General features: G+C 66.3%; 56 protein-coding genes and 2 pseudogenes (2 of these 58 cut by a window edge). 32 read left to right on the top strand and 26 right to left on the bottom strand.

The genetic code is table 11. The features are described from left to right. From ACPUER_RS05105 to ACPUER_RS05075, 7 genes are all read left to right on the top strand, one after another. Positions 1-468, top strand: the 3' end of a protein-coding gene (locus tag ACPUER_RS05105; protein ID WP_425130531.1) for a glycosyltransferase family 4 protein. It extends 576 nt beyond the left edge of the window; only the last 468 of its 1,044 coding nucleotides appear in the window; its start codon lies beyond the left edge, outside the window; the stop codon is at positions 466-468. Then, positions 455-1,549, top strand: coding sequence for a polysaccharide pyruvyl transferase family protein (locus tag ACPUER_RS05100; protein WP_425130530.1), 1,095 nt, complete (start codon positions 455-457; stop codon positions 1,547-1,549). Before ACPUER_RS05105 ends, ACPUER_RS05100 begins: the two co-directional genes overlap by 14 nt. Then, a complete protein-coding gene (locus ACPUER_RS05095; RefSeq protein ID WP_425130529.1) occupies positions 1,509-2,687 on the top strand; it encodes a glycosyltransferase in 1,179 nt (392 codons plus the stop codon). The genes ACPUER_RS05100 and ACPUER_RS05095 overlap by 41 nt, the downstream gene beginning before the upstream one ends. Beyond that, positions 2,675-3,964: a hypothetical protein gene (locus ACPUER_RS05090; RefSeq protein WP_425130528.1), complete on the top strand. Its 1,290-nt coding sequence runs from the start codon at positions 2,675-2,677 to the stop codon at positions 3,962-3,964. Before ACPUER_RS05095 ends, ACPUER_RS05090 begins: the two co-directional genes overlap by 13 nt. A 35-nt stretch (positions 3,965-3,999) precedes the next feature. Continuing rightward, positions 4,000-4,494, top strand: coding sequence for an endo-1,3-alpha-glucanase family glycosylhydrolase (locus ACPUER_RS05085; RefSeq protein WP_425130527.1), 495 nt, complete (start codon positions 4,000-4,002; stop codon positions 4,492-4,494). Next, entirely contained in the window at positions 4,460-5,290 is an 831-nt protein-coding gene (locus ACPUER_RS05080) for an endo-1,3-alpha-glucanase family glycosylhydrolase (protein WP_425130526.1), read from the top strand. Before ACPUER_RS05085 ends, ACPUER_RS05080 begins: the two co-directional genes overlap by 35 nt. A gap of 106 nt (positions 5,291-5,396) precedes the next feature. Further along, entirely contained in the window at positions 5,397-6,884 is a 1,488-nt protein-coding gene (locus tag ACPUER_RS05075; RefSeq protein ID WP_425130525.1) for a hypothetical protein, read from the top strand. A 60-nt stretch (positions 6,885-6,944) separates the two neighbouring features. Here the strand turns inward: ACPUER_RS05075 and ACPUER_RS05070 are convergent, their stop codons facing one another. Then, complete coding sequence (locus ACPUER_RS05070) at positions 6,945-7,961, bottom strand: 1-aminocyclopropane-1-carboxylate deaminase (RefSeq protein ID WP_425130524.1); 1,017 nt, start codon at positions 7,959-7,961, stop codon at positions 6,945-6,947. A gap of 198 nt (positions 7,962-8,159) precedes the next feature. Here ACPUER_RS05070 and ACPUER_RS05065 point away from each other — a divergent pair, with 198 nt between their 5' ends. From ACPUER_RS05065 to ACPUER_RS05055, 3 genes are all read left to right on the top strand, one after another. Further along, positions 8,160-8,660 (top strand): Lrp/AsnC family transcriptional regulator, encoded by a 501-nt coding sequence (locus tag ACPUER_RS05065; protein WP_175960320.1) that lies wholly within the window; start codon positions 8,160-8,162, stop codon positions 8,658-8,660. 110 nt (positions 8,661-8,770) lie between these two features. Further along, positions 8,771-9,274: a type II RES/Xre toxin-antitoxin system antitoxin gene (gene parS, locus ACPUER_RS05060; protein WP_263343568.1), complete on the top strand. Its 504-nt coding sequence runs from the start codon at positions 8,771-8,773 to the stop codon at positions 9,272-9,274. Beyond that, positions 9,271-9,744, top strand: coding sequence for an RES family NAD+ phosphorylase (locus ACPUER_RS05055; protein ID WP_310130601.1), 474 nt, complete (start codon positions 9,271-9,273; stop codon positions 9,742-9,744). The genes parS and ACPUER_RS05055 overlap by 4 nt, the downstream gene beginning before the upstream one ends. Before the next feature lie 60 nt (positions 9,745-9,804). Here ACPUER_RS05055 and mdeB read toward each other — a convergent pair whose 3' ends face one another. Next, complete coding sequence (gene mdeB, locus ACPUER_RS05050; RefSeq protein ID WP_425130523.1) at positions 9,805-12,534, bottom strand: alpha-ketoglutarate dehydrogenase; 2,730 nt, start codon at positions 12,532-12,534, stop codon at positions 9,805-9,807. 149 nt (positions 12,535-12,683) lie between these two features. Here mdeB and ACPUER_RS05045 point away from each other — a divergent pair, with 149 nt between their 5' ends. From ACPUER_RS05045 to ACPUER_RS05020, 6 genes are all read left to right on the top strand, one after another. Next, positions 12,684-13,211 (top strand): Lrp/AsnC family transcriptional regulator, encoded by a 528-nt coding sequence (locus ACPUER_RS05045; RefSeq protein WP_047901851.1) that lies wholly within the window; start codon positions 12,684-12,686, stop codon positions 13,209-13,211. 237 nt (positions 13,212-13,448) lie between these two features. Then, on the top strand, positions 13,449-15,170 hold the full coding sequence (poxB, locus tag ACPUER_RS05040; protein ID WP_425130543.1) for a ubiquinone-dependent pyruvate dehydrogenase: 1,722 nt from the start codon (positions 13,449-13,451) through the stop codon (positions 15,168-15,170). Between the two features lie 337 nt (positions 15,171-15,507). Then, the gene (locus ACPUER_RS05035) at positions 15,508-16,098 is read left to right on the top strand and encodes a class I SAM-dependent methyltransferase (protein WP_425130522.1); all 591 of its coding nucleotides are present in this window, start codon (positions 15,508-15,510) and stop codon (positions 16,096-16,098) included. 154 nt (positions 16,099-16,252) lie between these two features. Then, entirely contained in the window at positions 16,253-17,683 is a 1,431-nt protein-coding gene (locus ACPUER_RS05030) for an alkaline phosphatase (protein WP_425130521.1), read from the top strand. 32 nt (positions 17,684-17,715) lie between these two features. Further along, positions 17,716-19,107, top strand: coding sequence for an alkaline phosphatase (locus tag ACPUER_RS05025; protein ID WP_425130520.1), 1,392 nt, complete (start codon positions 17,716-17,718; stop codon positions 19,105-19,107). A gap of 36 nt (positions 19,108-19,143) precedes the next feature. After that, positions 19,144-19,908 (top strand): hypothetical protein, encoded by a 765-nt coding sequence (locus ACPUER_RS05020; RefSeq protein ID WP_425130519.1) that lies wholly within the window; start codon positions 19,144-19,146, stop codon positions 19,906-19,908. A 161-nt stretch (positions 19,909-20,069) separates the two neighbouring features. Here ACPUER_RS05020 and ACPUER_RS05015 read toward each other — a convergent pair whose 3' ends face one another. The 15 genes from ACPUER_RS05015 to gbpA form a co-directional block, all read right to left on the bottom strand. Then, the gene (locus ACPUER_RS05015; RefSeq protein WP_425130518.1) at positions 20,070-20,621 is read right to left on the bottom strand and encodes a cytochrome b; all 552 of its coding nucleotides are present in this window, start codon (positions 20,619-20,621) and stop codon (positions 20,070-20,072) included. Positions 20,622-20,782: 161 nt separating this feature from the next. After that, positions 20,783-21,466: a response regulator transcription factor gene (locus tag ACPUER_RS05010; protein ID WP_425130517.1), complete on the bottom strand. Its 684-nt coding sequence runs from the start codon at positions 21,464-21,466 to the stop codon at positions 20,783-20,785. 12 nt (positions 21,467-21,478) lie between these two features. Beyond that, positions 21,479-22,012, bottom strand: a complete 534-nt coding sequence (locus ACPUER_RS05005; RefSeq protein WP_425130516.1) for a type II secretion system protein — start codon at positions 22,010-22,012, stop codon at positions 21,479-21,481. After that, complete coding sequence (locus tag ACPUER_RS05000; protein ID WP_425130515.1) at positions 21,999-22,394, bottom strand: type II secretion system protein; 396 nt, start codon at positions 22,392-22,394, stop codon at positions 21,999-22,001. Before ACPUER_RS05000 ends, ACPUER_RS05005 begins: the two co-directional genes overlap by 14 nt. Continuing rightward, the gene (locus ACPUER_RS04995) at positions 22,369-22,857 is read right to left on the bottom strand and encodes a prepilin-type N-terminal cleavage/methylation domain-containing protein (protein WP_175957089.1); all 489 of its coding nucleotides are present in this window, start codon (positions 22,855-22,857) and stop codon (positions 22,369-22,371) included. The genes ACPUER_RS05000 and ACPUER_RS04995 overlap by 26 nt, the downstream gene beginning before the upstream one ends. Continuing rightward, positions 22,854-25,106, bottom strand: a complete 2,253-nt coding sequence (locus ACPUER_RS04990; protein ID WP_425130514.1) for a secretin N-terminal domain-containing protein — start codon at positions 25,104-25,106, stop codon at positions 22,854-22,856. Before ACPUER_RS04990 ends, ACPUER_RS04995 begins: the two co-directional genes overlap by 4 nt. A gap of 31 nt (positions 25,107-25,137) precedes the next feature. Beyond that, complete coding sequence (locus tag ACPUER_RS04985; RefSeq protein WP_175960347.1) at positions 25,138-25,620, bottom strand: hypothetical protein; 483 nt, start codon at positions 25,618-25,620, stop codon at positions 25,138-25,140. After that, on the bottom strand, positions 25,617-26,171 hold the full coding sequence (locus ACPUER_RS04980) for a hypothetical protein (RefSeq protein WP_425130513.1): 555 nt from the start codon (positions 26,169-26,171) through the stop codon (positions 25,617-25,619). The genes ACPUER_RS04985 and ACPUER_RS04980 overlap by 4 nt, the downstream gene beginning before the upstream one ends. Further along, on the bottom strand, positions 26,168-26,698 hold the full coding sequence (locus ACPUER_RS04975) for a hypothetical protein (protein ID WP_175960351.1): 531 nt from the start codon (positions 26,696-26,698) through the stop codon (positions 26,168-26,170). Before ACPUER_RS04975 ends, ACPUER_RS04980 begins: the two co-directional genes overlap by 4 nt. Next, complete coding sequence (locus ACPUER_RS04970) at positions 26,695-27,465, bottom strand: hypothetical protein (RefSeq protein ID WP_425130512.1); 771 nt, start codon at positions 27,463-27,465, stop codon at positions 26,695-26,697. Before ACPUER_RS04970 ends, ACPUER_RS04975 begins: the two co-directional genes overlap by 4 nt. Beyond that, complete coding sequence (locus tag ACPUER_RS04965) at positions 27,446-29,080, bottom strand: GspE/PulE family protein (RefSeq protein WP_425130511.1); 1,635 nt, start codon at positions 29,078-29,080, stop codon at positions 27,446-27,448. Before ACPUER_RS04965 ends, ACPUER_RS04970 begins: the two co-directional genes overlap by 20 nt. Positions 29,081-29,139: 59 nt before the next feature. Further along, a complete protein-coding gene (locus ACPUER_RS04960) occupies positions 29,140-30,321 on the bottom strand; it encodes a type II secretion system F family protein (protein ID WP_175960353.1) in 1,182 nt (393 codons plus the stop codon). Positions 30,322-30,323: 2 nt separating this feature from the next. Beyond that, positions 30,324-30,821, bottom strand: coding sequence for a lytic transglycosylase domain-containing protein (locus tag ACPUER_RS04955; RefSeq protein ID WP_244137277.1), 498 nt, complete (start codon positions 30,819-30,821; stop codon positions 30,324-30,326). After that, positions 30,811-31,251, bottom strand: a complete 441-nt coding sequence (gene gspG / locus ACPUER_RS04950) for a type II secretion system major pseudopilin GspG (protein ID WP_425130510.1) — start codon at positions 31,249-31,251, stop codon at positions 30,811-30,813. Before gspG ends, ACPUER_RS04955 begins: the two co-directional genes overlap by 11 nt. Positions 31,252-31,523: 272 nt before the next feature. Beyond that, positions 31,524-32,984: an N-acetylglucosamine-binding protein GbpA gene (gene gbpA / locus ACPUER_RS04945; protein WP_175960357.1), complete on the bottom strand. Its 1,461-nt coding sequence runs from the start codon at positions 32,982-32,984 to the stop codon at positions 31,524-31,526. Between the two features lie 304 nt (positions 32,985-33,288). On the opposite strand from gbpA, the gene ACPUER_RS04940 reads away from it, so the two are divergent. Beyond that, positions 33,289-36,159, top strand: a complete 2,871-nt coding sequence (locus ACPUER_RS04940) for a glycosyl hydrolase family 18 protein (protein ID WP_425130509.1) — start codon at positions 33,289-33,291, stop codon at positions 36,157-36,159. A gap of 135 nt (positions 36,160-36,294) precedes the next feature. Here ACPUER_RS04940 and ACPUER_RS04935 read toward each other — a convergent pair whose 3' ends face one another. Then, positions 36,295-38,838 carry an ATP-binding protein gene (locus tag ACPUER_RS04935; RefSeq protein ID WP_425130508.1) on the bottom strand — a complete coding sequence of 848 codons (2,544 nt, stop codon included), beginning with the start codon at positions 38,836-38,838 and terminating at the stop codon, positions 36,295-36,297. Positions 38,839-38,883: 45 nt separating this feature from the next. Here ACPUER_RS04935 and ACPUER_RS04930 point away from each other — a divergent pair, with 45 nt between their 5' ends. Next, the gene (locus ACPUER_RS04930) at positions 38,884-41,130 is read left to right on the top strand and encodes a PKD domain-containing protein (RefSeq protein ID WP_425130507.1); all 2,247 of its coding nucleotides are present in this window, start codon (positions 38,884-38,886) and stop codon (positions 41,128-41,130) included. Here ACPUER_RS04930 and ACPUER_RS04925 read toward each other — a convergent pair. Together ACPUER_RS04925 and blaOXA are read right to left on the bottom strand one after the other, a co-directional pair. Then, positions 41,024-41,353, bottom strand: a pseudogene (locus ACPUER_RS04925) (hypothetical protein); the annotation flags it as partial. The gene ACPUER_RS04930 and the pseudogene ACPUER_RS04925 sit on opposite strands and share 107 nt — an antisense overlap. 80 nt (positions 41,354-41,433) lie before the next feature. Further along, positions 41,434-42,255, bottom strand: a complete 822-nt coding sequence (gene blaOXA / locus ACPUER_RS04920; protein ID WP_425130506.1) for an OXA-1043 family class D beta-lactamase — start codon at positions 42,253-42,255, stop codon at positions 41,434-41,436. Between the two features lie 475 nt (positions 42,256-42,730). Between blaOXA and ACPUER_RS04915 the strand changes: the two are divergent. The 5 genes and pseudogenes from ACPUER_RS04915 to ACPUER_RS04895 form a co-directional block, all read left to right on the top strand. Beyond that, a pseudogene (locus ACPUER_RS04915) lies at positions 42,731-43,108 on the top strand (hypothetical protein); the annotation flags it as partial. 10 nt (positions 43,109-43,118) lie between these two features. Beyond that, on the top strand, positions 43,119-43,367 hold the full coding sequence (locus ACPUER_RS04910) for a hypothetical protein (RefSeq protein WP_425130505.1): 249 nt from the start codon (positions 43,119-43,121) through the stop codon (positions 43,365-43,367). Further along, positions 43,337-43,540, top strand: a complete 204-nt coding sequence (locus tag ACPUER_RS04905) for a LysR family transcriptional regulator (protein WP_425130542.1) — start codon at positions 43,337-43,339, stop codon at positions 43,538-43,540. The genes ACPUER_RS04910 and ACPUER_RS04905 overlap by 31 nt, the downstream gene beginning before the upstream one ends. Before the next feature lie 208 nt (positions 43,541-43,748). Continuing rightward, the gene (locus ACPUER_RS04900) at positions 43,749-44,099 is read left to right on the top strand and encodes a hypothetical protein (RefSeq protein ID WP_310130632.1); all 351 of its coding nucleotides are present in this window, start codon (positions 43,749-43,751) and stop codon (positions 44,097-44,099) included. Positions 44,100-44,242: 143 nt separating this feature from the next. Then, complete coding sequence (locus ACPUER_RS04895; RefSeq protein WP_425130504.1) at positions 44,243-44,803, top strand: hypothetical protein; 561 nt, start codon at positions 44,243-44,245, stop codon at positions 44,801-44,803. Here ACPUER_RS04895 and ACPUER_RS04890 read toward each other — a convergent pair whose 3' ends face one another. Next, a complete protein-coding gene (locus tag ACPUER_RS04890) occupies positions 44,804-45,679 on the bottom strand; it encodes a LysR family transcriptional regulator (protein WP_034181902.1) in 876 nt (291 codons plus the stop codon). Positions 45,680-45,808: 129 nt separating this feature from the next. Between ACPUER_RS04890 and ACPUER_RS04885 the strand changes: the two genes are divergently transcribed. Then, a complete protein-coding gene (locus ACPUER_RS04885) occupies positions 45,809-47,128 on the top strand; it encodes a DUF3422 domain-containing protein (protein ID WP_310130641.1) in 1,320 nt (439 codons plus the stop codon). A gap of 29 nt (positions 47,129-47,157) precedes the next feature. Continuing rightward, positions 47,158-47,358, top strand: coding sequence for a hypothetical protein (locus ACPUER_RS04880; protein WP_310130647.1), 201 nt, complete (start codon positions 47,158-47,160; stop codon positions 47,356-47,358). A gap of 37 nt (positions 47,359-47,395) precedes the next feature. Here ACPUER_RS04880 and cynR read toward each other — a convergent pair whose 3' ends face one another. Next, the gene (gene cynR, locus ACPUER_RS04875; protein ID WP_425130503.1) at positions 47,396-48,328 is read right to left on the bottom strand and encodes a transcriptional regulator CynR; all 933 of its coding nucleotides are present in this window, start codon (positions 48,326-48,328) and stop codon (positions 47,396-47,398) included. Between the two features lie 113 nt (positions 48,329-48,441). Here cynR and ACPUER_RS04870 point away from each other — a divergent pair, with 113 nt between their 5' ends. From ACPUER_RS04870 to ACPUER_RS04855, 4 genes are all read left to right on the top strand, one after another. Then, on the top strand, positions 48,442-49,101 hold the full coding sequence (locus ACPUER_RS04870; protein WP_425130502.1) for a carbonic anhydrase: 660 nt from the start codon (positions 48,442-48,444) through the stop codon (positions 49,099-49,101). Between the two features lie 30 nt (positions 49,102-49,131). Then, entirely contained in the window at positions 49,132-49,602 is a 471-nt protein-coding gene (gene cynS, locus ACPUER_RS04865) for a cyanase (RefSeq protein ID WP_111019456.1), read from the top strand. Positions 49,603-49,682: 80 nt separating this feature from the next. Beyond that, the gene (locus tag ACPUER_RS04860) at positions 49,683-50,150 is read left to right on the top strand and encodes a nucleoside deaminase (protein WP_425130501.1); all 468 of its coding nucleotides are present in this window, start codon (positions 49,683-49,685) and stop codon (positions 50,148-50,150) included. A 345-nt stretch (positions 50,151-50,495) separates the two neighbouring features. Next, a complete protein-coding gene (locus ACPUER_RS04855; protein WP_175960369.1) occupies positions 50,496-50,930 on the top strand; it encodes a GNAT family N-acetyltransferase in 435 nt (144 codons plus the stop codon). Between the two features lie 88 nt (positions 50,931-51,018). Here ACPUER_RS04855 and ACPUER_RS04850 read toward each other — a convergent pair whose 3' ends face one another. Further along, entirely contained in the window at positions 51,019-51,915 is an 897-nt protein-coding gene (locus ACPUER_RS04850; RefSeq protein ID WP_072438283.1) for a LysR family transcriptional regulator, read from the bottom strand. A 138-nt stretch (positions 51,916-52,053) separates the two neighbouring features. Here ACPUER_RS04850 and tam point away from each other — a divergent pair, with 138 nt between their 5' ends. Continuing rightward, positions 52,054-52,839 (top strand): trans-aconitate 2-methyltransferase, encoded by a 786-nt coding sequence (tam, locus tag ACPUER_RS04845; RefSeq protein WP_425130500.1) that lies wholly within the window; start codon positions 52,054-52,056, stop codon positions 52,837-52,839. A 217-nt stretch (positions 52,840-53,056) separates the two neighbouring features. Next, on the top strand, positions 53,057-53,461 hold the full coding sequence (locus ACPUER_RS04840; protein ID WP_175960375.1) for a nuclear transport factor 2 family protein: 405 nt from the start codon (positions 53,057-53,059) through the stop codon (positions 53,459-53,461). A gap of 76 nt (positions 53,462-53,537) precedes the next feature. Here the strand turns inward: ACPUER_RS04840 and ACPUER_RS04835 are convergent, their stop codons facing one another. The 3 genes from ACPUER_RS04835 to ACPUER_RS04825 form a co-directional block, all read right to left on the bottom strand. After that, on the bottom strand, positions 53,538-54,386 hold the full coding sequence (locus ACPUER_RS04835) for a helix-turn-helix transcriptional regulator (protein ID WP_425130499.1): 849 nt from the start codon (positions 54,384-54,386) through the stop codon (positions 53,538-53,540). A 388-nt stretch (positions 54,387-54,774) separates the two neighbouring features. Continuing rightward, positions 54,775-55,143, bottom strand: a complete 369-nt coding sequence (locus tag ACPUER_RS04830; protein ID WP_425130498.1) for a hypothetical protein — start codon at positions 55,141-55,143, stop codon at positions 54,775-54,777. 24 nt (positions 55,144-55,167) lie between these two features. Then, positions 55,168-55,560, bottom strand: a complete 393-nt coding sequence (locus ACPUER_RS04825) for a winged helix-turn-helix transcriptional regulator (protein WP_425130497.1) — start codon at positions 55,558-55,560, stop codon at positions 55,168-55,170. Positions 55,561-55,696: 136 nt separating this feature from the next. Here ACPUER_RS04825 and ACPUER_RS04820 point away from each other — a divergent pair, with 136 nt between their 5' ends. Next, a protein-coding gene (locus tag ACPUER_RS04820; RefSeq protein WP_425130496.1) for a glutathione S-transferase C-terminal domain-containing protein crosses the window boundary here: on the top strand, positions 55,697-55,892 show its 5' portion. The gene runs 437 nt beyond the window's last position; only the first 196 of its 633 coding nucleotides appear in the window; its start codon is at positions 55,697-55,699; its stop codon lies off the right edge, out of view.

The following is a 55,892-nucleotide window of genomic DNA, read 5'->3' as shown; positions in this document are numbered from 1 at the left end:
GGTTTCGACGTTGTGCTCGATGCGGTGCCGAAACTGAACCCGCTTCTCGAAATCAACGTGTACGGCGTCGCGGTGCGCGGCGGCATTGCGGCGGCAGGCGAGCACGGGCAACGGATCGTCTATCACGGCTGGGTCGATGCCGCGGCGACGAAGGCAGCGATGCAGGCGATGGACGTCGTGATCGTGCCGTCCCGGTGGGAGGGCCTGGCGCTGGTGCCGATCGAGGCGATGCGCGCTGGCAAGGTGATCGTCGTTTCCGGCGAAAGCTCGTTGCCCGAGCAGGTAATACACGGCTACAACGGCCTCATCCTCACCGAGCTGACCGGGCAATGCCTGGCCGACAACCTGAACCGCCTGACGGTCGAAGAATGCCGCCGGATGGGCGACAACGCGCGGCATGTATTCGATCAGACCTTTCGCCAAGAACGCTTCCTGAAATCGGTGATGCAGACTTATGAAAACGCCTGACGTCTATCTGCTGCATGCGTACAGCTCGCGCAACAGCGGCGACGGCCTGCTGGTCAAACTGAGCCTGAAGGCGATGCGAGAAGCGGGTATCGACGGTGTCGTGACGATCGTCTGCCTCGATCCGGAGTCGTTTCACGGCTATCTCGACGATGCGCGCATTCGCATCTGGTCGCTGCCCCGGTTCTGGATCGAGTCGATCCGCCGGATCGGCAGCGCCTGGCCCGCGATCTTTTTCGGCGTGGGCGGCGGCTATCTGCGCGCGTCCCGGAGTTCGGAAGCGTGGAAATCGCTCATCGCGCACGGCAGTCAGCTCGTATGCACTGCGTTGCGGCGGAACGCGCTGTCGGTCTATCTGCCGCAGAGCATCGGGCCGCTAGCGTCGCTGCCGGGGCGCATGCTGGGGGCGCTGGTTCGACGCTGCGTGAACGTGGTGTTCCTGCGCGACGATCAGAGCGTTGGCGAGCTTGCGCATCCGGGCGGCATTCGCACCGGGGATCTCGTCGTGCTCGAGATCGGCCGCACTCCGCGCCCCGAGCCGGAAGACGGCGTGCATGCGGGCGGCGCGCGCCCGATCTGCTTCGTGTTCAGGGATCTCGAGGGCAAGCCGTATCGCGATGCGTATGTTGACAATCTCCGGTGTCTCGTGAAGCAGCTTCCCGAAGCACGTTTTGCATTGCAAAGCAGTGGCCGAGGAAATGGCGACGACGCGTTTTATCGCGACGCATTCGGCATTGCGCAGGTGGACCCGCTGGCGATGCTCGTCAAGCGTGTGCGCCCGCTCGTCGTCTCCGTCCGGCTGCACGGCAGTCTCGAAAGCATTCTCGCCGGCGTGCCGAGCATTCATATCGCGTACGAACGCAAGGGCCGGTCCGCGTACGACGACCTCGGCCTGTCGCGCTATGTGGTTCATGCAAGCGATTTTGATGCGGAACAAGTGGCCCGGCTCGCGTGCGAGATCGCGCGAGACGACGGCGCGTACTGGCGGGAGCTGCGCATGGAGGGCGCGGATCGCTACAAGGACATGATCAAGAGAATCCGAGATGAAATCGAACAATTCCATCACCTTTGTGATGGACGGTAATTTTTCGCACGTCGGCGGCGAAATCTACAGTCCGCACATGGGCTACGAGAAATTCGCGGGCCGGTTCGTGCCGCACTTCGACTGCGTGCGGATCGCCGCGCGCGCATTTCCGGCCAATGCGCCGGTCGGGTCACGCGTGACGGGCGCGCGGACGTCATTTGCCGATCTGGGGGCGATTCGAGGCGTCCGCGGCTGGCTGTGGAGCCTGCCGCGCCTGTCGGTCCGCCTGTTTCATGTGATTCGCAACGCGCAGACGCTGATGATCCGGTTCCCCGGCAACGTGGCGACGCTCGCACTTGCGATGTGCTGGATGACGAGAAGGCCGTTTTCGGCTGAAATCGTGGCCGATCCGGAGGACTACTTCAGGAAGGGCGCGTCTAATCATCCGCTGCGGGCCGTCGCGAAATGGATCCATTGCCGTTCGACCGCGTCGGCCGCGCGCCGCGCGCAAACCGTTCGATATGTAACGGACGCGTACCTTCAGGCGAAGTATCCGGCCCGTTCGAAAGCCGATGCATTCGGTTTCAGCGACGCCTGTCTGCCGGACGCGCTCTACACCGCGCGCGATCCCCATTCGTGGCGGCATGCCGGCCCGCTGAGAATGATCAACGTATCGATGATGCACAACCCGAGCAAGGGGCACGCCGTCCTGCTCGAAGCCGTATCGCGATTGAAGCGCAAGGGTGTGGCCGTCACGCTGACGCTGGTCGGCGACGGCGTGTTGCGGAATGGGCTGGAAGCGCTGGCGACGTCGCTCGGTATCGCGGATCGGGTCTCTTTTCGCGGCCTGGTTTCGTCCGAGTCGGCCTGTGCGCTGGTTGCGGAACACGATCTCTTCATCCTGCCTTCGCTTCAGGAGGGCATGCCGCGCGCGATGCTGGAGGCGATGGCCGTCGGCACACCGGTGCTCGGGACGGACGTCGGCGGCATACCGGAAGTGCTTCCCGCAAGCGACCTGATCCGGGCCGGCTCAGTCGATGCCGTCGAGGCCGGCATCGAAGCGCTTGCGCGCGAGCGCACGCAACTCGTCGACATGAGCGCGAGGCAGCAGGCGAAAGCGTCCGGGTTTGCGTACTCGGCGCTGCAGCAAAAGTATGACGCGTATTGCGGGCATCTGGTGGAACGATGCGCCGCCTGAATGTCGACCTGATTCACGTCGCCGCGAGCGCCGGGTTGCCGGCGCTCGCGAATTTTCTGGCGGCGGCGCTGGCGCTGCACGTGCTCGACCCGGTCCTGGCCGGACGCTCGTATGCGCTGCTCGCCGTGTTCTATGTCGCGATCGACACATTCAACTTCGGTTCCGCCCGGATCTATACGATCGAGCGCATCCGGACGCGCTTCGCGAGCCTGCTGCCGCTCGACTGTATCAGCGCGGCCTGCTCGACGGCGTTCTTCGGCGTGGCTTGCGTGCTGCTGGCAGGAACCGGATCGATCGTGTTGCCGAATGCGCCGTTGATGCTCGCGCTGGCGCCCGCATGTTACGGGCTGTCGCATTTTGCGCTCGGGTTCTTCAGGATGACGGGGCGCAACCGGGTGGTGCTCGCGATCTCGACGGTATCGGCCGTTTCCCGGCTGGCGGTCGTGTGGGCGCTTGCCGAATTCCCTGCGTGGCACGGATGGTTTCCCGATCTGCTGTTGCTCGTCGAGGCCGCGTATGGCGGGCTGCTGGTCGCGGCTTACCTGTGGATCAGGCCGCGCGCCGAGGACCGTCATGAACGAGGGCAAGGCCCGCAGGCGGAACGCTGTGGGCTGCATTGGTATCGCTGTTTCGTCGCCCAGGCACGCGGCGAACTGTTGAGCAGCTGGTATGCGAACGCGCTGCTGTCGGGCGCGAAGCATGTGGACGTGTTGATCGTGTCTGCAGTGGCCGGTCCCGCCGGCGCCGCCGTGTATCGCGTTGCAAAGGGCGTCAACAATCTCGCCTTCAATTTCGGGCAGTCGCTTGCGCTGACGGTCGGTTGCGACACGGGCCGCGTGCGGCACGCCTTGAGCGGCGGGGATTTCCGACGCAGGTGCGCGGTGGCGCTGCCGCTCGGCATGGCGGGAGTAGCCGTCGCGGCGCTGCTGCTGCTTGAGATCGGGCTGTTTCCGGTGCAATCGCTTGGCGGTCCGGTTGCCCGGTTTGCATTCGTTTACGCCGTGCTACTGGGCGCGTGCGTCGTATTTCTTTGCCGCGTGCTGTCGCTGTGGCTGTACGCGCAGAGCCGGCGGGCGTTCGTGAAGATGGCGTCGTTCGAGGTCGTATTGACGCTCGGCCTCGTTGCTGGCGCAGGCTGGAAGTACGGTGCCTATGGTGCGGTTTGCGGCATCGGCATCGCGGCGTGTGTCGTTCTGGTGTTGTCGTGCACGCTGTTGATGCGCGGTGTCGCGAGCGACGTGTCCGCATCGGCGGCGGCCGGGAGGGAATCGGCATGAGGCGGCGTGCCTTCATCGGGACGACAGCGTCGACGGTGCTCGGCGCGCGCGACCTGCTGCGTGCCGATGCGGCGCGAGCGAGCGCCGTCGCCGGCGGCCGAATGGTGTTCGCGCACTACATGGTCGCATGGCCACGAGGCGGCAAGGACGCCGGGCCGGAGCAGTATGCACGCGAAATGCGCGATGCGATGGATACGGGCATCGACGGCTTCGCGTTGAATTGCGGTGGGTGGCATGCGACCGAGCCCTACTACAAGCGGCGCGTCGCGACGATCTACGATGCGGCCGACCGGTTCGACGGCGCATTCAGGCTCTTCGTGTCCGCCGACGGCCACGCGCAGGATGAGCTGTCGGACATTCTGCAGACGGTGAGCGGGCGGCGGGCGCAATGGAGGGTGGACGGGCGGCCGGTGCTGTCCGCATACGCGTTGGGCGGACGGGACGCCATCGGCGCGCGCGCGGGCCGAGGCGGCTCGGCGGCTCGGCGCATACTTCGTGCCGCACCTGTTTCCAGCGGCCGGCGAGCATGAAATCGACGCGCGCACGGCGGCGGAAATCGTCGAGCGGATAGGGGCGGCGGACGGCTACTTTTACTTCGGCGCGGCGGGCACGCCGGCGCTGCTGTCAGGTTCGGTGCGCGCGCTGGCACCGGCGCTGCGCGATGCCGGCAAGACGTTCATGGCGTCGGTGACGCCGTATTACCGCGGTCAGCCGCAAGGCACGAACTATCGGGCGTTCGAGACAGGCGGGTTCGCGGGGATGGCTGAAGAATGGCGCGCGGCGATCGAGTCGAAGGCGAACTGGGTTCAGATCGTGACCTGGAACGACTGGGCCGAATCGACCTATGTCGCGCCGACCGGAAGCGGGCGACAGGCATGCGTATACGACGCGCGCTTCGGGCCGATTCTGAGTCATGAAGGCTATCTGAGGGCGTCGCGCTACTACATCGAATGGTTCAAGACGGGGCGCCAGCCGCCGATCGTACGCGACGGGCTCGGTTTTTTCTATCGCCTGCATCCGGTCGCGATGGCTTCCGGCGCGCCGCGCGTGCCGCAGGGCCGGTTGGTCGATCGCATTTTTGTGTGCGTGTTCCTGACGCGTCCCGCGACATTGACGATCGGTCTGGGCACGCGTTTCGTGAGCCGTTCGTTGCCGGCCGGGGTGTCGTTCGTCGATGTTCCTGGCATGCCGGGACGACCCAGCTTCACGGTCGTGCGAGACACGCACGTCGTGCTGAAATGCGTTGGCGAGCTGGCGTTGACCGAGCGCGATTTCAGCAGCCGGTACGGCTATTACAGCGGATGGGTGGAGAACGGCCGTTCATGAGGCAAAAGCATCGGCATGGCCTGGTTCATGCGGACCCGCCGGCGGCTGAGCGGCGGCGCCCCCATTCGACATGATGCGGGGCGCCGGATCAGGTGGAGTCATTGGAATGAAATCGGTACGGTCAAACAGCGCTAGACGCGTGCGAGGACGTCAGCCGGGCGTGATGGGCCCGACGCTGGTCGTTGGCGTGCTTGCCGCGATTGTCGCGACGGTCGTCATCACCGGGCGCGCGAACGGGATGATCCTGCTGCTCGACGGCGCGTTGCTGCTGGCGATCGCCGGCATCCGGCCGAGCACGTCGACCGTTCGCTGGTTCCGGATCTTTCTCTTTTTCGTGCTGGGTGTGTTCCCGCTTTGGCAATTGTTGGCGGGCGACGAAATCTACCTTCGGTTGCCGCCGCAGGACAGTGCCGCCGTTGCGCTCTGGTATTGCCTCAGCCTGGCCGGCGTGCTGGTCGCCAAGCTGATTCTCGACCTTCACTCGCCGCGCCTGACCGAGCACGCATTCCGGCTTGAATCGGGCGTGCGCGCCGGCGGCCTGGCTTATCTGTTTGCCCTGCTGTCGCTCGGCGCGCTGGCATTCATCTACGTCAAGCTGGGCGGCTATGCGCGAATCGCCGAGTTGTACGACGCCCGGATCGAGCAAACCGGCACCGAACACGATCCGTTTCGCGGGCTCGGCGTCGTGCAGGCGCTGGCCAATACGTCGCCGCTGTGGGTATTCGTATGCCTGACCCTGCGGCGGCGCCGGAACGGGCTGCTGACCGCCGCCGCTTTCGCCCAGCTCGGCGTGCTGGGCTGGCTTTCGTCCGGCGTGGCGGGGAACCGTCAGGGCATCGTCTTTGTGCTGGTGTTCGCGCTGTTCCTTTATCACGACTTCGTTGCGCGGATCAGACCCGCCATGGTTCGTGCCGTCGGCATCGGCGTGGCACTGACCGGCATCCTGCTGATGCCGCTGAAGTTCGGACTGGGCTATAGCGACGTCGCGAGTTTGCCGCAACGGTTCGCCGAGCAACGCGATCTCGAATTGAGCATGGGCCCGGTGAGCGCGTTCCTGTTCCGCGATCTGTCGCGCTTCGATGTGCAGATCATTGCGATCGATGCGGTCGCGCAACCCGGGTATGACTATCCGATGGGACGGAGTTTCGTCGGGGCGCTCGCATCCGTCGTGCCGGGAGCGATATGGGATGGGCGTCCCGACACGTTCGCGCTGGAGAAATCCGAAATTGTGCGTGACCTCGAACGAACCACGCTCGACAAGACGACGTTGCTGTTCGGCATGCCGGGTGAGTTCCTGGTGAACTTCGGCATGCTCGGGTTCGTCTTGTCGTTCGCGATTCCGGCAGCGTTGCTCGTCGTACAGAATCTTGTGGGAGCGCGGTCCCGAAAATGGCTGCCGCTGCGGGCGGTAATGTGGCCGCTACCGTTCCTGTTCTTCCTGTTCGACTCGAACGTGATGGTGTACTACACGATGCGATGGATCCTGCTGTTCGGCGTGCCGCTGGCTTTTGTCCTGGTGTGGCCGCGACAGCCGCACGCGTCGGTACGCGTCGGGCCGTCGGGGGAGCCGCGGATACGCAGCGATGAGCGGTAAGCGGCGGGGACGTTTGCGTGGATCTCGTGCAAACGTCCGTCGCCAGTTTGCCGCCCCGCCTCACCCGTTGCGGAAAATCTCCGCATACGCGCTCAACGCCGGCACCCCGCCCAGGTGCGCATACAGCACCTTCGACCCCGGTTCGAATTCCCCGCGCCGCACCTTGTCGATCATCCCGTGCATCGATTTGCCTTCGTACACGGGATCGGTCAGCACGCCTTCGAGCCGCGCACACAGCCGAATTGCTTCGAGCGTGCCGTCGTTCGGCAGCCCGTATTCGGGGCCCGCGTAGCGCGTGTCGAGCACGACGTCCTGCTCGTCGATGCGACGCCCGAGTTCGACGATTTCAGCCGTATGCCGCGCGATGCGCGTGATCTGCGCATGCGTCTTCTCCGGCGTCGCGGATGCGTCGATCCCGATCACGCGATCCGCGCGCCCGTCGGCCGCGAAGCCGACGACCATGCCGGCCTGCGTGCTGCCCGTCACCGAGCACACGACGATGTAGTCGAACTTGAAACCGAGTTCGGCTTCCTGCTGCCGCACCTCCTCGGCGAAGCCGACGAACCCGAGCCCGCCGAGCGGATGCTCGGAGCACCCGGCCGGAACCGGATACGGCTTGCCGCCCGCCTGTCGCACGCTCTCCATCGCTTCTTCCCAACTGCGGCGGATGCCGATGTCGAAGCCGTCGGCAACGAGCCGCACGTCGGCGCCCATCATGCGCGACAGCTGGATGTTGCCGACCCGGTCGTACACGGGGTCTTCATAGTTGACCCAGTGCTCCTGCACGAGCACGCATTTCATGCCGAGATGCGCGGCAACGGCCGCGACCTGGCGCGTCTGGTTCGACTGGACGCCGCCGATCGACACGAGCGTGTCCGCGCCCTGCGCGAGCGCATCGGGGATCAGGTATTCGAGCTTGCGCGTCTTGTTGCCGCCGAACGCGAGGCCGCTGTTGCAGTCCTCGCGCTTCGCATACAGATCGACCTTGCCGCCGAGGTGCGCGCTCAGGCGCTTGAGCGGCTGGATGGGCGTGGGGCCGAACGTCAGCGGGTAACGGGGGAAGCGTTGCAGGTTCATTGATTCTTGTCTCCGGAAAGGCGAGGTTGGCGCGGGCATCGGTGCGCTCGGGAGGGGCCGGCACGCCGTGTCCCGATGGAAAAATGATAGGCAAGCACGCGCGAAATGAGCTTGCGAAATAAATATCGTCGGCCTACGTTGATAACGAATCGAATGCTGATCAAGCAATTCGAGTTCGAAAAAATCGAGGAAGACGCAATGAAATTAACCGGAAGACCGGCGGTGCCGGGCGATGCAGCGCCCGCACTCGATCGCATTGATCGCGCGATCCTCAGGCAGCTTCAGCAGGACGCGTCGATCTCGAACGTGAGCCTCGCCGCGAAGGTGAAGCTGAGCGCGCCGGCGTGCCTGCGGCGCGTCGAGCGGCTCAAGGAAATGGGGATGATTCGCGGGATCGTCGCGCTGCTCGACCCGAAGCCGCTCGGGGCCGGCATGCTGGTCGTGATCGGCTTCGTGCTCGACCGCTCGACGCCGGAAGCGTTCGCCGCGTTCGAGAAGGCCGCGCAGAAGGTGTCGGGATGTGTCGAATGCCACGTCGTGACGGGCGAGTTCGACTATTTCATGCTGGTGCGCACACGTGACAACGAGAGTTTCAACCGGCTGCACGCGGAACAATTGATCTACCTGCCCGGCGTGCGGCAGGTGCGCTCGTTCATGGTGCTCAAGGAGATTCTGTCGACGCATGCGCTGCCGGTGTAGCGCGGAGCGTCGTCGATTCCCATCGGCCTAGGCTATGCCGTTTGGCTAATTGAAAATTCCCGTTTGGGTGTATACAATGAGAATTCAAATTAGCCCATTTGGGAATCGCCATGACAGCAACCACACCTGCGGCCCGTCAGCCTGCCAAGCGGGCTGCCGCATCCCGCGCCGCGACGCCGGCGGGCGGCTCGAACGGTTTGGGCGCCGGCAAGGGCGATTTCGACACCTTTGGCCGGATGGCGCCGATGTTGCAGCGGCGCGCGATCGCGGAGGGTTTCGACGCGGTCATCATCGAGCGCGTCGCGCGCGAGTTGCTCGGCGTGCCGGTTCAGTCCCTCTTGAGCGCGCTGAGCCTGCCCAGCTCGACCATTCTGCGGAAAATCGCCAAACACGACCGGTTGTCGCAAGGCGAGTCCGATCGCGTTGCGCGCGTGCTCTACGTACTGGATCTCGCCACCGATCTGTTTGAGGACAGCGAGCGCGCAGCGGCGTGGATGAGCCGGGCGAACGCAGAGCTCGACGGTTTGAAGCCGCTCGAAGTGCTCGATGTACAGCCCGGCTACGACCGGGTGCGCGACATTCTGAACCGTGCCCAGTTCGGGGTCGGCGCGTGAGGTTGTATCGTCTCGCGAAAGAACGAAAGGGGCACTACCTGGCCGACGACCTGAGCGGGAACGGCGCGGCGATCGCCGGTGGCCGCTGGAATCCTCGCGGCATGCGGGTGCTATACACCTGCTGCCATGCGTCGACGTCGTTGCTCGAGTTACTCGTCCATATGTCCGGCTTGCTTCCCGCTGGCGGATTTTTTTTAGTGACGCTGGAAGTGCCCGACACCGTTTATGACAACGCGTACCAGCCGGACCTGCCGGACGATTGGGCAGTACTGTCGCAGGATCCGGAGTCGACCGCGCGGATCGGGCAGGTCTGGCTTGAAGCGGGCGAGCAGTTGGCGATGCGCGTACCGTCGGTCGTCTGCCCGACCGACTTCAACTTGCTGCTGAACCCGCTGCATGCGGATTTTGCTTCGAGAGTGAAAGTGATCGGCAAAGAAGCGTTCGCGCTGGATCCGCGCCTCTTTGGCTAGTCGGCCGTATTGTTTTGGTTAACGAACAGTCGTCGGCTGCTGCGCGGTCGCGTCGCCCGATCAGCGCTGCCATGGCGCGACGCCTGGATATGCCGACTTGCCGAGACGCTCTCGCGCGTCGCGCACGATAGTCGCATCGAGTTCTCCATCATCCGCCAGCGCCTTCAGCGCGGCGAGCACGATGCTCGCGCGATCGACCTCGAAGAACGCGCGCAGCGCGTCGCGCGTGTCGCTGCGCCCGAACCCGTCGGTGCCGAGCGTCACGTAGCGGCGCGGTACGTACGCGCGGATCAGTTCGGGCACCGCGCGCACATAGTCGGTCGCGGCGACGACGGGGCCCTGCGTCGCCGCAAGCATTCGTGTGACGTACGCATCGGCTGCAGGCGCACCGAGCCGCGACAGCCGCTCGGCTTCCATCCCGTCACGCTGCAGTTCGGTGAAACTCGTGACGCTCCATACGGCCGCGTCGATGCCCCAGTCGTCCTTCAGCATCCGCTGCGCGACGAGCGCTTCGCCGAGGATCGCGCCCGAGCCGAGCAATTGCACGCGTGCCGTCGCGTTCGAACCGGACGGCAGCCGGTGCATGCCCTTCAGGATGCCCTCGCGCCGCGCGGCCGGATCGTCGTCGGGCATCGACGGCTGCGCGTAGTTCTCGTTCATGACGGTCACGTAATAGAACACGTCGCGCTGCTGCTCGACCATCTCGCGCATGCCCGCATCGACGATCGTCGCGACTTCGTACGCGAACGCCGGATCGTACGCGCGGCAGTTCGGGATCGTCGACGCGGCGAGGTGGCTGCTGCCGTCCTGGTGCTGCAGGCCCTCGCCGCCGAGCGTCGTGCGCCCGGACGTCGCGCCGATCAGGAAGCCGCGCGAGCGCTGGTCGGCGGCGGCCCAGATCAGGTCGCCGATGCGCTGGAAGCCGAACATCGAGTAGTAGATGTAGAACGGCAGCATCGGCAGGTCGTGCACGCTGTACGACGTCGCGGCGGCGATCCACGACGAGATCGCGCCCGCTTCCGAAATGCCTTCCTCGAGGATCTGGCCGCGCGTGTCCTCGCGGTAGTAGAGCATCGAGCCGAGGTCTTCCGGCTCGTAGCGCTGGCCGAGCGGCGAGTAGATGCCGACCTGCCGGAACAGGCTGGCCATGCCGAACGTGCGCGCTTCGTCGGCCACGATCGGCACGACGCGCGAGCCGATGTCGCGATCCTTGATCAATGCGGCGAGCATGCGCACGAGCGCCATCGTCGTCGACATCTCGCGGCCGGCCGCATCCAGCGCGAACGCTCCCCAGGCCGGCATCGAAGGGACGGTCAGCCCCTTCGATGCCGCTGTCCGCCTTCTGGGCAGATAGCCTCCCAGGGCAGCCCGGCGGGCATGCAGGTAACGCATTTCCGGGCTGTCTTCCGCTGGCTTGTAAAACTTCAACTGCTCGACGTCGCTGTCCGACAGCGGCAACCGGAAGCGGTCGCGGAACGCCTTCAGATCGTCGACGTCGAGCTTCTTCTGCTGATGGGTCGTCATCCGGCCTTGGCCGGCCGTGCCCATCCCATAACCCTTCATCGTCTTCGCGAGGATCACGGTCGGCTGGCCGCGGTGCGCGAGCGCGCGCGCATACGCGGCGTGCAGCTTGCGCGCGTCGTGGCCGCCGCGGCGCAGGCGGTCGATCTCCGCATCGGTGAGCTGTGCGGCGAGCGCTTCGAGCGCGGGATCCTGGCTGAAGAAGCGCGCGCGGTTGTATGCGCCGTCGTTCGCGGAGAAGGTCTGGAACTGCCCGTCGACCGTATTGGCGAACGCGCGTGCGAGCGCGCCCGCGTGATCGCGCGCGAACAGCGGATCCCAGTCGGAGCCCCACAGCACCTTGATCGAGTTCCAGCCGGCGCCCGCGAATTGCGCCTCGAGTTCGTCGATCACGCGGCCGTTGCCGCGCACCGGGCCGTCGAGCCGCTGCAGGTTGCAGTTGATCACGAACACGAGATTGTCGAGCCCCTCGCGAGCGGCGAGCGACAGCGCGCCGAGCGATTCGGGTTCGTCCATCTCGCCGTCGCCGAAGAAGCCCCACACGGTGCGGCCCGCGGTGTTCGCGAGGCCGCGATGCTGCAGGTAGCGCATGAAGCGCGCCTGGTAGATCGCATTGATCGGGCCGATCCCCATCGAGCCGGTCGGGAACTGCCAGAAATCGGGCATCAGCCACGGATGCGGATACGAGCACAGGCCCGGGCCGGCGATTTCGCGGCGGTAATGCTTCAGGTGGTCCTCGGTGAGGAAGCCTTCGAGATACGCGCGCGCATAGACGCCCGGCGACGAATGCGGCTGGAAGTACACGAGATCGCCGCCGGCCGTGCCGGGTGCGTCGCCGGCCGCGGTCGCCGCCGCGCGGAAGAAGTGGTTGAAGCCGGTTTCGAACAGGTCGGACGCCGACGCGTAGCTCGCGATGTGGCCGCCGAGTTCGCCGTACGCGCGGTTCGCGCGCACGACCATCGCGAGCGCATTCCAGCGCAGCGCGGCCGACAGCCGTTCCTCGAGGTCGAGGTCGCCCGGATACGGCGGCTGCTCGGCGGGCGGAATCGTGTTCAGGTAGCGCGTGACGGGCGCGCGCTGCGACGCGAGGCCGGTTGCGCGCGCATGCTCGGCGAGCCGGTCGAACAGGTATTGCGCGCGGTCGCGGCCGACGTGCGCGACCACCGCGTCGAGCGCCTCGAGCCATTCGGCGGTTTCTTCCGGGTCCGCATCGGTGCGCGCGTGGGCCGCGCGCTGCGCGTGTTCGATACCGTTCGACAGATCCGTCATGCGAGTCTCCCGCGCGCCGGCAGCGGCACGCATCAATGGGACTCATGCTACGCGTCGATTCACAGAATATGCGTCTGATTTCATTGGGAATTTGTTTATAGATAGTGTAAATATTCCGGAATCGTCGCGAGAGAAGGAATATTCGAACCATGAGCACCTCCCCCAAGCGGCTCGACCGCATCGACATCGGCATCCTGAACCAGCTTCAGCAGAACGCGCGGATCACGAACGCGGAACTGGCGCGCGCGGTGAACCTGTCGACCACGCCGTGCTTCAACCGCGTGCGCGCGCTGGAGAAGCTCGGGCTGTTCCGGCAGCAGGTCACGCTGCTCGATCCCGAGCCGCTCGGGCTGCGGATCAACGTGTTCATCCAGGTCAGCCTCGAGAAGCAGGTCGAGGACGCGCTGCAGCGTTTCGAGGAAGCGATCTCGCAGCGGCCCGAGGTGATGGAGTGCTATTTGATGTCGGGCGACGCCGACTATCTGCTGCGCGTCGTGATGCCCGACATGCGCACGCTCGAGCGCTTCATCATCGAGCGGCTGACGACGATTCCCGGCGTGTCGAACATCCGGTCGAGCTTCGCGCTGAAGCAGGTGCGCTACAAGACCGCGCTGCCGCTGCCGGCGGCGGGGCTCACGCTCGTCGATCCGGACGAGTCGGCGTCCGACTGGAGCTGAGCGCGACGCCTGCCAGCCTGTCCGTTGGCCGACATGACGATGACGAAACGGTGACAGCCGCCGCGCGGCGCGGCGACGGATCGAACCAATCGCGTGCGTGCGCCTCATACGGCAGTCGGCCCGGTTGCACCGTCGCGACGCGGCGCGGGCCAGTCGCGTATGCTCGTCCGGTCGGCGATGCGTGCGAACGCGCGGCCGGTTCATGCATGTCTCTATCAATCAACGAGTGAGGGCGTGATGGCAAGACAGACGATGGCGGAATACCTGGCGAAGACGCTGGCGGCGGCGGGCGTCGAGCGCATCTGGGGCGTGACGGGCGACAGCCTGAACGGCCTGTCGTTCAGCCTGGCCCAGATCGGGGCGATCCGCTGGATGCACACGCGGCACGAGGAAAGCGCCGCGTTCGCGGCCGGCGCGGATGCCGCATCGACCGGGCGGCTCGCGGTGTGCGCGGGCAGCTGCGGCCCCGGCAACCTGCACCTGATCAACGGGCTGTACGACTGCCACCGCAATCACCAGCCGGTGCTCGCGATCGCCGCGCACATCCCGTCGACCGAAATCGGGCTCGGCTACTTCCAGGAAACCCATCCGCAGGAACTGTTCCGCGAGTGCAGCCACTTCGCGGAGCTCGTGACCAACGCATCGCAGTTCCCGCGTGTGCTCGCGCGCGCGATGCGCACCGCGATCGAGGAACGCGGCGTCGCGGTGATCGTGCTGCCGGGCGACATCGCGCTCGGCGACGGCCCGGAAGAGGCGCCGGCGTGGAGCGAATCGGCGCCGCCGTCGATCCTGCCGGCCGATGCCGATCTCGACCGGCTCGCGGCATTGCTGAACGGCTCCGACGCGGTCACGCTGCTGTGCGGCAGCGGCACGCAGGGCGCGCACGACGAAGTGGTCGCGCTGGCCGACACGCTCGGCGCGCCGGTCGTGCATGCGCTGCGCGGCAAGCAGTTCGTCGAGTGGGACAACCCGTTCGACGTCGGGATGACCGGGCTGATCGGCTTCAGCTCCGGTTATCACGCGATGGAATCGTGCGACACGCTGCTGATGCTCGGCACGGATTTCCCATACCGGCCGTTCTATCCGTCGAACGCGAAGGTCGCGCAGATCGACTGGAAGGGCTCGCAGCTCGGCCATCGCGCGCCGCTCGCGCTCGGCCTCGTCGGCACCGTGAAGGAGACCATCGCCGCGCTGCTGCCACGCCTCACGCGCAAGACCCAGCGGCGCTTCCTCGAGAATGCGCTGAAGCATTACGCCGCCGCGCGCAAGGGGCTCGACGATCTCGCGGTGGCCGAGCCGCCAGGCCGCGCGATCCATCCGCAATACCTGACGAAGATCGTCGACGAAGTCGCGGCCGACGATGCGATCTTCACGGCCGACGTCGGCACGCCGACGCTGTGGGCCGCGCGCTACCTGACGATGAACGGCAAGCGGCAACTGCACGGCTCGTTCAACCACGGCTCGATGGCGAACGCGATGCCGCAGGCGCTCGGCGCGCAGGGTGCGCATCCGGGGCGGCAGGTGGTGTCGCTGTCCGGCGACGGCGGGCTGTCGATGCTGCTCGGCGATCTGCTGAGCGCGCGCCAGCTCAACCTGCCCGTCAAGATCGTCGTGTACAACAACAGCCTGCTCGGCTTCGTGTCGATGGAGCTGAAGGCGGCCGGCTATCTCGACACCAACGTCGACCTGAGCCCGACCGATTTCGCGGCGATCGCGAAGGGCGCGGGCATCTTCAGCGTGCGCGTCGAGCATTCGGAGAACGTCGAGGAAGCGCTGCGCACGGCGTTCGCGCATGACGGGCCGGCGGTGGTCGACGTCGTCACGTCGAAATACGAGCTCGCGATGCCGCCGAAGATCGAGCTCGCGCATGCGAAGGGCTTCAGCCTGTTCATGCTGCGCGCGATCCTGAGCGGGCGCGGCGACGAGATCGTCGAGCTGGCGAGAACCAACCTGAGGTGACCTCGCGCCGCGCGTGACGCGGCGTGCGGCGCGCGCGCCCCGCCGGTCGTGCCCGAGGCCGTGCTGTACCGCCCGTTCGCGCGCGGCCGATCCGGCGCCCGTGCCCGTCGGCGCCGATTCGGCGCAGGCCCGGGCGCGCGGCGGCGCGGGATATTAGGGACAATCTTCACGTCGCCTTAAGTTTTCGTTTCCTAGAATCGATTTGATCGTCGCTCTTCCTGCGGCGGACCGGATCGTCCAGGAGGATGCCCATGCAAAAGCCCCGTGTCGCCGTTGCCCTGCCTCGCGAAGTGATCGGCACGTCAACGCTGAAGGCAAAACAGATCGAGGCCGGCCGATGATCTGGCCGAACGCGTGGCGTGTCTCGGCACTGTTCGTGCGCGAGTGGGTCGGCCGCCCGGCCGCGGTGGGCGCGTTGTGTCCGAGTTCGCGGCATCTGGCGCGCGAGATGGCCGGTGCGGTGCCGGACGGCGACGGACTGGTCGTCGAACTCGGCGGCGGCACCGGCGCGATCACCGCGGCGTTGCTCGAACGCGGCGTCGCGCCACGGCGCCTCGTCGTGGTCGAGCGTTCGCCGGCGTTCGTGCAGCACCTGCGGCGACGCTTTCCGGATGTGTCGATCGTGTGGGGCGATGCGCGGCAGCTCGAACGGCTGCTGCCGCCCGCCGCGCGGGTCGATGCGATCGTGTCGTGCCTGCCGTTGCGTACGCTGCCGCGCGAGGACGTGACGGCCATCGTCGAGCAATGCCGTCGCGTGCTGTCGGCCGACGGCGTGATGATTCAATTCACGTACGACTTGCGCACCCCGCGCCGTCATCCGTTGGGCGATTCGGCATTCGTTGCCTGCGGCAGCCGTATCGTCTGGGCAAATATTCCGCCTGCGCGCATCGTGACCGTGCGCGGCGTCGCCACCGAACACGCCGGTTGACGCGGCCGCGCGCAGGGCGCCCGGACACGGCGCCGCGCCGGTTGCTTTCATAAGTCATACCGATCCTTCCAATTTCCATTCATCTTGCCGTCACATCAGGTTCCTACCATCGCCTTTCATTTCGAAAGCAGCAACACCGGGGGGGACCGGCAACATGAATCGAATCAAAATGGCGGCGCTGCTGTGTGCCGGCGCCTTTGCGCTTGCCGGATGCAACAGCGACGACGGCCCGACCAGCTCGACGCCCGCGCCCGTGCTGGCGGCGCGCAACGTGATCTTTTTCCTCGGCGACGGCATGGGGATGACGACGCTGACGGCCGCGCGCATCTATGCGGTCGGTGAAGACGGCGCGCTCACGATCGACACGCTGCCCGAATCCGCGTTCGTGAAGACTTATTCCAACGATGCGCAGGTGACGGACAGCGCGCCGTCGATGTCGGCGTACATGACCGGCGTCAAGACCAACAACGAAGTGATTTCGATGTCGCCCGACACGAAGGCGATCGAGCCGACCGCCGGCCTCACCGGCAACTGCGGCGCGAACAACGGCAAATCGGTGTCGACGCTGCTGGAGATCGCGAAGGCGAAGGGGATGGCCACCGGTGTCGTGACGACCACGCGCGTCACGCACGCGACGCCCGCCGCGACCTATGCGCACGTGTGCCATCGCGATGCCGAGAACGACATCGCGGCCCAGCTCGTGCCGGGCGGGGCGGGCTACAACGGCGCGCTCGGCGATGGCGTCGACGTCGTGCTGGGCGGCGGCATGCAATTCTTCGTACCGAAGGACGGCGGCGGCAAGCGCACCGACGGACGCAACCTGGTCAACGAACTGAAGGCCAAGGGCTACGCGTTCGCGCAGAACCGCGACGACCTGCTGGCCGCCGATGCGACGAAGAGCGGGAAGCTGGTCGGCCTGTTTTCGTCGAGCCACATGAGCTACGACCTCGATCGCGGCGCGACCAGGGAACCGAGCCTTGCCGACATGGCGACGCGCGCGCTCGACGTGCTGCAGAACAACCCGAACGGCTATTTCCTGATGGTCGAGGGCGGCCGGATCGATCACGCGCTGCACGACACCAACGCGAAGCGCGCGCTGCAGGACACGGTCGCGTTCGACAACGCGATCAAGGCGACGCTCGACAAGGTGCGCAAGACCGATCCCGACCTGAAGAACACGCTGATCGTCGTCACGGCCGATCACGATCACACGCTGGTGCTGAACGGCTATGCGGCGCGCACCGGCAAGACCGAAGCGGGCAAGCCCGGCGTGCTGGGCGTGCTGCGCAGCTATCAGACCGGCGCGGTCGCGAAGGACGCGGACGGCGCGCCGTACACGATCATCGGCTTCGGCAACGGCGAGAACCGCGTGCAGGGCAGCCGCGCGGGCACCGCGCTCACCGATGCGGTGACGGGCGCCGACGATTATCGCCAGGAGGCGGCCGTGCGGATGGACAAGGGCAGCGAGACGCACGGCGGCACGGATGTGTTCCTCGGTGCGATCGGCCGCGGCGCGGACGCGTTCCACGGCGTGATCGAGAACAACAAGGTCTTCGAGCTGGTGCGCAACGCGGTGCAGCTTTGAGCGCCGACAACACGGGTACAGGGGAATACAGGATGTCGACCATCAAGTGCATCGCGGCGGCGCTGGCCGTCGCGGGTTTCGCGTGCGGCGCGGCGCAGGCCGCCGGCCAGGCGAAGAACGTGATCTTCTTTCTCGGCGACGGCATGGGGCCGACGACCGTGACGGCGAGCCGGATCTACAAGGTCGGCGAGTCGGGACAACTGACGATGGAGAAGCTGGCCCGCACCGCGCGCGTCAAGACCTTCTCGAACGACGCGCAGACGACCGACAGCGCACCGTCGATGGCCGCGTACATGACCGGCGTGAAGATGAACAACGAAGTGCTGTCGATGTCGTCCGACACGCGCGCAGTTGCGCCGGGCAGCGACGTCAACGGCAACAAGACCGTCAACCACTGCGCGTCGGGCAACGGTCAGCCGGTCGCGACGCTGCTGGAACTGGCGAAGGCGCGCGGCAAGGCGGTCGGTGCGATCACGACGACCGAGCTCACGCACGCCACGCCCGCCGCGACCTATTCGCACATTTGCCATCGCGACGCGCAGTACGACATCGCCGCGCAAGCGGCGCCGGGTGGTGCCGGCTACAACGCCGCGCTCGGCGACGGCGTCGATGTGCTGATGGGCGGCGGCCGCAATCACTGGACGCCGTTCGATCCGGTCGCGAACAAGCGCGGCCGCGCGGACGGGCGCAACCTGCTCGACGAGATGAAGGCGAAGGGCTACACGGTCGTGGCTACGAAGGATCAGCTCGCTCAAGCCGGCAACGGCAAGCTGGTCGGTCTCTTCAGTTCGACGAGCCATCTCGAGTACGAACTGGACCGCGTCGCGGGCAAGGGCGAAGGGCCTTCGCAGCCGAGCCTCGCGGACATGACGTCGAAGGCGATCGACGTGCTGTCGAAGAACTCGAACGGCTATTTCCTGATGGTCGAAGGCGGCCGGATCGATCATGCGCTGCACGGCACCAACGCGAAGCGCGCGCTCGAGGATACGGTGGCATTCGACGAAGCGATCCGCGTCGCGCTGTCGAAGGTCGACCTGTCGAATACGCTGATCGTCGTGACGGCCGACCACGACCACACGATGACGATCAACGGCTATTCGAAGCGCGGCAATCCGATTCTCGACATCAGCCGCAACTATCGCGACGGCCAGCCGAGCAAGGATGCCGACGGCAATACCTACACGACGCTGGTGTTCGGCAATGGCGCGAACCGGCCGAACGTGCGCGCGTCGGTCGATTCGGCCACGGCGATGAACGACGCGTACCTGCAGGAAGTCGGCGTGCGGATGGGCAGCGCGGGCTCGGAGACGCACGGCGGCGGCGACGTGATGCTGTTTGCCGATGGCGCGGACGCGAAGGCGTTCAAGGGCACGATCGACAACACGAAGGTGTTCGGCCTCGTGCGATCGGCGTTCGGTTTCTGAGGCCGGCGACTTCATGATGATGAACGGGAACTCCCGATGAAACGCCAGCTTCTCGGTGCGCTCGCTTGCGGGTTGGCCGCGCTCCCGGCCTTTGCGGCCGCGGATTTCGACGCCGTGCTGCTGCACGAAAGCCGCACGGTCACGGCCGACGGCGTGACGCGCACGACGATGTATCGCGAACGGATGGTTCGGCGCGACGGGCACGTGTGGGTCGAGCGCGTGCTGCCCGTCGCGGCGGCGGGCGGCGGTCATGACGACGATCACCACGGCCATGACCATGACCACGGCGCGGGCCATGCGCGCCAGAATCCGCCGCGCGCCGGCGTGCAGCCGGCGGCCGCCCATGCGGGCCACAAGCATTTCAACTTCCAGGCGGCCGCACGACACGTCACCTATGACGGCAAGACGGCGCGCATCGAGTATGTGGACGCGGCGACCCGGACGGTCGTCAGCGTGCCGCCGGCCGAGTATGAGACGACGGGCTTCGACGGCTCGTGGGACAACGCGTACTACGTGACGCCGCCGTCGCAACTGAAGCGGCTCGCGGCGGCGAAGCGCGGCGACGCGCCCGGCACCCGCTGGTACGAGCAGGCGGTCGAGTCGCCCGGCGCGCGCGGCGTGAACCGGATCCTGTGGAGCGAACGGTTGCAGGCGCCGCTGTCGGTCGAATACCGGAGTGCCGACGGCCGCGTCGTGCGCAAGCTGACGCTCACGCAGACGCCGGCGTCGCGGCGCGAGCCGTTGCCTTGGCAGGCGCTCGCCGGCTACGCGCACAAGGAATACGCGGACTATCTGGATTGACCGGCGCGACCGATGACGCGGTTGCGCGGCCGATCGACGCTTCGTAAGCGGGGTTTGCGGTCAGGCCGGCCGGTATCGTCGCGATACGGCCGGGTTCTGGCCAGTTTTTTTGAGTATTCCAAATGACCGAGTTGTTGCTGCTTCGCAGCCAGCCCGCTTTATCAAAGCATGCGCTTCAGGACATCGTTCTTCGACACGAAATGATGCTTCAGCGCGGCGCCGGCATGCGCCGCCACCAGAGCGGCCAGCGCGTAGCATGCAACCTTGTGCAGTGCGAACCAGTGCTCGGTAACCGGGCCGGCGGAGAACGGCGTTTTCACGAATACCGTCCAGAACAGCCAGTACCCTTCAGGCACCATCATGTAGCCGCTCACCAGGACGACGGCGATCAGCGCGTAAATGAGCGAATGAACCAGATGCGCAATCGCGCGCTGCTTGTCCGGAATCGAACGAATCTCCGGCGGCGTCCTGCGGAAGAACGACCACAAATACCGCAGCGGAAACAGGACAATCAGGCACGTCGCGAGCGACATGTTGAGCGTCGACACGAAACCCCAGATCTTCGGGTGCGTGATGAAATGAAGCGAGATGCCTGCAACCATCGTATAGAGAATGATGGCCGCGAATACCCAGTGCAGCGAGCGGGAAAGCCGATCGTATCGGTCGACGTTCGGCGATCGGCGCCATGTGTGTACCTGCGAAACGGAAGACATGATTCAACATCCTTTATCTGTTGCCGACCGATTGATCGGCATGACTCAAAGATGAGAATTATCTCGGCCGCGTTGCAGGATGCAAAAGAACCTGAACGATTTCTAAACGCCCGCGACCGTCTCCATGACGGCCGCAGGAACAAAGCGGGCCCGCCAGCGGGTCAGGTCCGTTCGAGCCGGTACCCGTAGTTGTATATCGTCGAAATGATGAGCCCGTTCTTCGGCCGCAGTCCCAGACTCTTGCGCAGCGTGCTCACATAGGTGGCCAGCGTCGCGTCGTACTTGCGGTCGACGACGCCCCATACCTGCTTGATCATCATGTCCTTGGACACGATCTGGCCGACGCTTTCGAACAGCATCAGCGCGAGATCGAATTCGCGCTGGGCCAGTTCGACCGGTTCGCCGTCCACGGTCGCGACATGCCTGCCCGTGTCGAGCGCGAACTTGCCGACCTCGACGCACTTCGGTCGCCGGGTTTCCGGATAGTATTTTCGCGCCTGGGCGCTCACGCGCGCGATCAGCTCGCGCTCTCGAAGCGGTTTGACGAGATAGTCGTCGGCGCCGTTGTTGAGACCGAAGACGATATCGTCCTCGCCGTCGTGCTGCGTCATCATGATGATCGGCAGCGCATCGGCGAACGATTCCCGCGCCCATCGCATCACGTCGATGCCCGACATGCCGGGCACGTCCCAGTCGAGCAGCAGCACGTCGACACGCCGGGAACGCACCAGCTCGACAAAACTCCCTCCATCGTGACGCACCTCGATCTCGTAGCCGGCCTTCTCGAGCCAGCGGGCCACGACGCCCGCCTGCATTGCGTTGTCTTCCAGGATTGCAACGATCATGTCGTTTCACTCTCAGTGTGCCGCCCCGCCCGTCGACGTGCCGGCTCCGTTCGCGGAGCCGTCGCCGGGCGCAGGCGGCAAATATGCAAACGTCCATTCGCCATACGTGTCGCGATCGCCGAAGGCCTCGTAGCGGACCGGGAACCCCTGGCGTTTCAGCGGCCGGCCGGACGCTTCGCTGAACACGCCCATGATCCCGCCGTCCGGCGACTTCACGAGCCCCCAGGAAGTCGACCCGGTCAGCGGGTCGGCATACAGGCGTCGCAAATGCCGCTGCGTCGGCAAGGCCCGGCGATCCTCCAGCAGTGCGTCGAGCGACGCCGGATAGCGGTTCTGCCCTGCGGCATTGTAGTAGCTTGCGATCGCCGCGCGAAACTGGTCGCCGACGAACAGCAACTGGGCTTCGCGGTCGCGCTGCTGAACGGTGCTCCAGATGCGCGCTGCCTGGGTCATCCCCAGGCCCAGCGCCGCGACGAGCATCAGCACGCCGAGATACGCGATGCCGCGTTGAGCGCGCGGACGTCGCCGCAGGTTACCACGTCTCATAGCCGCTTCCGTCGAGTGCGCGGCCCTTCGCGCCGCTCTTCACGTCGGCTACGCCGCCGGCGTCTCCGGCCAGCAGAAGCCACGAATTGCGTTTGCCCGTCACCGGGTCGAGCGGCACTTCGCGCAGGTAGCGATTGGCGACGAGCGTGTCGAGCGAATCCGGGTTGCGACCGTGATCGGCCCGGTAATCGTCGATGGACTGTCGCAGCGTATTCAGGTTGTGGCGCAGCACCGTTTCCTTGGCGCGGTCGCCCTGTTTCAGATAGCCGGGCGCGACGAACGCGGTCAGCGTCGCGATGATCGCCATGACGACGAGCAGCTCGACGAGCGTGAAGCCGGCGACACGCCGCGCTCGCCTACCATTGGTTGTACGGGACGCCATTGAGGCCCTCCTTGCGATTGGTCGAACGAATATCGAATACGTCCTCGCCGGACGAAAAGGATGCGGGATCGCTTGCGTAGCTGCGCGTTTCCCACATCTCGTCGGCCGCCTTGCCGTCGCATTCGCACATCGGATCGGCGGGAATCTTGCGCAGGAAATACAGTCGCGCGCCGCCCGGAGACGTCTTGTCCTCGACGCCTTCGACAAGCGTGCGCAGGTCCGGCGGATAGCCGCTGGCGTCGGCGCTGCGCTCGACCCGTCCGTCGTCGGCCGCGGCCTTGTACGCATCGAGCGCCGAGCGGATCACGACCAGCGAGCGGCGCAACTCGGCTTCGGCGGCGCGACGCTTGACGAGATCGGTCAGCGGCAAGGCCACCGTTGCGAGCAACGCAAGCAGCGTCAGCGCGACCATCAGTTCGATCAGCGTGAAGCCGCGCGCGCGAACGCGTCGCCGGGCGATCATGCGAAGCCCCCGGCGCGCGGTAGCCACTCCGGCGCATCGGCTTGCAGGGTCGCGCCGGGCAGGCCGTCGCTCCGGACGGAGGCAACGAAGGACACCAGCGAGCCGATCAGCGAGCGCAGCATGGCCACCAGCCCGGGCTTTGCCGATGCGGGCGCTTCCGGTTCGAAGCGTGAGTCCGCCTTGGCGACGGCCTCGGCCGTCGGCGGCTGTGCGGCCGGAGCCGCCGTCTGTCCGTCGATCGCAGGCGCGACCGTCGACGGCCGGGCGGCCGTCTCCGCGCGCACGCGCATCATGCCGCCGCCATGCGCGCCGCGCTCGCCCGCCGTGTCTTTGGCGGCGCCGGGCTCGCCGGCCGGACGCGCGTCCGCTTCCGCATCCGCATCCGGCGCGCCATCGGCGACCTTGTCCGTATTCGGTTGCGCGGCGGGTACGGTCGGCTCGATCGAAGCATCGAGGTCCGGGCCGCTCGTGGATACCGTCCGCGCGGGTACGGGCGCGGCTTCGAGCGTCAGCGCCTCGGTCGTGATGCGCGCCTCCGTCCCGGACAGGAACGTCGTGACCGCCGACGTCGGCAAGTCGAGGTTGCGCTCGATGTGCGGCGTGATCAGCAGCACGATTTCCGAGCGCTCGTTGCTGCGGCCGTTCGAGCCGAACAGCCGGCCGACGACGGGCAGGCCCGACATGCCGGGCAGCCCCGAGACGTTCTCGATCTCGTTGCGCTTGACCAGACCGGCGAGAATCTGCGTTTCGCCGTTTCTCGCGGTCATGAGCGTTTCCGCATTGCGTGTCCCGAGTGCATAGGCGACCAGGCCGGTCTTGGTGGTTTCCTTCGACAGGATGCTGCTGACTTCCATGTTGACCTTCACGCTGACCTCGTCGTCGAGGCTGATGCGCGGCTCGACCTTCAGCATCAGGCCGACGTCCTGGTAGCTGACCGATTCCGTGACGACGCCGTTCGCATTCGTGGTCGTCACGATCGGCACGCGTTCGCCGATCTTGATGTTGGCCTTCTCCATGTTCCGCACGCGGATCTTCGGATTCGCGAGCGTCTTGGTCTTGCCCTGCTTCTGCAGCATGTCGATCGCAAGCGACAACGCGCCGGATTCGCTCGATACGCCGATCCGGTCGCGGTTCACGCGCAGCAGGTCGCCGAGCGTCAGCACGGCGCCGTCGACGCCGCCGAGCGCGCCGAACTGAATGCGGCCCGGATACTGGACGCCGAGATCGACGCTGTCGTTCATGTTGACTTCCAGTACCTGCACATCGAGCGTGACTTCGGACTGCGGAATATCCAGCCCCATCACGACGCGTTCCGCAACCTGGATCGTTTCGGGCGTGTCGCGCAGGACAACTGCGTTGACCCGCTCGTCCACGTAGATGTCCTTCGGCTTGATCATCTGGCGCAGCGCGGCCATCACCGACTTCGCGTCCGCGTGCGACAGGAAGAACGTCCTGAGCGCGAACTCGGTGTAGTTGCGGCTTTTCTCCGGCTGCGACGGGTAGACGAGCAGCGTGTGCTTGTCGAGCACCTTCTTCTCGAGCTGGTTCGTGCGCAGCAGCAGGTTGATCGCGTCCTCTGCGGTGGTGCGCTCGGCGAACATCGTGGCGGGCTGGCTCGTATCGACGTCGCGGTCGAACACGAAGTTCACGCCGGACACGCGCGAGATCACGTCGAAAATGTTCGACATCGGCTGCTGCTTGAAATTGAGCGAAACCGGCTTGCGCAACGCGTCGGACAGTTGCGGACGCACCGGCCGGCTCGCCTGCGACGCGCGCAGCAGCGAATCGCGCAGCCGCTTGGCCTCCGCATGGTTCGGCTGCTCGGCAAGAATGCGCCGGGCGATCTCCAGCGCTTCCTGCGGCTGTTCGCCGCGGATGCGCTGCGCGCGCGACAGCTCGATCGCCATCTGCTGGCGGCTGGCGACCTGCTCGAGTTCCTGACGGGCGCGGAGATTGCCGGCGTCCTCGGCCAGCACGTTGTTCAGGTGATCGATCGCCGCGGCGTGGTTCCCCTGCGTGCTTTGCCGCTCGGCGGCCTTCAATTCGGCGCGCACGTATTCCTGCCGGGTCAGCTCGACGGACGTGGCGATCCGGATATCTTCCGGTGCGATCTCCTTCTGCCGCTGGAGCGTGCCGAGGCGTTCGGCAGGCGTTCCGGCGTCGGCCGCGGGGGCGTTGAACGGGGCGCTCGCGCAGCCTGCCAGCGCGAGCGCCGAGACCAGGAGTAATAGACTGACGGTACGTTTCATGATGGTGTTCGATAAAGGTTCGATTCGGAATTCAAGGGGTCGGCGACGGAGGCGAAAGCTCGACATCCGCACCGTCGCGGGTCATCACGACCGGGCCCGTTTCGCGCAGCGCCTTCAGCCGATAGCCGTCGGCGATCTCGGCGCCCGGCAATACGGCGTCGCGCACACCGCAACGGCGCCCGCACAGCAGAAAGGTCCGGCCGCCGCCATCCAGCACGACAATGCGTTGCCCCTGCTCGCGCCATTCGCCGGCGATCTCGAACGGCGCCGGCGGCGCGGAAGGCGCCGGCGCGGCGTCGATCGGATCAGCCAGCGCCGGCGCTTTCGCTTCGGACGCGCCGGCTTCGGCAAGCGCGCCGGCAGACGCATCCTCCGCGCCGAGCGATGCCCAGTTCTGTGCCGGAAAAACGTCGACGACGCGCGGCTGACCGGCGATCTCGCCTGCAAGGCTGCCGCCCGCGGCGACTGCGACGGCCCACGCCGCCGCCAGTCGAAAAAGGGATCGGGGCATCATGCGTCGGGCCCCAGCAAGCTGACCCGAAGGTCGACGTTGACGACGGGGCTGTCGATCTTTTCGCGTTCGATGACGACGCTCTCGATGCGCACCATCGGCTGGTCGGCGATCGTGCGCATCGCGTTGCGCAGCCCGGCGTAGCTGCCGCTCATCGCCATGTTGATCGTGAGCCGCCGCAGCTTCCCCTTCACTTCGGCCTCGCGCCGGTAGGTGGCTTGCTTTCGCTCCAGGCCGTTCTGCGACAGGATCTCAAACAGCGAATACGCCTGCTCGCTGTTGCGCAACTGCTGGACGTCCCGCAGTGTCATGCTGCCGTCGCCCGCCTGCGGGCCCGGCTTCGGCAACGCGGCCAGTTCCTTCGCGAGCGCATCGCGCGTCGCGTCGAGTCGCGCGCCGTCCGGCTGCAGATAAAGCGCGTGCAGGCCGAGCAGCCCGACGACCGCGCCGGCCGCCAGCAGCCCGGGCACGCGCAGCTTGCGGGTCGCCGCGTAGGCGCCCCAGCGCAAGCGCGCGGCGAGCGCCGTCGTGTCGATGGTTTTCAGGTTTGTCATGGGTGTTCGATGCTCAAGCTGAAATGAAAGATGCTCTTGCCGTCCTCGATCTTTGTCCGATGCTGAAGCAGGCCGATCTTGCGGTCCGGATGACGGTCGTTCAGGCGGTCGACGAACAGGTAGATATGCGACAGATCCGCGGCGCCGCCTTCGATGCGCGCCTCGCGACCCGCCTTGTCCACCGTCAGCGACTTCAGCGCGATCTGCGGCGTCCACGCGTGCTCGATCCAGTCGACCACCGACAGGCCCGAGCCCTTGCCGCTCATCTTCTGCTCCGCAAGCACGCGCTCGATGCGCCGCTGTTCCGGCGTTTTGGCCTTCTCCCGCCGCTGTTCGCGCTCGATGACGCGCTGCCGCTGCTCGATCTGTTTGCCGATCCGGTCGACGTCGTCGCGAAGCGCATCGACGCGGGTCCATTCGCTGCCGGCGAACATCCCCGCCGCCAGTGCACAACAGAGCGCGAAGCCCGCCCACGGCGTGACGCGCGTGCGCGGCGCGACGAAATTCAATCCCGTCAGGCGCTTCATGCCGGTTCCTCCGCTGCGGCGCCCGTCGGTTCGACGCCGGCGCGATCCGGCGATGCGCCCGCGGCGTCGCCGCCGGAGAACATCGAGCCGTCGAACCGGCTTGCATGCGTGTCGCCGCCGGCCGGCTGCCCGGCGATCAGCGCCGCTGCGGCAAACCAGTCGTCGGCGCGCTCGCCGGCGCGCGGCAACGTGACCACGTCGCGCCATTCGCCCGAGCGCCGGAAAATACACGTCACCACGTGCGGCTGGCGCAGCGCGAAACTGAAATCGTCGCCGCCCAGCCGGGCGGCGTGTGCGTCGAGCGACGCCGACAGTGCGTCGCGAAAACTCGCGATCCGCCAGCCGGCCGCGCGGCTCGCGTCGACGAGCGCAGTGAGGAGCGCGTCGCATGCCGCCACCGCGAGGCGCGTGCGGCCGCGCCGCTCGTCCTCGACGAGGATGCGCAGCGCGCCGCGTTGCGCGCGGGCGGCGAACAGCATGCGCGCGTACGCTTCCCATGCGGCGTCCGACAGCAAGCCTTCCTGCCAGGGCAGCACCACGCCGTGCGACCACGGATGCCCGACGACCACGTGAATGCGGTTGCACATCGGCAGGCGCGCTTTCGGCAGCCCGGCAAGCACGCGCTCGAGCGCATCGGCCGGCCGGCCCTCGTGTGCGACGACCGCATGCGGCGCGCCAGCGCACCGCGCGTGGCGGCCCTCGTGCACCCAAACGCTCAGCGTATCGGCGTCGATCAGCGCGGTGACGTCATTCCAGAGCGATCGCACGCTGCACCTCCTGAAATGTCGTCATGCGCGCGCGCACCGCCGCCAGCCCCGCATCGCGCATCGACTGGTAGTCGGTGCTGTTCTCGAGCGCGCGGGCGCGCTTCTCGACCGAGCGTTCGAGCAGCGCCGCCTTCAGCGGCGCGTCCAGCGTCAGCACCTCGGCGAGCCCGATCCGGCCGTGATAGCCGGTGCCGCGGCACGTGTCGCAGCCGCCGCCCGGCACCACCTCGCGCCGCAGCGCGTCGAGCGACGCGCCGGCCAGATCCGCGCCGTCCGTCGCCGCGCCGCCGCAGCTCGTGCAGATCCGCCGCACGAGACGCTGCGATACGACGCCGTTGAGCGCCTCGAGAAAAGTCGACGGCTCGACGCCCATGTAGATGAACCGGTCGATCACGCTGAAGCCGTCGTTCGCGTGCACGGTCGACAGCACGCGGTGGCCGGTGAGCGCCGACTGCACCGCGATCGACGCGGTTTCCTCGTCGCGGATTTCGCCGACCATCACCGTATCCGGATCGTGCCGCAGAATCGAGCGCAGCCCGCGCGCGAACGTCAGGCCCTTGCGCTCGTTGACCGGAATCTGCAGCACGCCTTTCAGCTCGTATTCGACCGGGTCCTCGATCGTGATGATCTTGTCGTCGCCCGTGTTGACCTCCGACAGCACCGCATAGAGCGTCGTCGACTTGCCGCTGCCGGTCGGCCCCGTCACGAGCATGAGCCCGTAGGGGCGATGCGCGAGCGCGCGCACGCGGCGCGAGGTCGGCGCGTCGAAGCCGAGCACGTCGAGGCTCACGCTGTCGCCGCGCTGCGACTTGTCGAGCACGCGCATCACGGCGTTTTCGCCGTAGGTTCCGGGAATGATCGACACGCGGAAATCGATTTCGCGCCCTTGCATCACGACCTTGAAACGGCCGTCCTGGGGCACGCGCTTTTCCGCGATGTCGAGTGCGGCGAGCACCTTGAGCCGCGACATCGTCTGCGTCGCCGCTTCGACGCCGGGAATGTGACGGATCGATTGCAGCACGCCGTCGATCCGATAGCGGATCGCCAGGCCATCGGCCGCCGATTCGAGGTGGATGTCGCTCGCGCGGCTCTGCAGCGCGTCGTACAGCGTCGTGTTGACGAGCCGGATGATCGGACTTTCGTCCTTTGCGATGCTGGCAAGCGAGATCGATTCGGTGACCTGCGCGAGCGTCTCGCCCGGCGCATCGATCTTGACGTCGTCCATCAAGCGCTCGTTCGACTCGATGTCGCCGAGCACGCGCTCGACTTCGCCGGGTACGCTCATCGCGACGCCGACCGGCTTCGCGCCGAAGCGCGCGAGCAGCTCGTCGCGCACGGTGCGCGCGAACGGGTCGGCGACGACGATGCGCGACCCGCCGTCGAACTCGATCGGCAGCGCGCGCAGCGACAGCGCGTCATGCAGCGGCAGCAGATCGAAACGCGTCGGCGCGGCACGCAGCGTGTCGGCGTCGATCGGCTCGATGCCGAGGCAGGCCGCCACGTCGGCGAGCCGAGTCGTGTCGGCGCGCATCAGATCGTCCGCGTACTGCGCGAATCCGGCGCCGGATGCACCGGATTCCGTCTTCCAGCGTTGAATCATGTGTTGCGTATTCATTGTGCATTCTCCAGTAGGGCAGTGGGATCGCGTCGCCGACGCGTCATCGGCGCGGATCGTTATCCGACGCTGCCGGCCAATTCGAAGATCGGCATGTAAAGCAACAAAACCACGGCGCCGACCGTTGCGCCGACCGCGAGCATCAGCACCGGTTCGAAGACCTTGCTGATCATCTCGATGGACCGGTCGAGCGCGCCGTCGTGGAACTGCGCGATGTGTTCGCACATCCCGCCCAGATCGCCGCTCTGCTCGCCGACGCGCAACAGGCGCTCGGCGACGGACGTCGTCAATGCGTGGGCCGCGAACACGGTCGAAACCGGGCGTCCGGCGCGCAACTCGCTCAGTGCGGCCGCAAGGCGCGGCCGCAAGTGCTCGGGCAGCACCTTGCCGGACAACGCCAGCGCATCGATCACCGGCGTGCCGCCGGCGATCAGGAGCCCGACGGTCCGATAGAAGCGGGTCAGCGCGAACAGCGCGCAGACGTCGCGCACCTTCGGCGCGCGCCACATCGACCGCCGCGCCGCGCGCTTGACGGCAGCCGAGCGCAACGCCAGCCCCGCACCGACGAACGCCGCGGCGACCGCCAAGCCGACCGCCGCGCCGTTCTCGCGCAACACGGTCGCCCACCAGAGCATCGCCTGCGCGGTCGGCGGCAACTCGGTCAGCGACTCGAACACCACCGCGAAGCGCGGAATCACGAAGAAGGCCATGAACAGCAGGATCGCGATGCCGACGCCGATCACGACAGCCGGATAGATCAACGCGCCGGTGACCCGCTTACGGATCTGCTCGATCCGCACTTCGTATTGCTGGTAGCGTTTCAGCACGACCGGCAACTGACCGCTGCCTTCCGACGACGCGATCGTCGCGACGAGCAGTTCCGGAAATATGTCGGGCTGCCGGGCGAGCGCCGCGGAAAACGGCTGCCCCTCGTACATCACCGACAGAATTCGGTCGATCACATGCTTCGACGCCTTGCCCGCGTCGTTCTTGTCGCGCAATGCCTCGAGCGCCTCGATCAACACGAGGCCCGCATCGAGCAAGGTCGACAGTTCCTGCAGGAACAGCGCGAGCGCGAATTTCGCGGCGCGCTTCCGGCTGCCGAAGCGCACGCGGCGGATATCGAGCACGGCGCCGCCCTGAGTCGCGATCCGGGCTCGCACATCCGCCTCGCTCGCCGCCTCGATCGTCTGCTGCGCGACCTTGCCGTCGACGAGCACCCGTATCCGAAACGATTCCATGGCTACCTCCGCCACGCGTCGAGCGCCGCCATGCTGGCGCCGCGATCGCCGGTAAGCGCCCGATACTCGCGCCAGACCTTGGTCGCATACGATTGGCGCGCCGGTTTGCGCTTCTCGGAAGAACCGGCGTTGTAGGCGCCGACCGCGTTCCAGGTATAGCCGTGCCGTTCGATGAAGCCGGCGAGAATCGATGCGCCGGTATCGATCGACGTGCACGGTTCGTCGATCAGGCGCTTGTGCGTGACGCCGGTCTTGATCAAGCGCGGCAGATGCGAGCTGTTGATCTGCATCAGACCGATGTCGTAGGTGCCGTTTCGGTTGTAATTGATCGCGTCGGGATTCAGCGACGATTCGACCTTTGCGATTGCGACGAGCAGGAGCGGATCGATGCCGTGCCGCTCGCCGGCCTGGGTGAAACAATCCTTGGCCGCGGCGCCGGACGCGCATGCGACGAACAGCGTCGCCGCGACGGTCCAGCGACGCAGACCCTTACATGCCATAAACGAGGTCCGCATCGATGCCACCCCCTCCTACGCGACCGTCCCGCCCGAGCGACACGATCTCCGCCTCGCCGTCGCGGCCTGGGACGTTCCACTGATAGGCGCGCCCCCAGCCGTCCTTCGGCACGGCCTTCGCGAGATACGGGCCGCTCCATCCGTCGACGTTCTGCGGCTGCTTGACCAGTGCGTCGAACCCCTCGTCGGAGCTTGGGTAGCGGCCCGTATCGAGCCTGAACTGCGTGACGGCGTCGCCGAGCGTCTTCATCTGCGACTCGGTCGAGCGGACCTTTGCCTTGTCGACCTGCGAGAAGAGCTTCGGGCCGACATAGCCCGCCAGCAGCGCGATGATCAGCAGCACCACCAGCAGTTCCAGCAAGGTGAAGCCTCGCTGGCCTCGCCTGTTCGTCCATTTCGGAATATTCGTTTTCACGTTGTATGCCCTCGGTTGAAAATCCGGCGCAATGCGCGGTTGGGAACGTCATCTCATTTCAGATGACGAATTAATTGGACGCTTTCCCGGATACGGACTCGATCGAGTCGAAGCGCCTTTCGATAACGCCGTTTTTCGAGCGCGATGCAGGCGCAGCCGGTTTCGCAAGGGCAGGTTCGACCTGCCCCGAAACGCGCTGCGCATGCATCCGTCGGCGACGAACGAGTCGCACGCCTGGCGGCGTGCGGCTCGAACGACGCCTCCCGGCGTCCTTACTTGCTACATGCGCCGAGGTCCTTCCAGACCTTGCCGGTGTGGTCGGCGCCCGTCGTCGCCGGCGAGCCGGGCACGTCGTTCTGGGTCCACCAGCGCGCCTCGTAGGTACGGCCGCCGTGCTGCACCTTGGCGCCGCCCGTATAAGCCGTGCCTTGCTTCCACGCCGCCTGGCACTGCGCGCCTTCGCCGCCGCCCGCTCCGCCGGTCAGCTTGAACGTGACGGTTTCCTGCTTCAGCGTGCCGCCGTCGATCTGCGACGTCGCCACGGCCGTATGCGCGCCCGCCTTCGCATTCGCGATATCGACGCCCAGGTCGCCCTGCATCCGCATCGTTGCCGACTTCGAGCCGACCAGCGAATTGGCCGCGTCGTAAACCTTCACCGTGACGCTGGTGTCCTTCGAATGGTTGAACTTCAGGAAGAACTTCGCCGTCGCCTTGCCGTTCTCGATCTTGAATTCGGGGTTGTTCGTGATACTGAAGTTTTCGTCGATGCCGGATTCCGGCTGCTTCTCGACCGTCGTTTCCGTACGCACGATGCCGCTCCCGCTCTTCGCGAACACGTCGTTCGCGCCGAGCGACGGTTCGATGCGCCCGTCGCGCTCGACGCCGGCCAGCAGACTTGCCGATTGCACGCGGTTGATTTCCTTCGCGAGCAGCATCGGCCACATGTTGCGTTCACCCTGTTCCGCCGTGCCTATCGTGACGGTCGTCTTCATCGACGGCACTTCGCCGCCCGACTTGAACACGCGGTTCATGACCTTGTCGCCGGCCTTCAGATCGACGGTCGGCGCAATGTTGCCCACGGACGACCAGCTCGGCTTGCCCGGATCGGTCGGGCCGCCGTCCGCCTTGATGTTGAGATCCGAGACGTTGTAGAACATGCCGGCCGTGTCGCCGACGTGCCACGTGCTCAGCATCACGTGATGCCCGGTCCGGTCCGACGGAATCGTGCAGCCGTGCGGCCCGATCGCATCGGCCTTCTTCATGCCGCCGTCGATCGTGCAGAACGGCGTCAGGTCGAACTGGTCGCGCGTCAGCGGCAGGTTCGGATTCCAGCCCGGCTTCGTCAGGTAGTACTTGAACTCCTTCGTCACGTGCGGCGCGGTGAACGTCCATTTGAACTGGTGCGCGCCCGGCTTGATGTCGTTGGTCTTCCAGCGATCGACGGACTGCTCGTTGAGTTCGCTGAACTGCACGACGCCGCCGCTCGCGATCTGCCCGTCCGGCGCGCCTGCCTGAGGAAAGCCCTGCTTGCCCTCGACGCTCTGCGGTTCCCACGTGACCGAGCCGCAATTGAAGTTCGTCGCCGGACCCTGCTTCGAGCTGCACATCAGGTTGCGCGACGGCGGATCGGAGAGATAGCCGTGCGCGACCGCATGTTGTGCGAAGAACATGGAAGCGCATGCAACCAGCGGCGACAGTTTGAAGAGCGTTCGGCTCGCGGTGTGTTTGTTCATGGTGTATTGGTGATTGATCGTATCTGGCGATACTGCTTTCGAAAGAGAGGTTGATCGGTGCCTGTGCGAGGCCCGGCGTATGTGCGTCATGCATCGACTGGGATGTGACACGGGTTGAAGTTTCCGCGAGCGTGACCGGGCCGTGAATCTTCTTGAGCGATTCATCAAGAAACCGGCGTCCGGCTCCTTCGGGGCCAGCATTTCTTGAGACATCCTTTAGATTGATTTGCGCGAGACGGCGGATAAAAAACAATGCAAAGGTCGATTCAGACACTCTTTCAATTACTCAAGGACGACGATCAAATTGCGCCTGAATAAACTCAACCTCCATCGATCGCGCATCGCTGCTGCATCCGGCCGTAACCAGACGCTTGCTTTCGCGGCGATCGCCACGGCCAGCGCGCTGTGTTTCGCGAACGCGGCATTCGCAGCCCCCGGCAAACCCAGCCTCAAGCAGTACGAAATCACGTCGAAGCCGCACGGTTTCGTCGAAATCGACCTGCAGAAGGCCGGGAGCGCACCCTACAAGGACATCGTCAAGCTCAACAAGAAGGTCGACGTGCCGCTGCCCTTCGATATCTGGAGCAACGCAACCGCGGTGAAGGCGGTCGCGGTGGTCGACGGCGCGGTCGACGCCGCGTCGGAAGTCAAGCTGACGCCCGGCGGCGCCCAGAGCGGGACCGTAGTCGCCAACGTCAAGACGCCGGGCGTGAAGAAGATGCAAGTCCGGGTGATCGACGCGAACGGCGCGTCGACCGACAGCGCGCCGATCGACGTGATCGTCTTCGACACGATTCCGGAACTGGCCGACACGCTGCCCGACAACGCGAGCAAGGCGCACAAGCGCTTCAAGAACACGTCCGGCTCGGTGGTCGGCACTTACTTCGCGGCGTGGTCGGTCTACGACCGCAAGTTCAACGTCGACAACGTGCCGGTCGAGAACCTGACACACATGCTGTACGGCTTCGTTCCGATCTGCGGCGGTGCGGACATCAACGCGTCGCTCGCGCGCGACGTGCCGAATTCGTTCCGCGCGCTGCAGCAGACGTGCGCGGGGCTGCCCGACTTCAGCGTCGCGATCCACGACACGTGGGGCGAGCTCGGCATGACGCTGCCAGGCCAGACCGCGAACTCGAAGCTCAAGGGCGTGCTCGGCCAGATGATGGCCGCGAAGAAACGCAACCCGGATCTCAAGATCCTGCCGTCGATCGGCGGCTGGACGCTGTCCGATCCGTTCTTCCAGCTGCACGATCCGGCCAAGCGCAAGGTGTTCGTCGATTCGACCGAGCAGTTGCTGCGCACCTGGAAGTTCTTCGACGGCGTCGACATCGACTGGGAATTCCCGGGCGGCAAGGGTGCGAACGGCGCGATCGGCAATCCGCAGACGGACGGCGCGCTGTACGTGACGCTGATGAAGGAACTGCGGCAGATGCTCGATCGCGTGTCGGCGGACACCGGCAAGACCTACGAGCTGACGTCGGCGATCGGCGCGGGCAAGGATAAGATCGACGTGGTGAACTACAAGGAAGCCACGAAGTACATGGACTACATCTTCGACATGACGTACGACTTCTACGGTGCGTTCAGTCTGACGGAGCTGGGTCACCAGACGGCGCTGTACGCACCCGCCGCGCGGCCGGACACCAAGTACACGACCGACAACTCGATCAAGGCGCTGCTCGCGCAGGGCGTCGATCCGAAGAAGCTCGTCGTCGGCGCGGCGGCGTATGCCCGCGGCTGGACCGGCGTGTCGGGCTATGCCGACGGCAATCCGTTCACCGGCACCGCGAAGGGGCCGCACAAGGGGCAGTGGGAGGCCGGCATTCTCGACTACAAGAAACTCAAGTCGGAAATGATCGGGCCGAACAATGCGGGCATCAACGGCTACGAGTACCACTACGACCAGACCGCCGAGGCGCCGTACGTGTTCAACAAGAGCACCGGCGAGCTCCTCACGTTCGACGATCCGCGCTCGGTGAACGCGAAGGGCGACTACGTGCGCAAGCATCAACTGGGCGGGATGTTCTCGTGGGAAATCGACGCGGACAACGGCGACATCCTGAACGCGATGCACGAGGGCCTCGGTCACGGCGACGGCGGTAGCGGCGCGGAGAATCATCCGCCGATCGCGAACGCGGGCGCCGGCATGACGGTCACCGGGCCGCAGACGGTGACGCTCGACGCATCGAACTCGCGCGATCCCGACGGCGACAAGCTGACCTTCAAGTGGGAACAGATCGGCGGCGATCCGCTGAAGATCGGCAATCCCGCCGGTGCGAAGGCGACAGTCGACGTCCCGGCGGTCAAGCAGGACACCCGCTATACGTTCCGCGTGACGGTGACCGATCCGGCTGGACTGAAGGATGCCGCCCAGGTCGTCGTGACCGCTCAGGCCGAATCGTCGGTCGAACCGCCGCCGGCCGAAAACCGTCCGCCGGTCGCACGGCTCAACGGCCCGGCCCAGGCGGAGGGCGGTCAGGCCGTGGTCCTCTCGGCCGAGAAATCGACCGATCCGGACGGCGACAAACTGACGTTCCAGTGGACGACTCCGTCCGGCATCGACGCGCAGGCTTCCGGCCCGACGCTGCGCTTCACCGCGCCGAAGCTGGCGAAGGACCAGTCGTTCACGTTCTCGGTCAAGGTTGGCGACGGCAAGCTGTCGTCCACCGCGCAGCACACGGTGCTCGTGAAGGCGACGGATACGGGCGGCGGCGGTAACGGCGGTGGTGGCAACGGCGGCGGCGAAGGCGGCCAGTACCCGGCATACAAGGCCGGTACGCAGTACAAGGCCGGTGACGTCGTATCGAACCTGGGCAAGCTGTACCAGTGCAAGCCGTTCCCGTACAGCGGCTGGTGCTCGGGTGCGCCGGCCGCCTATGAACCGGGCAAGGGCTCCGCGTGGAGCGATGCGTGGACGGTCTTCGGCAACGGCGAAGGCGGCAACGGCGGCGGCGAAAGCGGCGGCGGCAACGGCGGCGGCGAAGGCGGCGGCGGCAACCATCCGCAATACAAGGAAGGCACCAAGTACGGCGCCGGCGACATCGTGTCGAACAACGGCAAGCTGTACCGATGCAAGCCGTTCCCGTACACCAACTGGTGTTCGATGGCTGCCTGGGCGTATGAGCCGGGCAAGGGCACCGCGTGGGATCAGGCCTGGGAGGAGCACAAGGACTGACGCGAATCCCGACGAGCACCGGCCCGCGGCGCACGCCCGGGCCGGCGCGAAACCCGCATCGTTCAACCGGCATCGACCGATGCCGGCAGGGCCCTCGCCTCGCGCGAGGGCCTTTTTCATTTCGGCGGCGGCCGGTTACGCCGGGCCGTTCAGCTCCGCGCGAGTCACCGGCAAGTGCACGGTGAAGCGGCTGCCCAGCCCCGGCGCGGACGTCACGTCGATCGATCCGCCGTGACGCTCGACGACCGTCCTGACGAACGGCAGCCCCAGCCCGACCCCGCGGCTCGCATCGCGATACGTGCCGTCGACCTGGAAGAACGGCTCGAACAGTCGCGGCATCGCTTCCGCCGGAATGCCGATGCCCTTGTCTTCCACGGTGATGGAAACATTGCGCTCGCCGACGCCGATCCACACGTCGACGACCGTCTCCTCGTCCGAATACTTGATCGCATTTTCGAGCAGGTTGATCAACGCGCGCAGCAGCATGTCGCGCGTGCCGAGCACGAACGCCTCGTCGCCGTCTTCATGCGGACCTTCGACGCTGATCCGCTTCGCGCTCGCGCTGTGCCAGACCTGGTCGACCGCCTCGGTCGTCAGATCGCTCACGGACACCGGCACATAGGCGTTCTTGTCGAGATGTTCGGCACGCGACAGTTGGGTGAAATCCTGCGCGACGCGCAAGCTGTAGTCGACGAGCTTGTGCAGATTCGCCAGAAAATCGGTATCTGCCGCGCCGTCGGCGACGGTGCGCTGCTCGAGCAGCGACAGCACGGTCGACAGCGGATTGCGCAGATCGTGCGCCATGTGGCGCAGCGTCATCCGGTCGCTTTCGACCGCCGCCTTGATGTTGTGAATGTCGACGAGACAGATCATGCTCGCCGTGGAGCGATGGTGATCGCCGTCGCCGAACGGCGTCACCATCATCATGTGCGTGCGCGCATTCAAGGTCAGTTCGACCGAGTGAATCCTCCCCGTTCCCTTCGCGGCCAGGATCTCGTCGTACGCGATGGCGAGCACCTGCCGGGCGGCCGCATCGCTGTCGACGTCGATCGATTTCAGCATCGCGCTGCCGCGTTCGTTGCACATCAGCAGGCGGCCGTCCTGTTCGACGAAGATCGGATAAGGCAGCGTATGGATCACGTCGACATAGGTCGACTGCCATTCGCGAATGCGGGACATCGCCTGCGCGACGTCGTCGTCGATCGACACCGCGTCGCCGGCGTCCGCCGGTTGCGCGAGACCGGCGAACGCATGCCGACCGGCCAGTCCGCGCAACCCGCGGTATTCCTTCATCAGGGCCGCGCGGAGGCTGCCTGCCCGCCGCCAGCCACAGACGGCGAAGATCGTCACGCACACCGCCAGCAACGGCCCGACCGGCGTCCAGTACGCGCCGTAGACGAGCAGCGCCGTTTCGCCGGCGACGTATGCGGCCAGCCACGCCAGCGCGAATCCGTACATGCGCCAGCCCGGCACGAACATGCAGGTCAACAGCATGCCGGTCGCGACCGCGATGCTGACGGCCAGTTGTATCGAAGTGGGCATGCGCAGCATCAGGCGCCCGGCGAGCAGCGCATCGGTCACGAGCGCATCGATCTCGACGCGCCGCAGTCTCCCGTCGCTCCGGGGCGAAAGATAGAACACGCCCGACAGATCGGATACCCCGTCGCCGATGAACACGATGCGGTTGTGCCATGTCGACGCGAGAACGCGACCTTTCAGCACGTCGACGAATGAATAGCGGTCGAGGTCGAAGCGCGACGGCAGGAGCAGCAGGATCGAGCCGCCTTCGACATGCCCCATCCCGGTCACGTGAACCTGCACATGGCGGCGCACGTCCGGCAACGGCGTGTTCGCGACGCGGATCGCCTGCAGGCCGACGTGCGGAATCTCGGTACCGTCGCCATTCCTGACGTAAGGCACGATGCCCTGTACCAAATGATCGCTGCCCAGCACGACGCTGCGCTGGCCGACCGCGGCAGCCGCTTCCCGCAGCGGCCGCGCCGGAAAAATCATGGTCTCGGCGCTTCCGTTGACCGGCGCCCCCTGCGCGGGCAATACCACGCGAGCGTGCTTCGCGATCGCCGCCGCCAGAACCGCATCGTCCTGGGACGCCGTGATCATCGTCATGTCGAGCACGACGCTCGATGCGCCGGCGACGCGGTCCAGCACCTTCGCATAGGCCGTGCGCGTGAAGCTCCCGCCGTCGCCCATCTCGCCGATGGTCTTTTTATCGACCATGATCACGGCGACCTTGTCGCGCGCGCCGTGATCGAAGCCGGATGAAACCAGGTCCCAGTAAAGACGGTCGAGCGGCGAAAGCAGCGTCTCGACGGCCGGCGTGCAACTCAGCGCCGCAAGCATGGCGACGCCGGCCAGCAATAGCCACGTGGATGGTCGTATCGACGCTGCGAGCGTTGGAATCCGGCGGAGCCAGTCGAGCATTGGGCGGAATTTCCCCGAATACGATGTTTTCGGATGACGGCGACGACACGGCGGCCCATGCCGCCCGGAACACGCGACCCCGCATTTTCCGTCCAACAGTCTAGCTCTGTTTCGGCCGGCCCGGAGCAGACGGGCGCGCGTACCGATCCCGCATGAAATCGACTCCGCGGGCGAGACATTGAATCGGATTGAGGAAAGGTTGAGGTTGTTTGAGCGGGTTGCGGGGCGCCGGAACAATGGGCACTCCTTTCAATGCGCACCGCTTGCGCCGAATGTTATCTCATGATCGTGAAGCCCCTTAACCAGACTTTCGCGCTGACGGCCCTGTCAGCGGCCATCGCAGCCCTGCTGATACCGTCCGGCGCATCCGCCGCCCCCGCCTACGACCCGATCAAACATTACCAGGACGGCGCCGAGCGATGCCTGGCGTGGCAACCGGGAAGCATCGATCCCGCCGTCGCCGCCTGCGACGGCGGCGCCGCGCAGGACTGGGCATTCGTGCCGAGCGCGGGCTACTACCAGATCCGCAATGCGGGGGCCGCGCAGGCTCGCGGCCAGGACATGTGCCTGCGCACCCAGGCCGGCAATACCGGCATGGGCCGTGTGTCGGTCGAGCCATGCGCCGGCGGCGATGCGAAGATGTCTCAGTGGCGCTTCGAGACCGGGCCGGCCGGACGGCTGGGCATGCTGAACGCGTACCGGATTTCGACGGGCCGGGACGAAGTGCTCGCGATCCGGGAGGGCGGCGACGGCGTCGCGATGCAGTCCGCCCGTGGCGAGCCGTCGGCGACGTGGGTATCGGCGGCGACGTTCGCGCCGCCGCAGCGCCCGCTGCTGGGCAAGAAAACGGCGCTGGTGCTGGCCGCACGCTTCAGCGATGTCGCGGCGAAAGATCATGAGGTCATCCGCAAGGCCGTGTTCGGCGATGGCGACGACTATTCGTCGCTGCGCCGCTACATCGAAGTGGCTTCTCACGGAAAGGCGACGCTTGCCGGGACGGTGCTTGCCGACGTCGACCTCGGCGCGCGCCCGGCAACCTGCACGTCGAGCGCGCTGCTCGATTCGGCACGCAAGGCCGCGCAGGGGCGGGGTGTCGATCCGGCGCAGTTCGACTACCTGTTCGTCGACCTTCCGAAGCTGGGGAGTTGCAACTGGGCCGGGCAGGCGGCAAAGCCCGGCAACTGGATCCTGTCGAACAATAGCGGCCACGCGTATTGGATGTGGACGCACGAATTCGGCCATTCGCTCGGCGCGTCCCATCCCGATTCGCGGGTGGATTGCCCGACCGTCGGCGGCGCCGTGCAGGTGTGCGCCGCATGCCGCACGGGCAAGGTCGACGATCCGTCCGACACGGTCGGCGGCGGCGGCCGTCGTCTTTATCCGGGTAGCTACCAGCTGTTCTCCGGCTGGCTCGATCAAACGGATGCCCCGGAGATTCGCGAGTCCGGCACCTACAAGCTGGCGCCGCTGTTCGGCGATCGGGCCGGCTCGAAAGGCTATCGCATCGCGCGCAGCGACGGTACGCAGCTGTGGCTCGAATTCCGGCAGCCGTTGCGCGGCTTCGACGACTGGAAAGCGGACGATCCGTTCGTCAACGGCGTGATCGTGAGAACTGTCAAGTACCAGGGCAACGCGCTGATGAACACGCTGGCGGATACGACGCCGGGCAGCGCGAACGGCATGAAGGATGCTCCGTTGATGCCGGGGCACGCGCTGCACGACACGCTGTCGGGCAAGATCGTCACGGTGAACTCGGTCGGGCCGGACGGCGCGGTGGTCACCGTGCAAAACGACGGTGTGCTGCTGCCGGAGGCGACGATCACGGGGCCCGCGCAAGCCGATGCGAACACAACGGTCACGTTGTCCGGCGCGACGTCGGTCGGCGAACGCCTGCGATACGAATGGAGCGCGCCGGCCGGCGTCGCGCTGAAACCGGCCGGCAGCAGCGCGAGCGTCGTCGTCCCGCCGTCCGACAAGGATCGCGACTATGCATTCGGGCTGACCGTGATCAACGCCAACGGCTATGCGGCGAGCAAGACCCACGTGCTCAAGGTGAAGGCGCAGGAGGCGATCGCACCGCCCGGCGCATCGATCGCCGGACCGTCGACGGTCGCGGGCGGCGAGCACGTGACGCTGTCGGGCGCGCAATCGAGCGGCAAGGGACTGTCGTACGCGTGGACGAGCCCGGCCGGCTTACAGGTCGTCCAACAGGGCGCAACCGTGAGCTTCGTCGCGCCGAAGGCCGGCAGCGCGCACGAATACGGCTTCCGCCTGACCGTGACCGATACGCTGAACCGCAAATCGGCGGCAACCCATCGCGTGACGGTGCGCGCCGACGCCGGCGAGACGGTTGCGTCGTGGGATCCGAAGCAAACCTATTCCACGCCCTGCCAGAAAGTGGCTTACGCCGGCAAGCACTGGCTCAACGGCTGGTGGGTGCTGGGCGACGGTCCCGGCCAGGGTGGCGAATGGGGGCCGTGGCGCGAGCTTGGGGCGGCGAACATGCATGCGCAGTGCAAGGGCAAATGATGGAGACCGCGCGCGCGATGACCGCGCTCAAGCCGGCCGACAGCACCAGATACGCGACGAGCAACGCCAGCTTGCCGTCGCCATGCGTGGCGGACGGCGGCCAGAACGTGCGCAGCGTGCCGAGCACGATCAGGTGGAACAGATACAGCTCGTAGCTGAGCCGGCCGCTCCAGCGCAGCGGCGCGAGCACGCGCGCGAGCGCCGTATCGCGCAGCGGATATGCGATGTTGAAGTGATGCAGCAGGACGAGCACGATCGACACGCCGCGCAGCAGGTCGATCCGCGCGTTGCGCGGGCCGGCGCTCATTGCGGCCGGGCCGGTTCGGCGAGCGCCGGCAGCGCGGCCAGGAACGTATCGCGCGAGCGCAGGCCCGCATTCGGCGTCTGCCGCTTGTCGTCCTGGATCAGGTTCGCGAACACGAGCGTGCGCGGCCCCTTCGTCGCCCAGCCGACGAACCAGCCGTACGCGTGCGCGCCGTCGTACTTGAAGCCCGGCGAGCCCGTGCCCGTCTTGCCATGCACGGTCCAGCCGCCCGGCTGCGCGTCGATCAGCGTGATGCGCTCGGTCATGTCGTACGCATGCGCGCTGACGGGCAGCGTCCGGTGCACGATCTTGCGCATGAACGCGACCTGTTCGAGCGGCGAAATTCGCAGCGATGAATTGACCCATGCGCCCATCACGCCGCTGAGTTCGCCCTGCTTGCCGGTCACGTCCGCATTGCCGTAACCGAATGCGTTCGTGTACTGCTGGAAGCGCGCCGGCCCGAGCGCTTGAGCGACCTGTTCCGAGTACCAGAAGATCGACAGCTTGATCCAGCGCGCCGGGTCGGTCGGCTCGCGCCACGGGGCGCCGCCCCAATCGGGATAGCCTGCGTGGAAGTCGAGTGTCGGCGTGTGTTCGTCCTTCAGGAAGCCGGCGTCGAAGCCCATCAGGCTGATCGCCACCTTGAAGGTCGACGCCGGTGTGACGCGGGTCGCGCAATCGCCTTGCTGCACGAGCACCTTGCCGGTGGTCGCATCTGCAACCAAGGTACAGACGGGGCGGGCATGCGCGGATGCTGCGGCCAGAAGGCCGGCGGTGAATGCAAGCAGCGTGCGGCGCCAGTGTTTCAAGCGGGACTCCATTGGATCGGGATGCGCGCCGGGCGGAACGGCCACTGGATCATGACGACAGGGCGCGCTCAATCGGACAGGGGGATAGACGGTGATTGCCGGAGCGAACCCTCGAGGCGGCACACAGTGTATCGGCTGCGCGGCGAATGTCGACCGGTCATGGCTGCCGGCGGCTGTGATCTTGTCGACGCTATGGCGTCGCTGTTGCTCGGGGTAAGGCGCACTCCGAAGCCCGCCTGCGAACAGTTGCGGCAACAGAAGACTGATCGTGTCTACCCCCTCCTCAAATCGACGTTCCTACCGGTATCGGTTCGACTTAAATCGGGGTCAGATAAATCCTCGGATATCCACCCAAGTCCAGGACCGACACTCAGTATGGCTGAACTCGGTTGTTGATCTGGGCGTGAGCTACGGCGCTACTTCACTCAAGAATTTCAATGTAAAAGCTATTTTCAGCGTTTGCTGAAGGTGGTGTTTTTAGTGAAATATGCCGGACGGAGGGACGAACCGCGTGGAGATCGCGGTGTGCTCGATTCCTGCTTTGCTGGCGATGATGGGCCATGCGCTGGCGGGCCGCTACAAGCAGAAGGACGCTTACGACATCTACTATTGCGTGCGGAACTACCCTGGAGAGATCGAGGCGCTTGCACAAGAATGTCTCCCACTCCTGGGGCATGCAAGCGGCAAACACGGCTTTCGGCACATCGCCGAGAAATTCGATACCTTCGACGGATACGGTCCCACCTGCGTGAGGCGCTTCGTCGAAGACACGCATGCGCTGGGTGATCGCACGCCCGAACAATGGCAGCAGGATGCGTTCGGGCAGATCGATGCGCTGCTGCGCGCCATGGCGCTGCGAGACTGAGTCGCGCCCGATGGACTGCGCGCAACTTCGCAAACTGCTGGAGCCGCTCGTCACGGGATTGAAAGATGCCGGCACGCACACCATGCTGCCGACGCTTTGTGAGGAATTGGGGCTGCCTGCGCCTGCCGCCGACGGTTCCATGCGCGAACGCATGAGTTCCAGCTTCGACGTGGTTGCAGACGCTGATCCACCTGCGGTTGCACACAAGCTGCTCGTGCGCCAGGGCCGATCGAAGCGACTTCGCTCGATCCGGAGCTGATCCGGGCATTCGTCGCCGTCGTCGAAAGCGGCGGCTTCACCGCGGCGGCCCGGCAACTGCATCGCACGCAGTCGACGATCAGCCTGCGCATCCGCACGCTCGAGGAGCGGCTCGACACACACTTGTTCATGCGCAACAGCCGGCGGCGTGCGTCGCTCGAGGCGTTCGCGTAGCGGGGCGACAGGGACGACCGGGCGCGGGCGAGCCTGACGCGCAGGGCGCGAGCCTGGCGCGTGTTCGTCCACCGTGCGGCCCGATGACGGCGGGCCGTGGCCCGCATGCCGTTTTTTGCACCGCCGCGCCGTTTTTTTGCACGGCGTTTATGCGCGGTCTTCTAAGCTGGGGACGTGTCGAACAGCCGAGACGGCCTCCGTCCGCTCCATGACCTTCATTCATCCCGTTCCCGCCTTCGATGTCGCCGGCCGCCGGTTACGCGCCGGCACACCCGACAACGTCATCCCGTTCCCGCCGCCGCGCCCGCGCCTGCAGTTGCCCGTCACGCTGACGGCCGACTCCGGCGAACTTGCGCGCGCCCGCCTCGCGGCGCTGCTGCATTCGCCGCTCGGCGTGTATGTCGTCAGCGCGCGCGCCGTGCGCGACGTGATCCATGTGCATTTCGAGATCGCGCCGGAGGATCTGGACTTCACGCTGCACATGCTGATCGCGCAGCAGGCCGATGCGGTGATCGGGCCCGTCGCGCGCCGGTTGCGCATCGGGCCGCAGGCCCGGTGAGCCGGGAACGGTTATTGCGCGTTCGTTGCTTGTTGCTCGTTTGACTCGCCACCGGATCGCCGGTCGCGGTGCTGTCCGCCCGCCGGCGGCGGATGTTCGTGCGCCGCGTCGTGCGCGGCGCCGATCCTGAATACGGAGGGTTCATGTACCTCACTGAAGAAGTACGTACCGCGCGGCCGGCAAGCCGCCGCGCGCGGACGGCGTCGCTGCCGTCGGGCCGGCAGCTCGCGCGGCAGCTCGTGACGACGGTGCGCGTGGCCGAAATGTTGCTGCATCAGGCGATCGTCGTGCCCGACGGGCATCAGTGGTCGGTCGACACCGAGCGCGTCGACGCGGCCGGCGGACCGCTCGCGGCCTGGGAGACCTGCGTGACGTTGCGGATCGGCAAGGTGTTCGCGCCGGCGGTCAATCCGGCCGCACGGGTCAACGACCCCGATCAGGTCGCGATCGAGATCGGCCTTTGTCTGCCCGAGCAGGCGTATCTGGACGAGCGGCGCGTGAGCATCTTCGGCCGCCGTCACGGCAAGCGGTTCGGCGCGACGCTGTCGGTCGCGTCGGGCGCGCAGTGGGGCTGGCAACGTGCGGAGCATGTCGCGCCGGAACACGCGCACGTGCGCGGCGATACGCTCGAGGCACTCGTCGATGCGGTCGCTGCGAACGTCAATGCGGCGCTGGCCGCGGCCGGGTTTCGCGCGACGCGCTGATCACGCGTCGCCGGTTTGCCCGGTCTGACGCTGAAGGTCTTCCATCAACTGCTCCGCGAGAAAGTCGCACGGCGGCCGCTTCGATTTCGTGCTGCGCGCGAGAATCAGTTCGAGCGGCGGCAGGTCGGGCAGCCCGTGCGAGCGGCCGAGCATCGACAGTTGCGCGGGAATCGCGCAGCGCGCGAGCGGCGCGACCGCGAGGCCGGCCTCGACCATGCTGAGCAGCCCGAGCAGGCTCGGGCTTTCATACGAGGTGCGATACGGCACCTTCGCGCGTTCGAGGCTGCGGATCGCGTTCTCGCGCGCGACGCTGCCCGGCATGAACACCGCGATCGGCAGCGGCCGCTCTTCCCACACGCGCGGCCCGTTCGTCATCGCGGCCCACGCCATCGGCTCGTGGCGGATGAAGTCGCCGGTCAGCCCCTTGATGCGCGTGCCGCACACGAGATCGACGGTGCCGTCCTTGATCAGCGGCGCGAGCGCGCTGCTCGGCAGCCCCATCACCTGGATCTCGACCTTCGGGTAGGTCGCCGAGAATTTCTTCAGGACCGACGGCAGCAGCGACGACGCATAGTCGTCCGGCACGCCGATCACGACCTTGCCGGTCACTTCCGGCCGCACCACGGCCGCCCACGCCTCGTCGCGCAGCGCCAGCATTCGTCTGGCGAATCCCAGCAGCACCTCGCCCTCGCGCGTCAGCACGATGCTGCGCGGCTTGCGCACGAACAGCGGCCGGCCGATCGCGTCTTCCAGGCTCTTGATCTGCATGCTCACGGCCGACTGCGAGCGGTTCACGGCTTCGGCGGCGCGGGTCATGTTGCCGGTCTCCGCGACGGCGACGACGGTGGCCAGCACGTCGTGATCGAGCATCTTCATGGGTATCAGGAAAACTGAACGTAACGATCAGCATTATGCGTTTTTATTGTTGATCTGTGTCTGCCATAGTGCGATCACGTTGGCGTTTTGCCCGGCACGCAGGCTTGAACAGGGAAGAGTGGTGTATCGATGATGGACCATCCGTTGCGCGCCGCACTGGCCGCGGAATTGCATGCGCGGCCGTTCCTGCGGCTTGCCGAAGCCGTGTCGCTCACGCATTACGCGATCTATGCGGACGGCCAGCCCGACATCCACGAAACGCTGCTGCACGCGCTGTGCCGCGATACCGGCATTGCCGCGCCGCACGAAGGCGCGACGCATTACGCGGTGCAGTCGCCGTGCGGCTGGCACCTGAAGTGGGAACGTCACACCGAATTCTCGACCTTCACGTTCGTCGCGCCGCGTCGCGACACCGGCTATTTCGACGATCTCGCGATCGAAGGCATTCCGGCCGCGTGGTTCGCGCGACTCGCGGGCATCCGCTTCGTCGCGGTGCGGATGGAACTGCTGTCGGGCGATGCCGCGCGGCTCGTCTGCGGCGACCTGCGCCGCTGGATCGACGGGCCCGCGCTCGTCGGCAGCAACGTGCTCGGCGGCGGCAAGGTGTTCTGCGACTGGCATGTGCGTGACGACGGCTTCATGCGTTTTCTCGTCGTCGACGAGGATTTCCGCGAAGAGCAGGGCGGCCGCCTGCTGCAGCGTCTGTACGAAATCGAAACGTACCGGATGATGGCGCTGCTCGCGCTGCCCGTCGCGCGCCGGATGAGCCGCGAACTCGACGAGATCCACGCGGCACTGCACGCGCTGATGCAGCGGATGGACGCGAGCGGCGCCGACGGCGACGACGCGGCGCTGCTCGTCAAGCTTACGCATCTCGCGGTGCGGGTCGAATCGCTGTCGGGTTCGGGCGCGCGTTTCAGTGCATCGCGCGCTTACGAGAAGCTCGTGCTGGCGCGTATTCAGGAACTGCGCGAGGAGCGTATCGAAGGAATGCCGACGATCGCCGAATTCATGGAGCGGCGTTTTGCGCCGGCGATGGAGACGTGCCGCAGCGTGTGGGCGCGCCACGAGCAGATCGCCGCGCGGATCGCACGTGCGGTCGACCTGTTGCGCACGCGCGTGAACCTCGCGCAGGAAAAGGACGTGACGCGCCTGCTGGCCGGCATGGAGCGCACCGCGCGCAATCAGCTTCATCTGCAGCACGCGGTCGAAGGGCTGTCGGTGGCGGCCATTTCGTACTACGTGCTGTCGCTCGCGACGGCGGCGTTCAAGGCGTTGCACGTGATGAACCTGCCGGTCGATCCGGAGCTGGCGGAAGGCCTGCTGATCGCGCCGGTCGTGTTCGCGGTGATTCACATCACGCGGCGCACGCGCGCGCAGCTTGCACGATCGGAGGCCGTGCATGACGGCGCACCCGTGCATGCGGCGGAGTTGAAGCAGGTCAGTTAGAACATCAACGACATATCAAAGGAGTGGAGATGACTTTTTCGCAGAAGCAGCCGGGGTTGGATAGCGGTTTCGACGCGTTCGACGAACCGGTATCGGATGAAGCGGGCGTGCCGGAGGAGGCGTGCGTGACGTCGTATCAGGCCGTGCTGCAGGAGCCGATGACGTCGCTCGTCGGGAATACGCACGATCGGCCGGACGTCGCGGCGGTGGCGATTCTCGGGTACAACTGAAGCGCTTCTTCGCGTCGATTCGATGTAATTCGGGCGTTCATTTGCCGGCCGCCTTGTGGCGCGCCGGACGTGAATCGCCCTCCCTCTTCGCTTTCCTCGCCCCCTGCGCAAGCGCCAACTCGACGAATGCGCGCGCGGCCGCGCTCCGGTACGCCCCCTTGCGCTGCAGCAGCACGGCCGTGCGCCGCAGCACGGTCGGATCGAGCGCGACGGCGACGAGATCGTCGTGCCCGGTCGCGATCGTCGCGGGCAGCAGCGTCGCGAGATTCGTGCGGCGCACGATCTCGATCACCGCACCGAGCGAATTCGCTTCCATCAGCACACGCGGTCGCACGTCGTGCTCGCGGAAATAACGGTCGATCTGCACGCGCGTCGCGAACTCGGCCGTGAGCAGCACGAGCGGCGCGTCGTGCAGTACGCGCAGGCCGGCCTTGCGTTTCCCGACGAGCGCGTGCCGACGGTTCACGACGAGCGCGAGCGTCTCGACCAGCAGCGTCTTAGCTTCGATATCCGCCGTCTGCACCTCCTCGAACGCGATGCCGACATCGAGCTCGTCGTCGACGAGCAGCGCCTCGATGCGCTCCTGCGACATCTCGCGCACCGACAGCGACACTTCCGGATAGCGGCCGTGAAACGCCTCGACGAGCGGCCCGACGAGATAGCTCGTGAAGGTCGGCGTGACCGCGATCCGCAGCGAGCCGCGGCTGAGATCCTGCACGTCGTGAATGGCGCGCCGGCCTTCCGCGAGATCGTGCAGCGCCTGCCGCGCATAGCGGAAATACACGTCGCCGGCGTCCGTCAATCGCGTGACACGCCCGGTGCGGTCGAACAGTTGCGCGCCGAGCGTTTCCTCGAGCTGGCGGATCTGCTGCGACAGCGCGGGCTGGGAAACATGCAGCGCGGCGGCCGCGCGCGTGAAGCTGCGGTGTTCGGCGACGGCCAGGAAGTAGTTGATATGGCGCAGCAGCATGGCGATTCCTATAAGTCGTGCTTATCCGGTGGATCATAAATCAGTCTTTTACGTTATTGGAAGTCCGGCGTAACCTGCCCTTCATCGATTTCACCCACGCCGGAGGACACGCGATGAAGGACATCATCGAAGGCTTTCTGAAGTTCCAGCGCGACGCCTATCCGGAGCGCGCCGCGCTGTTCCGCGATCTCGCGCGCAGCCAGAGCCCGCGTGCGCTGTTCATCTCGTGCTCGGACAGCCGGCTCGTGCCCGAGCTCGTCACGCAGCGCGAACCGGGCGATCTGTTCGTGATCCGAAACGCCGGAAACATCGTGCCGTCGTACGGCCCCGAGCCGGGCGGCGTGTCGGCCTCGGTCGAATACGCGGTGGCCGCGCTGCGCGTGACCGACGTCGTGATCTGCGGGCATTCCGATTGCGGCGCGATGACCGCGATCGCGACCTGCCAGTGCATGGATCACATGCCGGCCGTCGGCCACTGGCTGCGCTACGCCGATTCGGCGCGCGTCGTGAACGAGGCGCGCACGCATCGCAGCGAACGCGAGCGGATCGACTCGATGGTGCGCGAGAACGTCGTCGCGCAACTCGCGAACCTGAAGACGCACCCTGCCGTGCGGCTCGCGCTCGAAGAAGGGCGTCTTGCGCTGCACGGCTGGGTCTACGACATCGAATCAGGCTGCATCGACGCCCACGACGGCGCGACCGGCCGGTTCGTCTCCCTGGCGGACCATCCCGACGTCCGCGCCACACCCGCGACGCTTCCCGCCGCGGCCTGAACCGTTCCTACCCAACCACGAGGTATTGCCATGATCCAGTCCCAGCACAGTCAGACCGCCCGCCATGCGCTTGCGGAGGCCGTCGTTCTCGCGAAGGCGCGCAAGAACCTGTCGTTCGCGCAGCTCACCGAAGGCACGGGCCTGAGCGAAGCGTTCGTCACGGCCGCGCTGCTCGGCCAGCACGCGCTGCCGGCTGGCGCCGCGCGCGTCGTTGCCGACAAGCTCGGCCTCGACGACGACGCGGTGCTGCTGCTGCAGACGATCCCGCTGCGCGGCAGCATCGACGATCGCGTGCCGACCGACCCGACCATTTACCGCTTCTACGAAATGCTGCAGGTGTACGGCACGACGCTGAAGGCGCTCGTCCACGAGAAGTTCGGCGACGGCATCATCAGCGCGATCAATTTCCGGCTCGACGTGAAGAAGGTCGACGATCCCGAAGGCGGTTCGCGCGCGGTGATCACGCTCGACGGCAAGTACCTGCCGACCAAGCCGTTCTGACTGTTCGGACGCCGGCGCGGTGCCGCGGACCGGCAGCGCCGCGCACGTTCCCGCCATTCCGTTTCAATGAGGACACAGTCATGGATTTTGTGAAACGCACGATCGATCTCGCGATGAAGAACGTGGAAGAGGGCGGACGCCCGTTCGCGACGGTGATCGTCCGCGACGGCGAGATCGTCGCGGAGAGCCCGAACCTCGTCGCGCAGACCAGCGACCCGACCGCGCATGCGGAGATCCTCGCGGTGCGCGATGCGTGCCGCAAGCTCGGCACCGAACACCTGACCGACTGCGAGATCTACATCCTCGCGAGCCCGTGCCCGATGTGCCTCGGATCGCTGTACTACTGCAGCCCGAAGCGCGTGATCTACATCACGACGCGCGAGGACTACGCGCCGTTCTACCGCGACGACCGCAAGTACTTCGAGCTCGACACGTTTTATGCCGAGTATGCGAAGCCGATCGGCGAGCGGCGGCTGCCGATGGTGCAGCAGAAGCACGGCGACGCGATCGGCGTCTATCGGCGCTGGCAGAAACTGAACGCGAAGTGACGTGATCCGCGCGATGCACAGGTCGCACGGCGTAGCCGCCTCGGCTGCGCGTTTTCCCCATCCATCGGTTCGCCCGGCGGCTTTCGTGCCGCCGGGTATGTCGTGCGCGAGCGGCGCAGCGTGATCGACATGAAGGCGGCGTTCGCGGTGGCGTGTGCCGACGCAACGCGACAACGTGCAACAAAGCGGCGGGCGCGCGATGCGCCCGCCGTTTGTGCTGTTGCAGCGGCAGCGCCGGTTGCACTCGATTCGGCCGCATGCCGATGCGCGGGCGACGCGCTATAGTCGTGCGACGCCCGCAGGGTGCTGCACGCCCGGCGGCCTTTTCACGCACGCGTTCGCCCGATGACAGCCCATCCCGACGTCACCCTTCAATTGACCGACACCGAGCAGCCGGCCGCACGAGACTTCATCAGCCGCAAGCTCGGCGAATTCAACCACGCGATGACGGGGCGCGCCGATGCGGCCGCGCTCGACGTCTACGTGACCGATCCCGCGACCGGCGAGGTATTGGGCGGCCTCACCGGCCGGACTTCGCTCGGCCTGTTCTTCATCGATCTGTTCTACCTGCCCGAATCGCTGCGCGGCGGCGGATTCGGCAGCCGGCTGCTGCGCGAGGCCGAAGCGGAAGCGAAACGGCGCGGGTGCGCACGCGCGGTGCTGTACACGATCTCGTTCCAGGCGCCTGACTTCTACCGGAAGCAGGGTTACGAGACCTTCGGCGAAGTGCCGTGCGAGCCGGAAGGGACCGCGCGCGTGTTCATGGTCAAGACGCTTTGAGCGCGTTGTCGCGGTTACGAGCCTGTTCCTGACATCCGCCGACATCGCAGGCGGTGGCGGCAAGCGCAATGCCCATCCTGCTCGCGAATCACCGCCCAGGCGTCGCGCGTTCGACGATCATGTCGTAGAGCGCCCGCGCCGCGGGCGACAGTTGCGCGCTCTTGCGCGTGACGAGCACGAGCGTGCGGGATACCGACGGCTCGACGAGCTCGATCGTGCGGATCATCGGATACGCGTTCTTCTGGATTGCGAGCTTCGGCACCACGGCTGCACCGAGCCCTTCGGCGACGAGCCCGAGCGCGGTCGAGCTGCGCTGCACCTCGTAGAACGAATGCAGCGACACGCCGCTGGTCTTCAGCGCGCCTTCGAGCAGCCCGCGATTGCCGCTCACTTCGCCGGCGAAGATCAGCGGATGCGGTTGCAGTGCCGCCCAGCGGATGCGCCGCCGCTTCGCGAGCGGATGATCGTCGCGGCAGACAAGCACATACGGGTCGTGCGTGAGCGGCACGCTGACGAGTTCGGGGTGCTGGTCGCCGGCGATGCTGATGCCGAATTCGGCTTCGCGGCGCAGCACGGCCTGCAGCACCGACGCCGACGCGTGATCGAGGATCTTCACGCGATCGTGCGGCCGGTGCCCGGAGAACGCGCGCAGGATGCGCGGCAGGTATTGCACGCCGACCGTCGGCACGCACGCGATCGTGACGTCGCCGCGCTGGCTCAGCCCGGTCTCGCGGATTTCGGTCAGCGCATCGGACAGTTCGTTCAGCAGCCGCCGCGCCTGCGGCAGGAAGCGCAGGCCGATCTCGGTCAGCGTGGTGCGGCGCGTCGTGCGTTCGACCAGCGCGACGCCGAGAAACGACTCGAGCTTGCGCAGCCGCTGCGTGATTGCCGTTTGCGTCACGTGCAGCGTGTCGGCCGCCTGCCGGAAGCTGCCGCCGTCGGCGATCGCGACGAAAGCCTGTACACCGAGCGTATCGATCTTCATCAGAAATTTGAATCAATAGCGATATTAAATTCATTTTACTGAAGCGCTGCGCCAGTCGCAGAATGCGCTGCATCGGCGGCCGCATGCATCCCGCACCCGAATTCGGCGACGCCGACCATGCCGACAAGGAGAACCATCGTGACGACCCCACTCGATCAATACGCGAGCCAGTACGTGCAATTCGAGGACGAACGCACGCGGCCGGTGCGCGACCTGCTGGCCGCCGTGCCGCGCACGCCGATCCGCACGGCGATCGACATCGGCTGCGGGCCCGGCAATTCGACGGAAGCGCTGATCGCACGCGCACCCGACGCGACGATCCACGGGATCGACGCATCGGCGGACATGATCGCGGCCGCACGCAAGCGCCTGCCGGCACTGCGTTTCGATATCGCCGATGTGGCCGCGTGGGACGATCCGGGTGGCTATGACCTGATCCTGTCGAACGCGGTGCTGCAATGGGTGCCCGCGCACGACACGCTGTTTCCGATGCTCGTCCGCCGGCTCGCGCCGGGCGGCCATCTCGCGGTGCAGATGCCCGACAATCTCGACGAACCCGCGCACCGGCTGATGCGCGAAGTCGCCGCGGCCGGGCCGTGGGCCGACAAGCTGAAAGGCGCGGCGCGCACCGAACGGTTCGACGCGCGTTACTACTACGCGCTGCTGTCGCCGTTGTGTTCGCGCGTCGACGTGTGGCGCACGACCTACTACCACCCGCTGCGCGGCGGCGCGGACGCGGTTGTCGAATGGTTCAAGGGCAGTGCGCTGCGGCCGTTCCTCGCGGCGCTCGACGACGGCGAACAGCGTGCGTTCCTTGCGCGCTATCGTGATGCGCTTGCCGGGCCGAACGGCTATCCGGCACTCGACGACGGCACCGTGCTGCTGCCGTTCCCGCGCCTGTTCATCGTGGCGACGCGCAAGTGATGCGGCAATGACGCTGGCGACGGGCCGGTGGCTGGCAAGATTCCGGCGCATGTCATCGTCGCGGCAGGATAGCGGTCCCTGATTGCTCATATCAAATCGGCGCCGCTCGATTGCTCGCCAACCCTAAGTGTGTCGCGCTGCGGTTCGACTATGCTGAAATGACTGCAGCCCGGGCTTCGCGCCGCAACGCTGCAACCGGCGATGACGGGAGGGCACGATGACCGAGCAAAGCAACGTTCAACTGGTGCAGCAGGCGTACGCGGCGTTCGGCAGGGCCGATATCGACGGCATCCTGCAGACGCTTTCCGAAAGCGTCGACTGGTTCATACCAGGGCCGACCGGCATCATTCCGTTCGCTGGCAGACGACATGGGCCTCAAGAGGTCGCGGCGTTCTTCGGGGCGCTTGCGTCGACGCAGACCGTGGAGCGGTTCGAGCCGCTCGAGTTCATCGCCAGCGGCAACCGGGTCGTCGTGCTCGGCGCACAACGCTGGTATGTCCACTCGACCGGGCGCACGTACGAGGACGAGTGGGTGCATCTGTTCACGATCGAAAACGGAAAGATCACGGCGTTTACCGAGTATCACGATACCGAGGCGGAAGCGGCGGCCCATCGACAATGACGGCGCTGCGCGCGTGGCCATGTCGTACGGGCGCAGCAGCACGGATTCGGTGCGGATCTGGCGCGGCGCCGTCGTGCTATCCGGCGGAAGGGAACGCGGTGGTGGCCGAACCCCACGCAGCGAGCTCGCGTTTCGTGCGCACGCCTAGCTTCGCGAATGCGCGCTTCACGTACGACTCGGCCGACGCGACGCGCACGCCGAGGATCCCGGCGGTTTCCGGCACCGTCTTGCCGGAGATCAGGTGCTTGCAGGTTTCGTATTCGCGCTTCGACAGCTTCACGCCGTCAGCCGCGATCCGCGCATCGAACTGCGCGAGCGGATGGACTTCGGTCGCCGGATGCGCGACGCGCCGCACGGCGGTGGTCGACGCATGCAGTTCGAGCAGCGGGAACAGCACGTCGCTGATGCTGCGGAAGCGGTTCATCTCGGCGAGCGTGAACGGCGGCCGGTCGCGGCCGCGCTCCAGCGCGATCGAATGCTGCGAATAGCGCGTGCCGCGCGCAAGCACGCATTCGTGGCCGATATGCACGTCGTCGAACAGCCGTTGGCGGAATTCGCCGGGCGGGATCGCCGCGATGTCGCGCACGACGAGCATCGTGCCCGTCTTGCCGCGCAGCCCCGCGAACAGCGGATCGCTGTCGAGAAAGCGCTCGTAGTAGAGCGTCATCACGTCCGAGATGTCCGACGTCGCGGTGCCGATGCCGCTGCTGCCGATCCATTCGCATCGGTAGCCGGTGGGCATCGTGCCGTCGACGCGCGAGCGTTCGACGTGCACGACGTCGAGCGGCACCACGTCGTTCAGCAGTTGCGTGAGGCTCGGCACGAAGTGCGGCGTGCCGACCGTCTCGATCAGCTCGCCCAGCGCCTTGAACGACACGTTGAAGCGGTCGTTGTCGCGGTGGAAGGGGTTCACGTTCGGCAGCATGCGGTTCCCCGGTGAGAAGCGGCGGGATTGTAGCGATTGCGGTGAAAAACGTCATTAAGGGGAAACACCGGCAGGTGTCCCCGCGACTTTCGCACGAGCGGCCGCTCCGGCGGATTGGCGTGGGTGCGTGACGTGGATTGGTCGTCTCCTGTGTTCGGTGCCCGGCCGGCGCCCGCGAGCGGGGTGCGGCCGAATCGAAGGGCGTTGGGGCGAACGTTAGAGCCGTGGAGCGAATCGCGTCAACATTTGGACAGGCATCCCTATTAATAGGAAGTCGAGTGTTCAATATGTGGGAGAGCGCGGCGGTGGCGCCGCATCGTGCATCAGTTGGTCGCCGCTTCCTTCGCGTTGACCCAGCCCTGCACCGCGCCGGCGTGCAGGCGATCGACTAACCGCCCGCGCTGTCGTCGCGATAACCGCTCTTGCCGACGAAGATCTCCTTCAGCGCGGCGCGCAGTGTGACCGGATCGTACTGGCCGGGCGCGAGATGGATCACATAGCGTGTTTGACCGTCGAGACGCGCGGCGATGCCCGGTTCGATCTCGACGTCGATCGTGTCGTCCGTCAGGCGTACCGACAGATCCTTGACGCGCATATTGATCTGGTCGCGCACCATCACTTCGATCAGCGTGTCGTCCGGAAAGCGCGACAGCGCGAAGCAATAGTCCTGCTCCGCGTCGTGACAGTAGATGTTGGCGAAGCTTTCGTCGTCGTCGAGGTCGGACGTTGCCGCGCCGACGGTAGCGTGAAGGTCCATGAACGTAGGTTCCTGCGTAATAGGTTATTGGGGTGAGCGGCTTGCAGTTTCGATCGCAGCCGCGGCTTCGGGCGCCACGCCGGTATCGCACGACGCGTCGGCATCGCGCGCCTTCAGCCACAGCCCGAATTCGCGCATCACTTCGACCACCGGCCGCAGCCGGTCGCCGTCCGCGGTCAGATCGTACTCGACGCGCACCGGCACTTCCGGATAGACGGTCCGCCGCACGAGCCCCGCGTCTTCCAGCGCGCGCAGGTCGAGCGTCAGCATGCGCTGCGAGATGCCCGGCATGTCGCGGCGCAGGTCGCTGAAGCGCCGCGGCCCGTCGAGCAGATACGACGCCAGCAGCAGCCGCCAGCGGCCGCCGAGCAGGCGCATCGCTTCTTCAACGGAACATCCTGTCGCACTCGTTTTCATCCTGCTGAACCCTGGTCGGTAAATTTTTTGTGACTACGGCACAAACGACTGCCGTCTTCCCGGCCATGCGCCGATGCGAGATATTAGCGCCCGCGTCGCGGCGAATCGATACACGGACAACCAACGAAGGAAACGCATGAAGCTCTATCACGCTCCCGGCAGCTGTTCGCAGGCGATCCGCATCGTGCTGCACGAAGGCGACATCGACGCGCAGATCATCGATGTCGACGCGCGCAAGCATGTCGTCGAAGGCGGACGCAACTACTATGACGTGACCGAACTCGGCTACGTGCCGCTGCTCGAACTCGACGAAGGCACGATGCTGCGCGAAG

The organism is Burkholderia sp. DN3021, assembly GCF_049805555.1.
Taxonomy (GTDB): Bacteria; Pseudomonadota; Gammaproteobacteria; order Burkholderiales; family Burkholderiaceae; genus Burkholderia; species Burkholderia pyrrocinia_C.
This window is presented reverse-complemented; position numbering and strand designations above follow the sequence as displayed.

What these genes read in the sequence shown, in the direction of transcription:
- ACPUER_RS05100 (WP_425130530.1), top strand. Translation starts at nt 455, where the DNA reads ATGAAAACGCCTGACGTCTATCTGCTGCATGCGTACAGCTCGCGCAAC.
- ACPUER_RS05095 (WP_425130529.1), top strand. Translation starts at nt 1,509, where the DNA reads ATGAAATCGAACAATTCCATCACCTTTGTGATGGACGGTAATTTTTCG.
- ACPUER_RS05090 (WP_425130528.1), top strand. Translation starts at nt 2,675, where the DNA reads ATGCGCCGCCTGAATGTCGACCTGATTCACGTCGCCGCGAGCGCCGGG.
- ACPUER_RS05075 (WP_425130525.1), top strand. Translation starts at nt 5,397, where the DNA reads ATGAAATCGGTACGGTCAAACAGCGCTAGACGCGTGCGAGGACGTCAG.
- ACPUER_RS05070 (WP_425130524.1), bottom strand. Translation starts at nt 7,961, where the DNA reads ATGAACCTGCAACGCTTCCCCCGTTACCCGCTGACGTTCGGCCCCACG.
- ACPUER_RS05065 (WP_175960320.1), top strand. Translation starts at nt 8,160, where the DNA reads ATGAAATTAACCGGAAGACCGGCGGTGCCGGGCGATGCAGCGCCCGCA.
- parS (WP_263343568.1), top strand. Translation starts at nt 8,771, where the DNA reads ATGACAGCAACCACACCTGCGGCCCGTCAGCCTGCCAAGCGGGCTGCC.
- mdeB (WP_425130523.1), bottom strand. Translation starts at nt 12,534, where the DNA reads ATGACGGATCTGTCGAACGGTATCGAACACGCGCAGCGCGCGGCCCAC.
- ACPUER_RS05045 (WP_047901851.1), top strand. Translation starts at nt 12,684, where the DNA reads ATGAGCACCTCCCCCAAGCGGCTCGACCGCATCGACATCGGCATCCTG.
- poxB (WP_425130543.1), top strand. Translation starts at nt 13,449, where the DNA reads ATGGCAAGACAGACGATGGCGGAATACCTGGCGAAGACGCTGGCGGCG.
- ACPUER_RS05035 (WP_425130522.1), top strand. Translation starts at nt 15,508, where the DNA reads ATGATCTGGCCGAACGCGTGGCGTGTCTCGGCACTGTTCGTGCGCGAG.
- ACPUER_RS05030 (WP_425130521.1), top strand. Translation starts at nt 16,253, where the DNA reads ATGAATCGAATCAAAATGGCGGCGCTGCTGTGTGCCGGCGCCTTTGCG.
- ACPUER_RS05025 (WP_425130520.1), top strand. Translation starts at nt 17,716, where the DNA reads ATGTCGACCATCAAGTGCATCGCGGCGGCGCTGGCCGTCGCGGGTTTC.
- ACPUER_RS05020 (WP_425130519.1), top strand. Translation starts at nt 19,144, where the DNA reads ATGAAACGCCAGCTTCTCGGTGCGCTCGCTTGCGGGTTGGCCGCGCTC.
- ACPUER_RS05015 (WP_425130518.1), bottom strand. Translation starts at nt 20,621, where the DNA reads ATGTCTTCCGTTTCGCAGGTACACACATGGCGCCGATCGCCGAACGTC.
- ACPUER_RS05010 (WP_425130517.1), bottom strand. Translation starts at nt 21,466, where the DNA reads ATGATCGTTGCAATCCTGGAAGACAACGCAATGCAGGCGGGCGTCGTG.
- ACPUER_RS05005 (WP_425130516.1), bottom strand. Translation starts at nt 22,012, where the DNA reads ATGAGACGTGGTAACCTGCGGCGACGTCCGCGCGCTCAACGCGGCATC.
- ACPUER_RS05000 (WP_425130515.1), bottom strand. Translation starts at nt 22,394, where the DNA reads ATGGCGTCCCGTACAACCAATGGTAGGCGAGCGCGGCGTGTCGCCGGC.
- ACPUER_RS04995 (WP_175957089.1), bottom strand. Translation starts at nt 22,857, where the DNA reads ATGATCGCCCGGCGACGCGTTCGCGCGCGCGGCTTCACGCTGATCGAA.
- ACPUER_RS04990 (WP_425130514.1), bottom strand. Translation starts at nt 25,106, where the DNA reads ATGAAACGTACCGTCAGTCTATTACTCCTGGTCTCGGCGCTCGCGCTG.
- ACPUER_RS04985 (WP_175960347.1), bottom strand. Translation starts at nt 25,620, where the DNA reads ATGATGCCCCGATCCCTTTTTCGACTGGCGGCGGCGTGGGCCGTCGCA.
- ACPUER_RS04980 (WP_425130513.1), bottom strand. Translation starts at nt 26,171, where the DNA reads ATGACAAACCTGAAAACCATCGACACGACGGCGCTCGCCGCGCGCTTG.
- ACPUER_RS04975 (WP_175960351.1), bottom strand. Translation starts at nt 26,698, where the DNA reads ATGAAGCGCCTGACGGGATTGAATTTCGTCGCGCCGCGCACGCGCGTC.
- ACPUER_RS04965 (WP_425130511.1), bottom strand. Translation starts at nt 29,080, where the DNA reads ATGAATACGCAACACATGATTCAACGCTGGAAGACGGAATCCGGTGCA.
- ACPUER_RS04960 (WP_175960353.1), bottom strand. Translation starts at nt 30,321, where the DNA reads ATGGAATCGTTTCGGATACGGGTGCTCGTCGACGGCAAGGTCGCGCAG.
- ACPUER_RS04955 (WP_244137277.1), bottom strand. Translation starts at nt 30,821, where the DNA reads ATGGCATGTAAGGGTCTGCGTCGCTGGACCGTCGCGGCGACGCTGTTC.
- gbpA (WP_175960357.1), bottom strand. Translation starts at nt 32,984, where the DNA reads ATGAACAAACACACCGCGAGCCGAACGCTCTTCAAACTGTCGCCGCTG.
- ACPUER_RS04930 (WP_425130507.1), top strand. Translation starts at nt 38,884, where the DNA reads ATGATCGTGAAGCCCCTTAACCAGACTTTCGCGCTGACGGCCCTGTCA.
- blaOXA (WP_425130506.1), bottom strand. Translation starts at nt 42,255, where the DNA reads ATGGAGTCCCGCTTGAAACACTGGCGCCGCACGCTGCTTGCATTCACC.
- ACPUER_RS04910 (WP_425130505.1), top strand. Translation starts at nt 43,119, where the DNA reads ATGGACTGCGCGCAACTTCGCAAACTGCTGGAGCCGCTCGTCACGGGA.
- ACPUER_RS04900 (WP_310130632.1), top strand. Translation starts at nt 43,749, where the DNA reads ATGACCTTCATTCATCCCGTTCCCGCCTTCGATGTCGCCGGCCGCCGG.
- ACPUER_RS04895 (WP_425130504.1), top strand. Translation starts at nt 44,243, where the DNA reads ATGTACCTCACTGAAGAAGTACGTACCGCGCGGCCGGCAAGCCGCCGC.
- ACPUER_RS04890 (WP_034181902.1), bottom strand. Translation starts at nt 45,679, where the DNA reads ATGAAGATGCTCGATCACGACGTGCTGGCCACCGTCGTCGCCGTCGCG.
- ACPUER_RS04885 (WP_310130641.1), top strand. Translation starts at nt 45,809, where the DNA reads ATGATGGACCATCCGTTGCGCGCCGCACTGGCCGCGGAATTGCATGCG.
- ACPUER_RS04880 (WP_310130647.1), top strand. Translation starts at nt 47,158, where the DNA reads ATGACTTTTTCGCAGAAGCAGCCGGGGTTGGATAGCGGTTTCGACGCG.
- cynR (WP_425130503.1), bottom strand. Translation starts at nt 48,328, where the DNA reads ATGCTGCTGCGCCATATCAACTACTTCCTGGCCGTCGCCGAACACCGC.
- ACPUER_RS04870 (WP_425130502.1), top strand. Translation starts at nt 48,442, where the DNA reads ATGAAGGACATCATCGAAGGCTTTCTGAAGTTCCAGCGCGACGCCTAT.
- cynS (WP_111019456.1), top strand. Translation starts at nt 49,132, where the DNA reads ATGATCCAGTCCCAGCACAGTCAGACCGCCCGCCATGCGCTTGCGGAG.
- ACPUER_RS04860 (WP_425130501.1), top strand. Translation starts at nt 49,683, where the DNA reads ATGGATTTTGTGAAACGCACGATCGATCTCGCGATGAAGAACGTGGAA.
- ACPUER_RS04855 (WP_175960369.1), top strand. Translation starts at nt 50,496, where the DNA reads ATGACAGCCCATCCCGACGTCACCCTTCAATTGACCGACACCGAGCAG.
- ACPUER_RS04850 (WP_072438283.1), bottom strand. Translation starts at nt 51,915, where the DNA reads ATGAAGATCGATACGCTCGGTGTACAGGCTTTCGTCGCGATCGCCGAC.
- ACPUER_RS04840 (WP_175960375.1), top strand. Translation starts at nt 53,057, where the DNA reads ATGACCGAGCAAAGCAACGTTCAACTGGTGCAGCAGGCGTACGCGGCG.
- ACPUER_RS04835 (WP_425130499.1), bottom strand. Translation starts at nt 54,386, where the DNA reads ATGCTGCCGAACGTGAACCCCTTCCACCGCGACAACGACCGCTTCAAC.
- ACPUER_RS04830 (WP_425130498.1), bottom strand. Translation starts at nt 55,143, where the DNA reads ATGGACCTTCACGCTACCGTCGGCGCGGCAACGTCCGACCTCGACGAC.
- ACPUER_RS04825 (WP_425130497.1), bottom strand. Translation starts at nt 55,560, where the DNA reads ATGAAAACGAGTGCGACAGGATGTTCCGTTGAAGAAGCGATGCGCCTG.